Annotated in this window: 51 protein-coding genes (2 of these 51 cut by a window edge); 22 read left to right on the plus strand and 29 right to left on the minus strand. The window is 40.7% G+C overall.

The annotated features are described in order from the left end of the window. The 5 genes in view from PTET_RS12520 to PTET_RS12540 are tightly spaced (at most 26 nt apart) and all read right to left on the minus strand, a layout consistent with a single transcriptional unit that may run on beyond the window. A protein-coding gene (locus PTET_RS12520; RefSeq protein WP_013465723.1) for a murein transglycosylase domain-containing protein crosses the window boundary here: on the minus strand, positions 1–764 show its 5' portion. Its footprint begins 388 nt before the window's first position; 764 of the gene's 1,152 nt are visible here — the first part of the coding sequence; it begins with the start codon at positions 762–764; its stop codon lies off the left edge, out of view. 26 nt (positions 765–790) lie between these two features. Further along, complete coding sequence (locus tag PTET_RS12525) at positions 791–1,291, minus strand: DUF1543 domain-containing protein (RefSeq protein ID WP_013465724.1); 501 nt, start codon at positions 1,289–1,291, stop codon at positions 791–793. Between the two features lie 24 nt (positions 1,292–1,315). Then, the gene (locus tag PTET_RS12530; protein ID WP_013465725.1) at positions 1,316–2,665 is read right to left on the minus strand and encodes a sigma 54-interacting transcriptional regulator; all 1,350 of its coding nucleotides are present in this window, start codon (positions 2,663–2,665) and stop codon (positions 1,316–1,318) included. 2 nt (positions 2,666–2,667) lie between these two features. After that, entirely contained in the window at positions 2,668–3,201 is a 534-nt protein-coding gene (locus PTET_RS12535) for a hypothetical protein (RefSeq protein WP_013465726.1), read from the minus strand. A 1-nt stretch (position 3,202) separates the two neighbouring features. Continuing rightward, a complete protein-coding gene (locus PTET_RS12540; protein ID WP_013465727.1) occupies positions 3,203–4,657 on the minus strand; it encodes a HAMP domain-containing sensor histidine kinase in 1,455 nt (484 codons plus the stop codon). Between the two features lie 296 nt (positions 4,658–4,953). On the opposite strand from PTET_RS12540, the gene PTET_RS12545 reads away from it, so the two are divergent. From PTET_RS12545 to PTET_RS12565, 5 genes are all read left to right on the plus strand, one after another. Next, positions 4,954–5,187, plus strand: a complete 234-nt coding sequence (locus tag PTET_RS12545) for an EF-hand domain-containing protein (RefSeq protein WP_013465728.1) — start codon at positions 4,954–4,956, stop codon at positions 5,185–5,187. 12 nt (positions 5,188–5,199) lie between these two features. Further along, positions 5,200–5,427, plus strand: coding sequence for a hypothetical protein (locus PTET_RS12550; RefSeq protein WP_013465729.1), 228 nt, complete (start codon positions 5,200–5,202; stop codon positions 5,425–5,427). 156 nt (positions 5,428–5,583) lie between these two features. After that, positions 5,584–5,820: an EF-hand domain-containing protein gene (locus tag PTET_RS12555; protein WP_013465730.1), complete on the plus strand. Its 237-nt coding sequence runs from the start codon at positions 5,584–5,586 to the stop codon at positions 5,818–5,820. 8 nt (positions 5,821–5,828) lie between these two features. Continuing rightward, positions 5,829–6,065: an EF-hand domain-containing protein gene (locus tag PTET_RS12560; protein WP_013465731.1), complete on the plus strand. Its 237-nt coding sequence runs from the start codon at positions 5,829–5,831 to the stop codon at positions 6,063–6,065. Between the two features lie 208 nt (positions 6,066–6,273). After that, entirely contained in the window at positions 6,274–7,962 is a 1,689-nt protein-coding gene (locus PTET_RS12565) for an amidohydrolase (protein WP_096038715.1), read from the plus strand. Between the two features lie 27 nt (positions 7,963–7,989). Here the strand turns inward: PTET_RS12565 and PTET_RS12570 are convergent, their stop codons facing one another. Next, positions 7,990–8,226: a YgjV family protein gene (locus PTET_RS12570; RefSeq protein ID WP_024602364.1), complete on the minus strand. Its 237-nt coding sequence runs from the start codon at positions 8,224–8,226 to the stop codon at positions 7,990–7,992. A 278-nt stretch (positions 8,227–8,504) separates the two neighbouring features. On the opposite strand from PTET_RS12570, the gene PTET_RS12575 reads away from it, so the two are divergent. Then, positions 8,505–9,161, plus strand: a complete 657-nt coding sequence (locus tag PTET_RS12575; protein ID WP_013465733.1) for a Crp/Fnr family transcriptional regulator — start codon at positions 8,505–8,507, stop codon at positions 9,159–9,161. Positions 9,162–9,210: 49 nt separating this feature from the next. Here the strand turns inward: PTET_RS12575 and PTET_RS12580 are convergent, their stop codons facing one another. Further along, entirely contained in the window at positions 9,211–9,777 is a 567-nt protein-coding gene (locus PTET_RS12580; protein WP_008111161.1) for a phosphoribosyltransferase, read from the minus strand. A gap of 175 nt (positions 9,778–9,952) precedes the next feature. Beyond that, positions 9,953–11,251 carry an aminopeptidase PepB gene (gene pepB / locus PTET_RS12585; protein ID WP_013465734.1) on the minus strand — a complete coding sequence of 433 codons (1,299 nt, stop codon included), beginning with the start codon at positions 11,249–11,251 and terminating at the stop codon, positions 9,953–9,955. A gap of 269 nt (positions 11,252–11,520) precedes the next feature. Between pepB and sfsA the strand changes: the two genes are divergently transcribed. Then, complete coding sequence (sfsA, locus tag PTET_RS12590) at positions 11,521–12,240, plus strand: DNA/RNA nuclease SfsA (protein ID WP_013465735.1); 720 nt, start codon at positions 11,521–11,523, stop codon at positions 12,238–12,240. A gap of 42 nt (positions 12,241–12,282) precedes the next feature. Here sfsA and PTET_RS12595 read toward each other — a convergent pair whose 3' ends face one another. Further along, a complete protein-coding gene (locus tag PTET_RS12595) occupies positions 12,283–14,832 on the minus strand; it encodes a penicillin acylase family protein (RefSeq protein ID WP_013465736.1) in 2,550 nt (849 codons plus the stop codon). A gap of 144 nt (positions 14,833–14,976) precedes the next feature. Between PTET_RS12595 and PTET_RS12600 the strand changes: the two genes are divergently transcribed. The 8 genes from PTET_RS12600 to PTET_RS12635 all read left to right on the plus strand — a co-directional run bounded on the left by PTET_RS12600 (position 14,977) and on the right by PTET_RS12635 (position 21,572). Continuing rightward, positions 14,977–15,960, plus strand: a complete 984-nt coding sequence (locus PTET_RS12600) for an AraC family transcriptional regulator (protein ID WP_013465737.1) — start codon at positions 14,977–14,979, stop codon at positions 15,958–15,960. Between the two features lie 222 nt (positions 15,961–16,182). After that, positions 16,183–16,626 carry an RNA polymerase-binding protein DksA gene (dksA, locus tag PTET_RS12605; RefSeq protein ID WP_013465738.1) on the plus strand — a complete coding sequence of 148 codons (444 nt, stop codon included), beginning with the start codon at positions 16,183–16,185 and terminating at the stop codon, positions 16,624–16,626. A 13-nt stretch (positions 16,627–16,639) separates the two neighbouring features. Further along, positions 16,640–17,536, plus strand: coding sequence for a tRNA glutamyl-Q(34) synthetase GluQRS (gluQRS, locus tag PTET_RS12610; protein WP_096038716.1), 897 nt, complete (start codon positions 16,640–16,642; stop codon positions 17,534–17,536). Positions 17,537–17,841: 305 nt separating this feature from the next. Beyond that, positions 17,842–19,140, plus strand: a complete 1,299-nt coding sequence (pcnB, locus tag PTET_RS12615) for a polynucleotide adenylyltransferase PcnB (RefSeq protein ID WP_024602358.1) — start codon at positions 17,842–17,844, stop codon at positions 19,138–19,140. A gap of 3 nt (positions 19,141–19,143) precedes the next feature. After that, positions 19,144–19,629 carry a 2-amino-4-hydroxy-6-hydroxymethyldihydropteridine diphosphokinase gene (gene folK, locus PTET_RS12620; RefSeq protein WP_016900471.1) on the plus strand — a complete coding sequence of 162 codons (486 nt, stop codon included), beginning with the start codon at positions 19,144–19,146 and terminating at the stop codon, positions 19,627–19,629. Positions 19,630–19,659: 30 nt separating this feature from the next. Next, positions 19,660–20,454, plus strand: coding sequence for a 3-methyl-2-oxobutanoate hydroxymethyltransferase (gene panB, locus PTET_RS12625; RefSeq protein ID WP_016900473.1), 795 nt, complete (start codon positions 19,660–19,662; stop codon positions 20,452–20,454). After that, entirely contained in the window at positions 20,454–21,302 is an 849-nt protein-coding gene (gene panC, locus PTET_RS12630) for a pantoate--beta-alanine ligase (RefSeq protein WP_016900475.1), read from the plus strand. The genes panB and panC overlap by 1 nt, the downstream gene beginning before the upstream one ends. A 30-nt stretch (positions 21,303–21,332) precedes the next feature. Then, the gene (locus PTET_RS12635) at positions 21,333–21,572 is read left to right on the plus strand and encodes a hypothetical protein (protein ID WP_013465744.1); all 240 of its coding nucleotides are present in this window, start codon (positions 21,333–21,335) and stop codon (positions 21,570–21,572) included. A gap of 68 nt (positions 21,573–21,640) precedes the next feature. On the opposite strand, the gene PTET_RS12640 is transcribed toward PTET_RS12635, so the two are convergent. From PTET_RS12640 to PTET_RS12690, 11 genes are all read right to left on the minus strand, one after another. Next, entirely contained in the window at positions 21,641–22,609 is a 969-nt protein-coding gene (locus tag PTET_RS12640; RefSeq protein WP_013465745.1) for a PstS family phosphate ABC transporter substrate-binding protein, read from the minus strand. 79 nt (positions 22,610–22,688) lie between these two features. Continuing rightward, on the minus strand, positions 22,689–24,035 hold the full coding sequence (gene phoR, locus PTET_RS12645) for a phosphate regulon sensor histidine kinase PhoR (RefSeq protein ID WP_096038717.1): 1,347 nt from the start codon (positions 24,033–24,035) through the stop codon (positions 22,689–22,691). A gap of 93 nt (positions 24,036–24,128) precedes the next feature. Next, positions 24,129–24,818 carry a phosphate regulon transcriptional regulator PhoB gene (gene phoB, locus PTET_RS12650; protein ID WP_013465747.1) on the minus strand — a complete coding sequence of 230 codons (690 nt, stop codon included), beginning with the start codon at positions 24,816–24,818 and terminating at the stop codon, positions 24,129–24,131. A 619-nt stretch (positions 24,819–25,437) separates the two neighbouring features. Beyond that, positions 25,438–26,502, minus strand: coding sequence for a class II fructose-bisphosphate aldolase (fba, locus tag PTET_RS12655; protein WP_008111197.1), 1,065 nt, complete (start codon positions 26,500–26,502; stop codon positions 25,438–25,440). 211 nt (positions 26,503–26,713) lie between these two features. Continuing rightward, positions 26,714–27,889, minus strand: coding sequence for a phosphoglycerate kinase (locus PTET_RS12660; RefSeq protein WP_096038718.1), 1,176 nt, complete (start codon positions 27,887–27,889; stop codon positions 26,714–26,716). Positions 27,890–27,939: 50 nt separating this feature from the next. Next, complete coding sequence (gene epd, locus PTET_RS12665) at positions 27,940–28,953, minus strand: erythrose-4-phosphate dehydrogenase (RefSeq protein WP_016900482.1); 1,014 nt, start codon at positions 28,951–28,953, stop codon at positions 27,940–27,942. A gap of 183 nt (positions 28,954–29,136) precedes the next feature. Next, positions 29,137–29,883, minus strand: a complete 747-nt coding sequence (locus PTET_RS12670) for an SIMPL domain-containing protein (RefSeq protein ID WP_096038719.1) — start codon at positions 29,881–29,883, stop codon at positions 29,137–29,139. Between the two features lie 134 nt (positions 29,884–30,017). Continuing rightward, on the minus strand, positions 30,018–30,641 hold the full coding sequence (locus tag PTET_RS12675; RefSeq protein WP_096038720.1) for a 3'-5' exonuclease: 624 nt from the start codon (positions 30,639–30,641) through the stop codon (positions 30,018–30,020). Positions 30,642–30,646: 5 nt separating this feature from the next. Further along, positions 30,647–32,485 carry a DUF294 nucleotidyltransferase-like domain-containing protein gene (locus tag PTET_RS12680; RefSeq protein ID WP_013465753.1) on the minus strand — a complete coding sequence of 613 codons (1,839 nt, stop codon included), beginning with the start codon at positions 32,483–32,485 and terminating at the stop codon, positions 30,647–30,649. A gap of 140 nt (positions 32,486–32,625) precedes the next feature. After that, a complete protein-coding gene (locus tag PTET_RS12685) occupies positions 32,626–34,350 on the minus strand; it encodes a sodium:solute symporter family protein (RefSeq protein ID WP_096038721.1) in 1,725 nt (574 codons plus the stop codon). 10 nt (positions 34,351–34,360) lie between these two features. Further along, positions 34,361–34,624: a DUF4212 domain-containing protein gene (locus PTET_RS12690; protein WP_008464847.1), complete on the minus strand. Its 264-nt coding sequence runs from the start codon at positions 34,622–34,624 to the stop codon at positions 34,361–34,363. A 462-nt stretch (positions 34,625–35,086) separates the two neighbouring features. Between PTET_RS12690 and PTET_RS12695 the strand changes: the two genes are divergently transcribed. Further along, complete coding sequence (locus PTET_RS12695; RefSeq protein ID WP_013465755.1) at positions 35,087–38,527, plus strand: hybrid sensor histidine kinase/response regulator; 3,441 nt, start codon at positions 35,087–35,089, stop codon at positions 38,525–38,527. A gap of 48 nt (positions 38,528–38,575) precedes the next feature. On the opposite strand, the gene PTET_RS12700 is transcribed toward PTET_RS12695, so the two are convergent. The 3 genes from PTET_RS12700 to PTET_RS12710 form a co-directional block, all read right to left on the minus strand. Beyond that, positions 38,576–41,179: a DUF2339 domain-containing protein gene (locus PTET_RS12700; protein ID WP_096038722.1), complete on the minus strand. Its 2,604-nt coding sequence runs from the start codon at positions 41,177–41,179 to the stop codon at positions 38,576–38,578. Between the two features lie 76 nt (positions 41,180–41,255). Then, a complete protein-coding gene (locus PTET_RS12705) occupies positions 41,256–42,155 on the minus strand; it encodes a GGDEF domain-containing protein (RefSeq protein WP_096038723.1) in 900 nt (299 codons plus the stop codon). Between the two features lie 71 nt (positions 42,156–42,226). Then, on the minus strand, positions 42,227–42,811 hold the full coding sequence (locus PTET_RS12710; RefSeq protein WP_096038724.1) for a YqaA family protein: 585 nt from the start codon (positions 42,809–42,811) through the stop codon (positions 42,227–42,229). 188 nt (positions 42,812–42,999) lie between these two features. Between PTET_RS12710 and PTET_RS12715 the strand changes: the two genes are divergently transcribed. Then, positions 43,000–44,235, plus strand: coding sequence for a TMEM143 family protein (locus PTET_RS12715; protein WP_013465759.1), 1,236 nt, complete (start codon positions 43,000–43,002; stop codon positions 44,233–44,235). 81 nt (positions 44,236–44,316) lie between these two features. Here the strand turns inward: PTET_RS12715 and PTET_RS12720 are convergent, their stop codons facing one another. The 5 genes from PTET_RS12720 to PTET_RS12740 all read right to left on the minus strand — a co-directional run bounded on the left by PTET_RS12720 (position 44,317) and on the right by PTET_RS12740 (position 51,777). Then, on the minus strand, positions 44,317–47,454 hold the full coding sequence (locus tag PTET_RS12720) for an efflux RND transporter permease subunit (protein WP_096038725.1): 3,138 nt from the start codon (positions 47,452–47,454) through the stop codon (positions 44,317–44,319). Between the two features lie 8 nt (positions 47,455–47,462). After that, a complete protein-coding gene (locus PTET_RS12725) occupies positions 47,463–48,692 on the minus strand; it encodes an efflux RND transporter periplasmic adaptor subunit (RefSeq protein ID WP_096038726.1) in 1,230 nt (409 codons plus the stop codon). Then, on the minus strand, positions 48,689–49,942 hold the full coding sequence (locus tag PTET_RS12730) for a TolC family protein (RefSeq protein WP_096038727.1): 1,254 nt from the start codon (positions 49,940–49,942) through the stop codon (positions 48,689–48,691). Before PTET_RS12730 ends, PTET_RS12725 begins: the two co-directional genes overlap by 4 nt. A 173-nt stretch (positions 49,943–50,115) precedes the next feature. Continuing rightward, complete coding sequence (locus tag PTET_RS12735; protein WP_096038728.1) at positions 50,116–50,442, minus strand: hypothetical protein; 327 nt, start codon at positions 50,440–50,442, stop codon at positions 50,116–50,118. 189 nt (positions 50,443–50,631) lie between these two features. Beyond that, complete coding sequence (locus PTET_RS12740; RefSeq protein WP_096038729.1) at positions 50,632–51,777, minus strand: iron-containing alcohol dehydrogenase; 1,146 nt, start codon at positions 51,775–51,777, stop codon at positions 50,632–50,634. A gap of 183 nt (positions 51,778–51,960) precedes the next feature. Here PTET_RS12740 and PTET_RS12745 point away from each other — a divergent pair, with 183 nt between their 5' ends. Together PTET_RS12745 and PTET_RS12750 are read left to right on the plus strand one after the other, a co-directional pair. Then, positions 51,961–52,839, plus strand: coding sequence for an AraC family transcriptional regulator (locus PTET_RS12745; RefSeq protein WP_096038730.1), 879 nt, complete (start codon positions 51,961–51,963; stop codon positions 52,837–52,839). A 110-nt stretch (positions 52,840–52,949) separates the two neighbouring features. Beyond that, positions 52,950–54,572, plus strand: a complete 1,623-nt coding sequence (locus PTET_RS12750) for a sensor domain-containing diguanylate cyclase (RefSeq protein WP_096038731.1) — start codon at positions 52,950–52,952, stop codon at positions 54,570–54,572. Between the two features lie 24 nt (positions 54,573–54,596). On the opposite strand, the gene PTET_RS12755 is transcribed toward PTET_RS12750, so the two are convergent. Beyond that, complete coding sequence (locus PTET_RS12755) at positions 54,597–55,019, minus strand: VOC family protein (RefSeq protein ID WP_024601311.1); 423 nt, start codon at positions 55,017–55,019, stop codon at positions 54,597–54,599. A gap of 283 nt (positions 55,020–55,302) precedes the next feature. Here PTET_RS12755 and PTET_RS12760 point away from each other — a divergent pair, with 283 nt between their 5' ends. The 3 genes from PTET_RS12760 to PTET_RS12770 form a co-directional block, all read left to right on the plus strand. Next, positions 55,303–55,608, plus strand: a complete 306-nt coding sequence (locus tag PTET_RS12760; protein WP_008111425.1) for a hypothetical protein — start codon at positions 55,303–55,305, stop codon at positions 55,606–55,608. After that, on the plus strand, positions 55,605–55,988 hold the full coding sequence (locus PTET_RS12765; RefSeq protein WP_008111424.1) for a hypothetical protein: 384 nt from the start codon (positions 55,605–55,607) through the stop codon (positions 55,986–55,988). The genes PTET_RS12760 and PTET_RS12765 overlap by 4 nt, the downstream gene beginning before the upstream one ends. Before the next feature lie 143 nt (positions 55,989–56,131). Further along, on the plus strand, positions 56,132–57,671 hold the 5' portion of the coding sequence (locus PTET_RS12770; RefSeq protein ID WP_096038732.1) for a fasciclin domain-containing protein. Its footprint extends 650 nt past the window's final position; only the first 1,540 of its 2,190 coding nucleotides appear in the window; the start codon lies at positions 56,132–56,134; the stop codon falls past the right edge of the window.

The following is a 57,671-nucleotide window of genomic DNA, read 5'->3' on the forward strand; positions in this document are numbered from 1 at the left end:
GCGTTTGATGAGCTCACCGCATGTGGATTAAAGCTACTTTCGGTTTCAATAATGGCATAAATAAGTGCTGCCGATATTTGATATTTTTTTGCAGCCGTCAGCACATAATCACTGTACTTTTGCTTTCTTAAATGAGCATTTTGCTCCACTAAATTAAAACTAACTGACGAAATAACATGTCCATATTGTCGTTGCTTTTTTAAGTTATTATTTACTAAATAACGCGCAAATCGATTAGCACGCCAAGAGTATTTTATTGGTAACTTATCTTGGTCGAGTACTTGTTGATATAAAAACGGTTCGCCTTCTAATATGGGGGCTTCGCTGGTAAAAATATCGGTTTTATCGGGGTCGCTGGAGGTCAGTAGGGTCATAACAATGGCCTGCTGTAACAAGCTTATTGTATTTTTTAACGCGATGGTTTCTACTTTTACAGTGCCTTGCTCAAAATCAATAATGGCACGAGCTTGGTAATCATTACTGTATTTGACGTATTTTTTTGCACTAGGCTGTTGCGTATTTTGCTTACCCCACTTGCGCCCAACAACGCTTTCTAATGCAGCTAAAAGCTGTTTTACGCTACCAACCTGTGCTTTAATAGAGCGGTGTGTTTTTTGTGCTTGCTTGTGAATTGCAACCACATTGGTAGGGTCGTTTTTTACTTGCTTTACCAGTTTATTTAAATCAACAACGGGCGGTAAACCCGACAGTGATTTACAGCCACTTAAGCCAACTAGCAAAAGTATAAACGCATACTTTTTCACACAATATCCAAACAAATGCTTAGCAACTATAATACATGATAACCAAACCAGTCCGGTTTAATTGGTTGTGCTTGGCCGCTTGGGGTTAGCTTAATATTAAGCTGACTATCGAGTAAATCAATCGCAAAGCAGTCATCAACATCATATAAATCATCTTTATGAAGATGACTCAGCCCTGCTAATAAGTCATTTTTAGCGCGTTGTTTCGCTTCTTCACTACTACTGGCAACATACAAAGCAAAGTCGTGTTGCTCTGCCATTGAGTCGCTTCTGTAAGCGCCTAAATTAACAAAATAAAGCTGTTTGTTTTGCTCAACAGAACCATCAACAATGTCAACTTGGTAGCCATCAATGTGATTGACTGCCATGTAGCTATCCATGTGTACACTGTTTTTATCACCCACCCATTGGCTTTTTAGTTTGGTATAGGTTTGCTCAATGTTTTGGCCTACCACAAAACGTACGTCGTGCATTTCTATGTGGCAACCTTGAATGCGTCCACCTAAATACACCATGAATAACTGCATGCTCACTTCCTTTTAAAAACCAAATTAAATTAAACTATCTACGTCAATCTCATGCTTTTTAATCAACTTATAAAAATCAGAACGGTTGCGCTTGGCAAGTTTAGCGCCTTCTGCCACATTGCCCCCTGCCATTTTCAGGGTATTAATTACATAGTCTCGTTCAAACTCTTTTTTAGCTTCATTAAGTGATAATGGCTCAACGTTGCTTTCATTACTGTTGAGCGCACTAAGCACTAAATGTTCAGATATAACCTCACTGGGAGTCAACGCAACCACCTGCTCCACCACATTTTGTAATTGACGTATATTACCTGGCCAATCATACCTTACTAGGGCATGCATGGCATCGTTTGCAAAGCGCTTTTCTTTTTGCTCCATACGCTTTGCGATGTTGGCACTAAAAAAGTTGGCTAATAAGCTAATATCTTCACGGCGTTCACACAGCGGGGGCAACTTTAAGTTTACGACGTTTAACCGGTAGTATAAATCTTCTCTAAACTGTTGATTACTAATCGCTTCAGGCAGGTTTTTATGGGTTGCAGAAACAATTCGTACATTAATGGGAATTTCTTCTTGAAAGCCCACAGGGCGAATGGTTTTTTCTTGCAGCACACGTAACAACTTAACTTGTAAATTAAGCGGCATATCACCAATCTCATCTAAAAATAAGGTGCCGCCTTGTGCTTGCTGAAATAGGCCTTGGTGATCTTTTACAGCTCCTGTAAATGCCCCTTTTTTGTGACCAAATAGCTCTGATTCTAATAGCTCACCAGGCACGGCCCCACAGTTTATTGCCACAAATGGACCGTCACTAACATGGCTATGCTGATGAATCGCCTGCGCAAGCAACTCTTTACCGGTACCGCTGGCACCAGAAATAAGCACGTTAACTTGTGTAGGCCCTAATAGTTTCACTTGCTCCAACAAATGCAGCATAGCGCCACTGCGGGTGACAATATTACTTTGCGGGGCGACTTCATCATTATTAACCCCATGTATCTCAATGGCTTTGGCTAGGCTGTCAAACAGCTCATCTTTATCAACGGGTTTTGTGATAAAGGCAAAAATACCTTGCTTGGTGGCCTCTACCGCATCAGGGATAGATCCATGAGCCGTCATCATAATAACAGGCAACGCAGGGTAGCGGTTTTGCAATTGTCGGTGCAGCGCCATGCCATCCATTTCATCCATTCTTAAATCGGTGATCACCGCATCAAACACTTGGTTTTTAAGTAGTTGTAATGCGTTCATACCACTATCACAGGTCGTTACTTCATAACCCTTTGATTGAATTCGAATCGCCAGTAATTGCAGCAAGCTGGCATCATCATCAACGAGTAAAACTTTAGCACTTGATGGAAGTGTGACTGACATAGTTACTGCTCCTTGGTTTCTTCACGTAGTAAAAGTTGCTGTTCAATTGCGGCTAATGACGACAAGGTTTTTTGCATTTTGGCGTTCAATGCTTGCTGTTGTTTTTTTGCATCTATTTGCATTAATACGTGCTGTTTTTGCAGCCATAAATAGTGCTTTATATCATCGGGCCAATAGTACGCCTGATCCAGCTTAAGTAATTGACTCATCACAGTATTGGGGTCACTACTAAGCTTTAAACATGCTTTACTAAAAAACGCTTTCAGTGCTTGCTCCCCTAAGTAGGTTTCATTGCTAGGCGCTAATTTAAAACCACCGCACTGATTGGCATGCCAAGCAATAACTTGCGCTGCAGAGGGATATATTGGCTCTGATTTTGGCCGAGGTTTGGGATTTGGCTGATTCGTTTTGCTATCTGGCTGAGAGGGTACATTTAATGCTGATTCACCCTGTGTTTGAGTGTTTGTTATTTCACACCCAGATAAAAAAACAAGACTGCTGGTTAGCCATACAATAGCCATTAAACGCGCAGACATATTATTTAACTCCTTTATTTTTATAGGGGATGACAATGTTAAATCGACAGCCTTGCGGCTCATTATGCTCAATTTTTAGTTGCCCATGTAACTGTTCAACTGACTCTTTGACTATAGTAAGGCCTAAACCACTGCCTTGTAAGCTAATCTCTTTGGTATGTTTACCTTGATAAAACGCCCCAAAAACATGATCTCTTTCATGCTCTTTAATGCCACAACCCTCATCTGCTACTTGCATATTTAGGCCGTTATTTTCTAGACTCAAGCTAATAGTAACGACTTGGTTTGGCTGAGAAAACTTTAAGCCATTGGAAATTAACTGAATTAAAATCATTTCAATTAACTCCCGTGGCAAACTAAGAGAAATATTAGGTAAACTATTGTGCCAAATAAGCGATTGTTCTCGCGCATTTAAGCGGTGCTCAAAGTGGTTATTTACCTTTTTTATTAGCTGATTAAATTCCACTTCACTGACGTTGTCTTTACTGGTGCGAATGGCGTTATAACTCAATAAACTGTCTATCATAGTACGTAGCCTCACCATCGATTGACTGATCAGCCCAAGTACCGCTTTTTGCTCGTTATTGATGGGGCCAACGATTTCATCGGCTAGTAATTCAGTGCCCTCAACCATAGAAGCCAAAGGGGTTTTTAATTCGTGAGTAACGTGGCGTAAAAATGTATCTTTTTGTTGTTCTAACATATGCAGCTGCGCTTGCACCCACTGCAACTTGTTACCTAACTCTATGAGTTCAGCCGACCCTTGCACCGATATTTTTTGCTGCCAATCTCCTTGGCCTAACTTATCAATCACTGAGGTTAAGCTTTTTAAGCGCCCGCTTATGCGCCACAAAAAACCGCCGCCAACAAGCAGCGTTAAAGGCGTAAGTGCAATCAACCAGTTTATAAAGGAAGCTTGTAAATTTGTGAGCTTAATTTGGTTTTGAGTGATTTTGGCTTCATTTTCCTCACGTAACCACAATGTTAGCTCCGCTAGTGTTTCGCTGATTGGCACAAATAATTCAGCTTGTTGACGCGCTTCAACCACAAGTTGAGTATGCGCCGTTTGCAAAGTATCCGTTAGCCGTTGCCATTGGTGTGTATTTGCTTGGTTATTTGAAAGCTGTTTTAGCTCATTGATGTTTTGCAATGATGATTGCCATTTATCTACGATTAGCTTATCGAGTGAGTCGCTCTTTAATACCCAGTTTTGCCTAGTTGCTCTTTCTAAACTATTAAGCTCTTGCTTAAGCAGATTAAACGACTTAGTTACTTGGTAATTATTACTCACAATTTGCTGAGTGACCGCTAATTGCTTATTTAATACATTTAAAAACACAATAACCACTATAGATAAGGGCAACAGCGACAACAGCATGCTCATTACAAATTGGCCAATTAAATTGGGGCGCCAATTTATCAATGCTTTATATTTTTCAGCCATGACTGCGGGCATACAAAAGTCCTTTACTATTTTTAAACGTTCTATTATTAAGCGCTCAACTTATACACTCGCTGAACCATCAAGGATAAAAACCCCTGCTGTCTCTAAATAGCGACAAGTTAAGCAATTGATTTAAAAAATTTTAAACGCTTATAACTGCAAAATTGTTGCATAAAACACACAGTTACTTGTAAAAATTACGCACCAATCATCACAAAAAAACATAACTCACTGATTATTAATAAAAATAAATATTGGCACCATTTTTGTTACGAGAACATTAATATTAATCTAAAAAGAGCCAAGGAATGTTCAAAAACAATTTACAGAACGCTGCACTTATCGGTTTGTGCCTAACCAGTACTCATTTATTCGCCCTTGATGTAGATGCTGAATTTAATCGTTTAGACAAAGACAGTAATGGCACATTAAGTGAAGCTGAAGCAGGTGAAGATGCTTTATTACATGAGAACTTTGCACAGATAGACACCGATGAAAACGGGCTCATATCTCTAAACGAATTTAAGCTGTTTATAAAATAAAGGAGTACATTCATGAAACAACTAATTGGTGCTTTTTCGCTCCTATTTTTAGCTATTAGTGCCACCGCACTGGCATCGCCATTAAATGTACGTTTTATGCATTTAGATAAAAATATGGATGACCAAATATCGCTTATTGAGGCAAAGCAAGATAAACAATTACTTAAGCAGTTTGCCGATTTAGACAAAGATAATAACGAGATGATTTCTAAAAAAGAATTCCAAAACTTTAAACCTTAAGTTTAGATTCAAGTTTAATCTATTAGTATAGAGTTAAAAGCACTTGCCATAATCCCTGAGGGAGTGTGTAAACGGATTTAATGTTGGGATTTAAATTATGGCAAGTGCTTTATTTCATTATTGCCAGCAATTAAAATATGCCTTGGAACGCCAACCATGAAAATACAGCTTCTCCTTATTGGTGCTTTACTATTTGTTAGCCATAGTGCATGTGCACTTGATGTAAAGCAACGCTTTGAACATCTAGACACCAACAACGACGAGTATTTAACCCATAGCGAGCTTGCTGCTCAGCCTCAGCTATTAAACTCATTTTCAAATTGGGATGAAAATCAAGACAACAGAATTTCTTTAACTGAGTTTAAAAACTATCTAACCACCAATTTGTACTGAGTATTTAGATGAAACCTATCCGCCATATTATTTTACTAACGCTTACTGTTGTTAGCTGCATGAGCTTTGCGACAAATAGCTATATTACCTCAGAATTTGAAAAACTTGACCGTAATCAAGATGGCTTTTTAACTCGTTCGGAAACTGCCAGTGATCCTGCTTTATGGTCACGTTTTGGCAGTTACGACCGTGATAAAGACGCACAATTGTCATTAAGCGAATATAGTTTGTACGCCAGTAAATAAATAGCTCCCTCAAATAAAGCCTAGTTAATTAGGCTTTATTTGAGAAGATTAAACAAATTCTTTCCTGTTAACACGCAATCTATCCTACCCTGAATTTGCTTGCTCTAGCTAAAAGCTGGGCTTATTCGACTATTAATAAATTATGCTATTGGTATTCTAAATTTGAGTTTGCTACTGTGATAGTACAAATAATAACAACATACCTCTTATGCGACTCAATAAATTAATTAAACCGGTATTACTAGCAAGCCTCTGCGCCTTATCTAGTGTGGCAATTGCACAAACGAAAGTAATATATAATGCCAATGGCTACACCCCTTTATACAAAGGAAAAATGCGCCACGGCGAAGTAAATACATTTACAACCTTAGTCATAAAAGATGGCAAAGTTGTAAAAACAGGTCCTGACAGCTTAAAAAATAGCTTCCCGGGCGCAACCCTAATTGACGCCAATGGAAAAACCTTATTACCAGGGCTCATTGATGCCCACGGACACGTAATTGGCCTGGGTGAAAACTTGTCACAGCTGGATGTGCGCGGCGCAAAATCGGTAGATGAAATAACCGCTAAGCTCAACGAATTTGCCAAAGGCAAAGAAGGTTGGATTATTGGTCGGGGCTGGAACCAAGAGCTATGGTCCGACACGCGTTTCCCTACCGCTGCTGATTTAGACAAAGTCGTCAGCGACCGCCCTGTTATTTTATCGCGAGTAGATAGCCATGCTATTTGGGTTAATTCAAAAGCACTAGAACTTGCCAATATTAATGCTGACACACCAGCCCCAGCAGGTGGAGAAATTATAAAAGATGAGTTTGGCAAACCAACCGGTATTTTTATAGATAAAGCAGAAACCTTGGTTACTCAACATATGCCTGCAACATCTGCGCAATCGGTTAGCAATGCATTAGATGCCGCAGGTAAACATTTATTAAGCTTAGGCATTACCTCAACCCACGATGCAGGTATTGATAAAACCACGTGGCAAGTTTATAAACAGCGCGCTGAGTTAGGTACATTACCGCTTAGAATTGTAGCGATGTTAAGTGCAGCAAGCCCAGATTTAAACATGATGCTTAAAGCGGGTCGGTTTCAAGATGCTCAAGATTTTTTATCTATTCGCAGTGTAAAAATTTATGCTGATGGAGCCTTAGGGTCACGCGGTGCCGCGCTTATTGAAGAATACGCAGACAGAGCAAACCACTTTGGCCTAATGCTTGAAACCCAACAAAAGCTAGAACAATTATTTACACTCACTTTTAAAAGCGGGTTTAGTGCAAATACCCACGCCATTGGCGATAGAGCAAATAAAATTGTGCTCGATGCCTATCAAAATGTATTTAAGCAAACCGGTGGTATACTACTGCGTAATCGCATGGAGCATGCACAAATCGTCTCGCCAGAGGATATTCCGCGCTTTAAAACCCTGAAAATAATTCCATCAATGCAACCTGTGCATGCTACATCTGACATGCATATGGCAGAGCAGCGTTTAACCGATAAACAACTCCAAGGCGCATACGCTTGGCAAACATTTTTAGAGCAGGGGTCGACTATTGCAGCGGGTTCTGATTACCCTGTCGAGCTCGCGAACCCGTTTGATGGCTTATATTCTGCCATTACACGTATGGATCATAATCAATTGCCTGAAAACGGTTGGCGCGCCAGTGAAGTGTTAAGCAGAGAAGATGCATTACGTGCGTTTACCCTTGGCGGCGCGTATGCAGCGCATCAAGAGTTTAAGCTAGGGAGTTTAGAGCAAGGTAAATGGGCTGACTTTATAATGGTTGATCAAGACTACTTTAAAGTCCCCATTGAGCAGCTATACAAAACTCAGGTGCTGCAAACGTGGATTGCGGGTACGTTACGCTACGAAAAAGACGTCGCAAAAGCTGAGTAATTAAAAACAAAAAAGGGTTAACTTGCGTTAACCCTTTTTTGTATCAACTTTTGACTGACGATATAGCTTAATAATGTGATAAATATTAACCAAAGCCAACAAGCCGTTGGTAAAAGCCACCGGCACTGAGCCTATAGCCGCACCGTAAAAAGTAAACGCAATACAGCCCAATAAATTAAACCAACGTAGTTTGGTTACATCAGTCATGGTTAATGATATGACTAATAAGACGGATGCTAAATAACCTAAATATTCCCAACTCAATTGTTCTCTCCTAGGCTTTAGGTTAGTATTACGCGTTAAATTTTAGTACATTATTAAGCTACGCTACGCAGTAGTTAAAATAAAAAAGCTAACTTACCAATAAAACCTTAAAATATACTGGTTAATACCACAATTTTTAATCATTACACGGAAGAATGAAGGTCATTTAACGCTATTAATTATATTAACGGCGTGGGCAAGTTAGCATAAATTCTTAATCTTAATGCTATCGTCATTAAGGTGTAATAAATAGGACAATTGTCCGAAGAGCATGATTGATGTTTCAATACCATTTTTCCAGTTACCTTGTTGATCAACTGCTGACGTTTGCCGGCAGTAGTTTTCAGCAATCAAAAAAAGAAATATTAATACAGCAAGACCAACCGTTAACTAAGTTGGTATTAGTGCGAAGTGGAACTGTATCGTTTAGTTACGATGTAGGTAATGGCAGGCGCCTGCTTCTTGGCCAACTCGACTGTAACAATACCCTAATTGGCGAAATTGAAGCACTTAATAATAACCCCTGCATTTACACGGTAACCTGCTTTAGTGATGTCACGTATAACTTGATTGAATTAAAACATTGGCGCGCATTATTGCTCGATAAACCCGAGCTAAGCTTATATACGGCGCAAACGATTGCGGCTAAGTTTCAAGAAAATCAAAAAATTAATTTAGATAAGCTGTTACTGCCGTTGAGCTACAATATTGCCAAAGACTGCTTATTACGTGCAGAGAATAACAATCCCACTTTATTACGTGCTTACCCTACGGTAAATGCAGAAGCTGAGCGCTTTGCAACCACTGAGCGTGCATACAGGCGTGTAGTGAGTGAGTTAGTAGAGAAAAACTTAGTGCAAAGAAGCACACAAGGACTACAAGCTGTCGATATTCCTAAATTAAGTGACTATGTAGATAGCTTTGCACAGCTTTAAAGACAATAAAAAAGGCCATTAAGGCCTTTTTTATTGATCAAAATCACATTTACTTTTCAAGTAAAATATCGTGGATTTTAGCTAAATCAGATTTACCTTCAATAATTTCATCCGGCGTTAAACCTGATAATTCATGCGGGAATACTAACCATTCTTCAGATTCATGAATGTAGTAATCAGGCACTGTATCAACTTTTGAATTTTTTGGCTTGTAGTATGGACAAGCAATACGAATATCACGTGGTAAGTTTAAACGCATTAGCTCAGAGAGCTTCTCTTTTAACGCTACAATACTACGACCTGAGTCAAAAACATCGTCAACAATCAGTAAAGAGTCACCTGCATTTGCGTTTTCAACTATGTAGTGTAAACCATGTACTTTGATTTCTTTTGATTGCTTACCAATACCGTAATAAGACGAGGTACGAACCGCAATGTGATCCGTTTCTATGCCTTTGTAATCATAATATTCCTGAACCGCAATCCCAATTGGAGCACCACCGCGCCATATACCAATAATAAAATCTGGACGAAAGCCATCTTTATACACTTGTGCCGCTACGCGGAATGAATCTTCAAGTAATTGTTGAGCCGTGATATAGCACTTTTCTGACATAGTAAGGATCCCAGTGGTATGTATAATATTTGAGCGAGGTTTAAATAAAAATAGATGCCCAAACACGTAATGGCGAAGGATTTTACCGTAAATAAAACAAAATTGCTTGTTTGGCGGATAAAAAAATAGGCACCCTAAGGTACCTATTTTTTAACTAATGCGTAATCTCAGTAGATTATGCCTTTTCAAGTAGGGTACGTGCTACGGTGCGCATACCTTGTGTAGTTGCACCTGAAGCCCATTGACTTGTGCTACCACCCATATTAAATGCAGCAGCTAAATCGATGTGTACCCAGCCTTTGCCATCGTTTGGCACAAAGCGAGATAAGAAACCAGCGGCGTTAGATGCACCACCGAAACCACCGCCTTTTTGGGCGCGGCTATTTGCTGTATCCGCATACGGCGATGGGCAGTTTTGTTGATGCCACTTTTCAAGTGGTAATGGCCATGCGGCTTCCATTTCTTGTGACGCAAAGTCTTCCACTTCACGCACTAGCTCTTTATCAAGGGCAAACAATGCGTTGTACTCTTGACCAACAGCAACAAGGGCGGCACCAGTAAGGGTTGCCGCATCAATAATAAGTGGAGCGCCTGTCTCGCCTGCGGCCATTAAGCCATCAGCCAATACTAAACGCCCTTCAGCATCGGTATTTACAATTTCAACGGTTATGCCATTTTTGTAAGTAAGAATGTCACCTAGTTTGTATGCATTACCCGAAATTAAGTTCTCTGCACAACATAAAAACAACTTAATACGCTTTTCTACGCCACGGCTAATTGCCAGTGCCAAACCTGCGGTTACCGTTGCTGCACCACCCATGTCGCACTTCATACCCAACATACCTTCGCTTGGTTTAATTGAGTAACCACCTGAGTCAAACGTAATACCTTTACCAACAAGTGCTGCGCTTACCGGTGCGTTCTCATCGCCAGTTGGGTTGTAATCAAGCTCAAGTAATACTGGCGGACGCTCACTACCACGACCAACGGCATGAATACCAATCCACTGCTGTTCTAATAGCGCATCGCCTTTTATGATTTGATAGCTAACATGCTCTGGTGCAAGTGATTGAATAAATTCAGCGGCTTTTTCAGCTAAGCTTTCTGGGTAAATGTCATCGGCGGTACCATTGATCATTTCGCGCGCCCACGTTGCCGATGCTTTTAAATCAGCGAGTTCTTTAAGATCAGATTGTGCGTTATCAACAAACTCAACACCGTTTAGTACTTTTGGTGATACAAAGCCTTGGTAAAAAGCCCATTGGCTCTCTGTGCACCATACATCACCTTCAAGAACAACATTTTTAATGCCTTGATTTGCAATTGTACGACCCGCTTTTTGCACATTTTTTAATGTTTCTTGCTCAGATAAATGAACCGTTGCGCCGTGTTCGTTAAAAGATAATGACGCACTTTCGCCCCAATGCCCTGGTGCCAACTGCTCGCTTAATTGAACAACAAATTTTTCACTCATGTTAGAATATCCTTGCACTTAAATGTGCGGTTGAGTTTACTATAGAGCGCTTAAGTTCCCAACTGCTTGAGGTGAATAACCTCAACCGGCCTGTAAACCTCAATTTTACTTACCCTAAACTCGGGTTAATAAGTTTGCTAACATATTGAGCTATAAAAATATTTAAGTTTATTATCTCTAGAAAAAATGAACTCAACGCAGTTAGCGCTAAAACAACTACTTGAAATAAACTTATTATCCAGTGCTCAGGTTACATAAGGAAGTCATAAATGAAGTACACCCCGCCATTACAATCTGCCACTTTATTAAAGCGTTACAAACGCTTTTTAGCTGATTTAGAGCTCAGTGATGGCACTACTTTTACCGCTCACTGTGCTAATACGGGTAAGATGACGGGCTGTGCCGATGTCGGTTTTACTGCCTTTTATTCCACCAGCAGTAATACCAAGCGAAAGTACCCGCAGTCATTAGAGCTGACGCAAAATAATGTATCACAGCTTATTTGTGTAAATACCGCTATCGCCAATAAAGTGGTCGAAGAAGCACTTAATAATGAGGTTATTGATGAGCTTACAGGCTATCAACACATACAAAGTGAAGTGAAGTATGGCAGTGAAAACAGCCGCATCGACTTTTTACTTACCCACAGCAGCAAAGCCAATTGCTATGTTGAAGTTAAATCAGTCACGCTGCTGAGCGAAGATCGTCCACAAAGTGGTCAAGGCTACTTCCCTGACGCCCAAACTGTTCGTGGGCAAAAGCATATTCGTGAATTAATCGACATGGTAAAACAAGGGCATCGAGCGGTATTACTATTTGCAGTGCTGCACCAAGGCATCACACAAGTCAGTGCTGCGGTGCATATTGACCCAACCTATGCAGAATTGCTTAGCGAGGCCATTGAGCAAGGCGTAGAAGTATTAGCTTATAAAGCACACATTTCAGCGAGTGAAGTTACTTTAATTGAAAAAGTGCCGTTTATTGACTAGGTAAATAGAGCGCCAGCATTCGTACTGGCGCTCAAAGTGTGCTTACTCTTTACTCATTGATAAATCCATTTCATTAATTAAATTTAGATTAATATCTGCATCTTTAAATAAGATGGGTCTTAATACTGGCGTATTTGAGTAAAAACGCGATTGCTCATCAAAATGTTCTGAGCTTGAATCTGAACTCTGCGACATAGTCAGTAATCCTTTTGCCACAGGACCATCATCGGTAAAGTTCATCACAAACATCCAGCTCGATCCGTAATTAACAGGGTAACCACTGGCTGTTAAATTTGACGCTAACGGTTTACCTGTTATCGCATCATCCAATGTTTGATGATCGATATATGGGATCACCGTAGAAAATGAACGACTGCTACTGCGATCAAAACGATACACATTAAAGCCTCCTTCCACACTCATTGGCCCACTCCAAGGAAGTTTCTCGCCTGAAGCAATGCCGCCTGCTAGCGTTTTTTCAACAAATTGCAGCTCACCTAAAGTACTGTTTAATGCCACGCCATTGCTTTGTAAATTAAGCACTGCATGCGCTAAAGCCGTTAACGCAGAGCCATCGGCAAGTAAGGTATTTGGCGTATTTGCAGGGTTGGTCACATCAAAATTATCATATAAGTATTCATCACCATTAAATAAGTGAGCAAACTCTCTGATTAACGCAGCGCCTTGTGTATCAAGGTTCATAGCGCCATTCCAGCCCTCTAACACGGCGCAGGCAGCTGTTAGGTCAATACTTGTTCCATTAGTTAGGGTAACCGGTGTTGCGCCACGCGCTTTACACTGGGCAACTAAATCATCAAATACTAATTCACCTAAATAGATACGATTGCCTACTAGCGCATTTTCAAGTTCAGCCAAATCAAACTTACTGTCTTCACCGCCTCCCTCTTTTATGAGCTTCAAACCCATACGGGTACGCAATGATAATGGCTGATGAACATCGCCATATTGCGCAGCAAAGCCCACAAGAGGTTGTTCAAGATTAGTAACCCAATAGCTGTCATTTGAGTTTTGTACGTAGTCAGTGCGACTTAGTTGGGGAGCTTGTTCAAAAGGCACAACGCCTTGCGGCTCAAATAACTTTAAGTTACCAGGTACTAAATCAAAGCCCGTCGACTCTCTAAGTGCAACCAATTCAGGTTGCAAACGAATTGCCATATTTGCGGTATCACCCAGTTTCAAAACGGTGCTGTCATCAACAAAAAAGACATTACCTTCTTTATCGCTGGCCATGGTGTTATTAAATGAAACGCCATCGTATTTAGCAAACGAGGCCTTCATCTCTTCTAAGCTGGTTGCTTGATTAATAGCTGACCACTGAGCAACCACATCCATATTAAACTCATTGGCATCTTTGATGGTAAATGCTTGGCTGTCGTTCCACCCTAAACCATTTGCGGCAGGTGTTTCAATCATTAAACCATGGTGGCTATAGTAAAACGGTTTGCTAAGTGTAATTGTGGTCCCTGGTGCCACAGTTACCTCAACGTTAATTGTTTTTGAAGTAATTTCATAATTATCACCTTCAACGCTGTAACCCATGCGATCATTTTCATTTAGTGCTAGCTGATAAATTAAAAAATGACGTGCTGTAGAAAAAGTATGGGTCCAAGCTATGTGCTCATTAAAACCAATATTGATCACTCCTGGCATCCCTTGCAAACTGCCCCCCATTACATTCATAGCGTTGGGAATGGTTAGGTGTGATTGCCAAAAGCGTAAATTGCCCTCGTGAGGAAAATGAGGATTTGCTAATAGACCACCTTTACCATTGGCCATCATATCTTTACCAAGCCCCCAACCATTTGACCCTAAGTGATCAAATTTTTTCTCTAGCTTAAATTGCTTTGCTCGCTGATTAATATTGCCTACCATTGAAGACACAGCACTTGGCTGCTCTGACGTAGGCATTGGCAGATACTCATTCGCATCACCCGGGTTTGCTAAAAAAGCGAGCTCTAAAAAGTTAGCCGAGCTGGCTAGCTGCACTGTAGCCATAGAGTACGCCAACATATCTTGTGCTGTTAAACTGGTAACCCAAGGTGCAGAGGCACACTCCGGCGCTAAATTATCAACCCCCGTATCAGTAACGTATTTATTAAAGCCTTGCACAAACCCTTCAAAGTGCGCTCGGCTGTTCTCTTCTAATTGATCATAATTGGCTTGAGCATATTCATTCACACCCAAGGCTTTATAACCAAAGTCAGAAATTAAATGCGTTGAGTCGCCACTGCCTGGTACTTTATCTGGACCATAGTATTTCGAGCGTTCACCGCGCACTTTAATAATTTGATCCATCAATAGACACGCATGATCTTTAGCATAAGCATAACCACTACCAAACGCTAAGCTCTCTAAGTTATCAGCAGTGATATGCGGCACACCGAAGGTAGTCCAACGGATATTCGCATCAAGTTTATTATCGTCATCAAATGCAATTATTGGCGCGCTCGTCTCTGGAACGGGATCAGGCACCACGACAATTGGTGGTGCAACGTTATTGTCATTGTCTTCGCTACAACCAATTAAAAGTAGGCTACTGGCGATACAAAGTGAGAGTAAATGGGGCTTCATTGTGGTGTTCCTTGTCATTATTATTGTTTAACTTTACAACCATGCCGTAAATACTTATTAAAATCTTGACCTCAAACGCACAAAATTGACTTTGCGCGCCAGTTAGGGCAGCTTAAACTTTAACCGTCTAGAAAAGGATATTTTATGTATTTTGTAAGTAGCCAAATTATTCGTTCTTTAACTAGTTACTTAGCTTCTCAAGGTCTGAATAAAGAACACTTACTTAATAATATTACTCAAGGAGGGCAGCAACTTAATAACAGTCGCTATAAATACCCGCTTGCTGATTACGAACAGCTCATGGCCATTGGCGCAAAACACTTAAATAGGAACACAGTAGGATTAGAGTTTGGTCAAGCGCTTAATGCGCAAAACTGGGGATTACTTGGGCATATTGCTTTAGTGAGTGACTCTTTATTAAGCGCATTACAACATGCTTTAAAGCTGCATACCTTAGTTAGAAACATTGGCACTATTAGCCTACATCATCACCCACAACACAGCAGCCTAGAATGGCACCCCAAAACACCAGTCACACACTTCATGGCAGATGAGCTTTTTAGTAGCTGGCTTGCTTTTGCTCAACAATGTTGTGAATGGCAAGCCCCGTTGATGCTCAGCCAAATAAAATTAATGCGCCCACAACCGCCCATCAATGAAGTTAAACAGTATCAAAGTGTATTTAACTGTCCTATTGAGTTTAATAGCACAACAAATAGCATGATCTTTGATAGCCAATTACTACACTGCCCACTAAAAGGCGCTAATAACGAGCTAGAAACTTTATTAGCCGCACAGGCTATTAACTACAACCACGAAGCTCAGTATATTAGTCAGCTCAAAGCGCTAATAACACAACACCTGCCAGAGCGTTTAAGTGTTCAGCAAGCTGCTCAGGCATTAGCGCTATCAACTCGCAGCCTACAGCGTTACTTAAAACAACAACACACCAGCTACAGCAAAATTATTGACGAAATATGCAAACAACAAGCCCTTATATTACTAAAACAAGGACTCAGTTCGTTAAACATTGCCACTGCGCTGGGCTTTTCTGAACAAAGCGCTTTTCAGCGTGCTTTTAAACGCTGGTATTGTATTACGCCTAAAAAATACTTAACCGAAAAGTAAAAGATGAGTTGTTTTTATTATTTTTGCCCACATAACAACGCCAGTTTATAAACCGATACTGTAATAAAAAAGTATAAACACTGCTTTTGCTACTTTTATATGGGTAAACAGGGTTGAAGCTAATTCGATTATTTAAAAATAAATTTGCCTAGGGTATGAGTTTCTGTTATTTATACCGCCGGCTAATGCTGAGGCATTAAATTAAGGATTTAGGAGAGAGTTATGCCAGACCAAAAAAGACATGGTTTATTGGCTCAAGCCGGTTTAGAACCATACCAAGAAAAACCGGGTGAAGAGTACATGAATGAAGCACAACGTGCTCATTTTAAAACAATTTTAGAAACTTGGCGTAATGATTTACGGAACGAAGTTGATCGTACTAAGTCACACATGCAAGACGAAGCAGCTAACTTTCCTGATCCCGTTGACCGCGCAGCACAAGAAGAAGAGTTCTCATTAGAGCTTCGTACTCGTGACCGCGAACGCAAATTAATTAAGAAAATTGAAAAAACAATCAACTTAATTAAAGAAGACGAGTTTGGTTTTTGTGAGTCTTGTGGCATTGAAATTGGCATTCGTCGTTTAGAAGCACGTCCTACTGCTGATTTATGCGTAGACTGTAAAACACTTGCCGAAATTAAAGAAAAACAAGCTGGACGCGGCTAATTAAGTTATAGCCATGTCTTCTACAGCCGTTACCGCGCAAGTATCTGACTATCGCGGCCGATTTGCACCGTCTCCTTCGGGGCCGTTACATTTTGGCTCACTTGTGGCGGCTGTAGGTAGCTACCTAGATGCAAAAGTTAACCAAGGGAAATGGTTAGTACGCATTGAAGATATAGACACCACTCGCGTTGTTAAAGGCGCAGCCACCGATATCCTAAATACCTTAGACGCCTACAGCCTTAATTGGGATGAAAACGTTGTGTATCAAACACAGCGTCTTACTATTTATCAAGATGCAGTAAACTCACTGTCAAAACAACAGCTTATTTATGCCTGCCAATGCTCTCGTAAGCAAATAAAAGCGCTAGGTGGAATTTATCAAGGGCAATGTAAACATAGCCAACTCAGTGAACAGGGTCATGCCCTTCGCTTAACTCAATGCCATGCAACTGTGACTTATAACGACCTTATTCAGGGGCGTATTGACGTTGACCCTGCTCTGGCCCATGAAGATTACATTATAAAACGTAGCGACGGTTTATTTGCCTATCAACTGGTGGTGGTTATTGATGACATTGAGCAAGGGATCAATCGAATTGTACGAGGCGCTGATCTACTTGAACCTACCGCCCGTCAAATAAGTCTGTTTAAGCAACTTAATAACCCTATTCCAGAATTTGCTCATTTACCTTTAGCGGTAGCAAAACCTGGATTTAAACTCTCTAAACAAAATTACGCCCCCGCTATTTGCAAACAAAATCCCAAACCGACTTTGATAGCGGTATTTAACTTTTTAGGTTTGCCAACCCACGACCAACTTATGGATTTAACCACAGAGCAATTACTTGCTTGGGGCGTGGCACATTTTAACTTAAGCCGCGTTCCCACTACGCGTGAAATACAGATTTAACGCTCTTTCGCGGATTGGGTATAACAAATTCAAATAAAATCGTTAAAAATGGCTTAATTTCAGCACTGAAACTTAATTTTTCCACCTTGCTGGTATATGATAGCCGCCTAAATATATGCTAATTACATAAAACAGTAAGTACAGCTCTATGAGAAGGTACTTGTTGTCATTTTGATTGCAATGGCGAGTCAATCAACCGCTTCTCTAGGAGACAGACTATTATTTCCAAGCTTTTTCAATTTTGTCGACAAATTATCGGCCCGAATGCCAGTGCCGAAGATGTCGCAATCAGCAGTGAACCGTTGGTGATCCCTCGAGGTGAGCATGGTATTTCTCGCAAACAATTTAGCCCAAATGCAATCAAAGTACTCTATCGCCTAAAAGATGGTGGCTATGATGCCTACTTAGTTGGTGGTTGCATTCGCGATGTATTGTTAGGTCAACAACCCAAAGATTTTGATGTTGTAACCAATGCAACCCCTGAGCAAGTTAAAAAACTGTTTCGTAACTGCCGTTTAATTGGCCGCCGCTTTCGTTTAGCGCACATTGTTTTTGGTCGTGAGATTATTGAAGTGGCCACCATGCGCGGCCATCACGAAGCACAAGAAGACAAAAATCAAATTAGCCAATCAAGCGAACATGGGCAACTACTTCGCGACAACGTATTTGGCAGCATTGAAGAAGATGCCGAGCGTCGTGATTTTTCAATCAATGCCTTATATTACTCAATCAATGATTTTTGTATTTATGATTACGCCAATGGTTTAGCGGCCATAAAGGCAAAACAAATTGAGTTAATTGGCGATCCTGAAACACGCTATCGTGAAGACCCCGTGCGTATGCTTCGTGCAGTGCGCTTTGCTACTAAACTCGATATGCAAATAGCACCTGCAAGCGAAAAGCCAATAACCGCTTTAGCTAGCTTGCTTGATAACATTCCACCGGCACGTTTGTTTGAAGAAATACTCAAGCTGTTTTTAAACGGCAAAGCACAACAAAACTTTTTAATGCTGCGCAAATACGGGTTATTTAAATCGTTGTTCCCAGAACTTGACCGAATTTTAGATAAAAACCCTGGCGGGCTTGAAGAAACCTTCATCAAGCAAATGTTTGCAAACACTGACATTCGCATTAATGCAGAGAAAAAAGTCACCCCTGCGTTTGTATTTGCAGCGTTACTGTGGTTTCCATTGGTTGAACGTACTGAAAAAATTCGACGTCAAGAACAACTCTCTGAATACGATGCCTTTGCCCAAGCAATTAATAAAGTACTTAGTGAGAACGCTCAGCATATTGCAGTACCAAAACGCTTTACGTTAGGCGCCCGTGATATTTGGCATATTCAACAACGTTTAGACAAACGTGCAGGCCAACGTGCCTATCGCTTAACACAACAGCCTCGTTTTAAAGCCGCTTATGACTTTTTACTACTGCGTGTTGATGCCGGTGAAACTGAGCATACAGAGCTTGCACAGTGGTGGACACAGTACTTGAGTCAAGATATTAATGGCCAAAAAGAAATGGTGCGAGAGCTAGGTCATCAAGGTGGACCAAAACCACGTAAGCGTCCTCGTCGCCGCACCACTAAAAAACCAGCTGAGTAAAGAATGCAACGTGTCTATTTAGGCTTAGGTGCCAACCTTAATACACCTAAAAAACAACTTGATGATGCTGTTGTTGCACTTAAAAACTTGCCTAACAGCGAGTTTATCGCTTGCTCACATTATTATGCGAGCAAGCCTATGGGGCCACAAGATCAACCCGATTACGTGAACGCGGTTGCCTGTATCAATACCTCGCTACAGCCAGAGCAGTTACTTGATTTAACGCAAGCCATTGAGCTGGAGCATGGTCGAGTCAGAAAAGCTGAGCGTTGGGGCGCACGCACACTGGATATTGATATTTTATTATTTGGTGAGCAGGTTATAAATACTAAACGTTTAACGGTGCCTCATTACGGGTTAAACGAGAGAGAATTTGTTGTTTACCCGCTGCAAGAAATTGCACCCGAACTTATTTTACCAAGCGGCGCATCTATCAAACAGATAGCAAATAACCTACCGCTTAACGACTTACAACAATTACCGCTGTAATTAACTAATGCTTATGTCTGCGAGAATATTATGTCTAAAATAACCGTTTCAACTTTGAATAAAATGAAGGCTGAAAGTAATAAAATCACTGCGTTAACAGCTTATGATGCCAGTTTTGCTAAGTTATTTCATGAGAATGGCGTTGAAGTTGTTTTAGTCGGTGATTCTTTGGGAATGGTATTACAAGGTGGCGATGACACACTCGCTGTGACAAACCAAGAAATTGCGTACCATACTCGCTGTGTTCGCGCTGGAAGCCGTGACCTATTTGTTATTGCCGACCTACCGTTTATGACCTATGCAAATCCAAATGATGCGTGTAAAAATGCCGCAGAGTTGATGCGCGCAGGTGCTAATATGATCAAGCTTGAAGGTGGCGAATGGCTGCATGACAGCATTAAATCACTTACTCAGCAAGGTATTCCGGTGTGTGGGCATTTAGGGCTTACGCCGCAATCTGTGCACGTATTTGGTGGTTTTAAAATTCAAGGCCGTGAAGAAGCACAAGCACAAAAAATTATTGCCGATGCAAAAGCATTAGAGGCAGCCGGTGCTCAACTACTCGTGCTTGAGTGTATTCCAAGTGCCTTAGCAAAACGTATTACTGACTCATTAAGCATTCCGACTATAGGGATTGGTGCGGGCAATGTAACCGATGGCCAAATTTTGGTTATGCACGATTTAGTCGGTATTTCTGCAGGCTACATTCCTAAATTTTCAAAAAACTTTTTACTCGAAACAGGCAACATGCCTGCCGCTGTTAAAAAGTATTGTAACGATGTTAAAAGCGGCGTTTTTCCAAGCGCTGAACACGAGTTTAAATAATGCAGTCAATCACTGAAATTAAATCATTACGCAGTCAAATAAGAGCTTGGCGCCAAGCGGGTTTAAGTGTTGCACTAGTACCTACTATGGGTAACCTGCACCGCGGTCACTTTTCGTTGGTAGAAAAAGCAAAAACACTGGCCGACAAAGTCGTTGTTAGTATTTTTGTTAACCCGATGCAATTTGGTGCTAACGAAGATCTAGACAATTATCCGCGTACCTTAGATGCCGATAAACAAGGTTTAGCCGATCTTGAAACGGATATTTTGTTTATCCCCAGTGTAGAGGCTATTTACCCAAATGGCTTAGGGGTGCAAAGTTTTGTTGATGTACCAGGTATTTCGATGGGCTATTGCGGCGGCTCACGTCCTGGTCATTTTAAAGGTGTAGCAACAGTTGTCACTAAACTATTTAACTTAGTCCAACCTGATTACGCCTGCTTTGGTGAAAAAGACTTTCAGCAGCTGCAAGTTGTTAAAACAATGGCCCGTGATTTGTCGATACCAGTAGAAATTATTGGTGTGCCAACGATGCGTGAAGTTAGCGGCCTTGCCATGAGCTCACGCAATGGGTATTTATCAAGTGATGAAAAGCAAACCGCTACGATTTTATTCAACACTTTAAATCACTGTGCGCAGCAACTAAAAAGCGGAAATAAAGCGTTTGCTACTCTTGAAGCTGATGCTAAAGCGACTTTAGAAAGCGCAGGGCTAAAACCAGATTATTTTTCGATAGCTCAACGAGATACATTAAAAGCTGCTACACTCGAAGATACACGATTTGTTATTTTAGCTGCCGCCTTTTTAGGGAGTGTTAGATTAATCGACAATATACAGGTTGAAGTTTAATACTGGTGTAGCCTCACTTTAAGGATAAGTATGAAAACTTTTATTAAAACCACTCTAGTGGCTTTTTCTTTTGCAGCATTGGCAGGGTGCCAAAGCCAAGCAGGTAATCCAGCACTTAACCAATGCGCTCAGCAAAGTTATCAATGCGAAACCAGCTGTGAACAACAAACAACCACCGACAGCCTTAAGTCACAGGTTTGCTCATCTAAATGCATCGAAGCGTATAATCAATGCAAAGTACAAGCTGAAAACTTAAGTAAAGCTGACTAATATCAATCGGCATAAATTGTAAACCAAAAAAAACCGCTCATTTGAGCGGTTTTTTAATTATTAGCGGTTTATTTTAAGCCTAACTTTTTCAACTCAACTTCAACTAGCTTTGCAGAAAGTGGCACATAACCATCTTTTTCTACAATTTTTTGACCTTCTTGCGAAAGTACCATCTTTAAAAACTCAGCTTCAACTGGGCCAAGTGGCTTATTTGGGTGTTTATTTACATAAACATATAAGAAACGTGAAAGTGGGTATTTACCTTGAGCTACGTTTTCAAGCGTGGCATCAACAAAGTTAGTACCTTTTTTAGATAACGGAACAGTACGCACACCCGATGTTTTATAACCAATACCAGAATAACCAATGGCATTTAGTGATGCTGAAATTGACTGTACAACAGAAGCTGAACCCGGTTGCTCGTTCACGTTATTACGAAAATCGCCTTTACATAAGGCTTTCTTTTTAAAGTAACCGTAAGTCCCTGATACTGAGTTACGTCCATATAATTGCACGTCTTTTGCAGCCCAATCACCTTCTAGACCAACATCACTCCAGCGGTTTACTTGCTCTGGTGCGCCACATTTACGTGTTGATGAGAAAATAGCATCGATTTGGTCAATACGCAGCCCTTCAATTGGGTTATCTTTATGAACAAATACCGCCAATGCATCAATTGCTACACGTACTTGTGTTGGCTTATAGCCATAGCGCTTTTCAAATGCTTCAATTTCTTTCGACTTCATAGCACGGCTCATTGGACCTAAATTTGCCGTTCCTTCTGTTAATGCTGGTGGCGCAGTAGACGAACCTGCCGCTTGAATTTGAATATTTACATTTGGGTAAATACGCTTATATTCTTCAGCCCAAAAGGTCATCATGTTGGCTAACGTATCAGACCCTACCGATGAAAAATTACCTGATACACCGCTAATTTTTTGATACTCAGGCATACCGTCTTCTAATGCTACTGCTTGCGCAGATACAAATGTTGTAACAGCCACACCCATTGCGGCAACTAAGTTTTTAAATTTCATTTTGGGGTTCTCCAGTTTGTTCGTCCCATTTCCTAACTGCGGTTCACTCTAAAGTGAGTACATGACAATGGTGTGACTCTTAAATGACACTTTTATGACTAGCAGTATTACTCGTCACTAATGGCGAAATAGAGATCAGCCTATCGCTTGAAAACGCAAAAGAAAAACAGGAGCCTTTACCCAGTTCACTGTTAATTTTTAATTGGCTACCATGGCGAGTAAGTACATGTTTAGTAATTGCTAAGCCTAATCCTGAGCCACCTGTGGTGCGGCTTCTGGCTTTATCGACCCGATAAAAACGCTCAGTTAAGCGATTTATATGCTCTGGTGCAATACCATCACCATTATCGGTAACACTAAAACATGCCTGTTCATTGTTGCGCTGCCAACACACCTCAATTTTACCACCTGGCTTAGTATAATGAATGGCATTAAATACTAAGTTTGAAAACGCACTTCTGAGCTCATCCTCAGCACCGGTAATATCAAGTGACGCATCAATATTAAAAAAAAGTTGATGGCCTTTATCTTGATTTATAGACTGTGCTTCAGTTTCAATCAGTTTTAGCAATTGCGGTACATTTACTGCCTTATCATTACTGTGGCGTTTTGCGCCTTCAATACGTGATAACGAAAGTAACTGATTCACTAAACTATCCATGCGTTTACATTGCTCTAGCATGGTAGTTTGTGCTTTATTCCACATTGCAGGCGGAGGGAGCGAATCACTGTCGAGCATTTCAAGGTAGCCGGTAACAACCGTTAAAGGAGTTCTGAGCTCATGAGACACATTAGCAACAAAGTCTTTACGCATCTGCTCAAGCTGCTTTAAACGGGTGACATCGCGTACTACCACCAATAACTGAGTGTTAGCATAAGGCATCACCCTAAATTCAAGAACTTGCTCAACACTGTGACCACTTTCAAGCTCCAGTGCATCACTAAACTCTTTACGGCGCATATATTTAGCAAATTTAGGATCGCGAATGAGGTTATCTAAACGCTGACCATGATCAACCGGCCATTGTAACCCTAACACTTTGAGTGCAAGTTGATTACACCACACAATTGATAAATCGTTTTGCAATACAACAACAGCATCAGGCACCGCCTCAGCACCGTCACGAAAACGGCGTATCAGCTCTGCCAGCTCGTTACGCTTTTTACGATTACGATGTTGCAGCTGATAGATGCCTTCAAATACTTGCTCCCACGACCCCTCACCTTCAGGTGGGTTAAAGCTGCGCTGATTATGCAGCCAATCACTTAAACGATAAAGTTGATGGTAATGCCACATAAGTAGCGAAAAAGCGCCCAAAAACAACATCAAAAATGGGGCACCAATAAGCATCCCAATTAAAAGTAAAGGTATAAAATAGACAAACAGCCGCTTTGTTAGCGCCTGCTTGTTAATAACTCGATACATACACGCTCTTTACCTTATAAACGCTAGCAGACAAGTTGACTGAGCTAGGTTAATAGATTGCTACTTAACTAAGTAAGCTTAATTGTAAGCACACTATAATTTACTCGAAAAGCGATAACCAGCTCCGCGTACCGTTTGTACTAAGCGGTCGTGTCCAAGCGTAGCAATCGCTTTACGCAAGCGACGAATATGAACATCTACTGTTCTGTCTTCAACATACACATTCGTGCCCCATACATGATCAAGCAGTTGCTCACGGCTGTAAACCCGCTCTGGATGGGTCATAAAAAAGTGTAATAGTCTAAATTCGGTTGGCCCCATATCAAGCTCACTGCCCCCTGAGGTAACACGATGCGAAATAGGGTCCAAGCGCAGGCCGTGCACTTCAATTGCTTCTTCTAAAGAGGTAGGTGCTACTCGGCGAATAACCGCTTTGATACGCGCCATTAACTCTTTAGGTGAAAACGGCTTAGTAACGTAATCATCAGCACCGACTTCTAAACCGCGTATTTTGTCTTCTTCTTCGCCGCGAGCAGTCAGCATAATGATAGGGATTTGGCGTGTGTGTTCATTTTGTTTGAATTTTTTAGCGATTTGAATTCCACTACCACCAGGTAGCATCCAATCGAGTAACACCATATCTGGATAAGGTTCGACCATTGCGGCTATTGCAGAATCATAATCTTCTGCCTCAATGGCTTGAAAGCCATTTTGTTCTAAAACAAAAACCAACATTTCCCTGATAGGTGCTTCGTCATCAACGACTAATACTTTACGTGACATTCCAATTTATCTCTTAGGCTATTGAGTAGGTTTCATTATTATGACTAAGTATGACATTTTTATTAAAGTGTAACGTCTAAATTAAAATGAGACTAAAAAAAACACAAAATAGTAACAAAAAATTGAATATGTCATATTTTTACCATCTTGAGCAGTAAATAAAAAAGTGGTTTGCAGTAAAGTGAGTCGTTATTAAAGGCACTATTTATGATATTAACTTGGGATCATCAAATTACTAACTAGCAGCTATTTTTAGGCTTAATAATAAAAGTCGGCACCTATTTAGATCAGGTTTATTATGATCTTAAATACAAGGATCAGAGTTTTATCAAGCAGATCCCTTTTCGGATCACTATTTTACCCACTAACAAAGCTAAACCAATGATTTACTGTGTGATTTTTATCCATTAATTATGATGTTCGACACTTAAAAGTACAAAATGCGTCACTTTAAGCCCTTCACTTAGTAAAGTAATGATCCCAGATAAGGTTAGTTAGTAATCGAGTGATCCCAGATTTATCGGTAAGTAAAATACTGATCTCTTACAGATCAAAAAAGCCAGTGCGTAAGCAACTGGCTTTTTATAATGAGTGCGAGAGTATCGCCGTTATTGGCTCATTATTTTATTTTTGGGTTTAACTCACCGCTTAAGTATTTAAGGTGCATTTCATCTAATGAAATTGGCTTAATTTTACTTGCTTGACCCGCCGTACCAAACGCTTCGTAACGAGCGATACAAATATCAGTCATTGCTTGGGTTGCAGCAGCTAAAAACTTACGTGGGTCGAAGTTAGACGGGTTCATCGCTAAATGACGACGAATCGCACCGGTAGACGCTAAACGTAAGTCAGTATCAATGTTTACCTTACGCACACCATATTTAATACCTTCAACGATTTGCTCAACTGGCACGCCGTAAGTTTCTGGAATTTCGCCACCGTATTGGTTGATCACTTCTAACCACTCTTGTGGAACAGAAGACGAACCATGCATTACTAAGTGGGTATTTGGTATACGCGCGTGAATTTCTTTAATACGATCAATTGCTAAAATGTCATCGGTTGGTGGACGAGTAAATTTGTAGGCACCGTGTGATGTACCACAGGCAATAGCCAGCGCATCAACATGGGTTTTATTTACAAAGTCTGCCGCTTCTTCTGGATTTGTTAGCATTTGCTCAGTGGTAAGTTTACCCTCAGCGCCAACACCATCTTCTTCACCCGCTTCACCAGTTTCAAGTGAACCTAATACACCTAGCTCACCCTCTACAGATACGCCACACGCATGTGCCATTTCAACTGTTTTACGTGTTACATCAACGTTGTAATCGTAGCTTGACGGAGTTTTACCATCACTCATTAACGAGCCATCCATCATTACTGATGAAAAACCTAACTGAATTGAACGTTGACATACACCTGGTGATGTACCGTGATCCTGATGCATAACCACGGGGATATGTGGCCATTCTTCAACTGCCGCTAAAATCATATGACGAATAAAAGGTGCACCGGCATACGCACGTGCGCCCGCAGAACCTTGTACAATAACTGGGCTGTTTGTTTTATCAGCCGCTTCCATAATTGCACGCATTTGCTCTTGGTTATTTACATTAAACGCGGGTACACCGTAACCATGCTCTGCGGCATGATCAAGAAGTTGTCGCATACTGATTAAAGCCATTGGGTATTCTCCAATTTATCGGTAGTTATTTTACTACCTAGTTTGAACGGATTTGTTAGTTTGGCGCAATCACTGCGCCATGAATTAAAAGGCAAATGGCCTAAAATTCATATTATTAACGACTAAATAAAAGTGAGAGGTATTTACTCGTTAATTGTAGCAGATGTGAAATAAGCACATCTGCTTTACGGCTAGCTAATACCCAAAGGTATTATTTAGCGCGTGATTCTAGCATTGCAACTGCAGGTAGTTTTTTGCCTTCTAAAAACTCTAAGAACGCACCACCACCTGTAGAGATATACGATACTTTATCACTAATGCCATACTTATCAATTGCCGCTAGGGTGTCACCACCACCAGCAATAGAAAATGCGCTTGAATCAGCAATCGCTTTTGCAATAGCGCGAGTGCCATTACCAAATTGATCAAACTCAAACACACCCACTGGGCCATTCCATACAACAGTGCCCGCATTAGCAATAATTTTTGCAAGTTTGTTTGCTGTATCAGGGCCAATATCAAAAATCATATCGTCGCTGGTAACTTCGCTTACATCTTTAAGTGTTGCTACAGCTGATTCTGAGAATTCATTACCCACAACAACATCAGTCGGTACTGGAATTTCACCATTGTTAGCTTTTGCTGCTGCACATAAGCGATTAGCTTCGTCCATTAAGTCAGCTTCAAAAAGGGACTTACCTACAGGATAACCTGCAGCGGCAATAAAGGTATTAGCAATACCGCCACCGGTAACAAGCTGGTCAACAATTTTAGATAACGAATCAAGTACGGTTAACTTAGTTGACACTTTAGAGCCACCCACAATCGCCACTAATGGGCGTGCTGGGTTATCAAGTGCTTTGCCTAGCGCTTCAAGTTCAGCCGATAATAATGGACCGGCACACGCTACATCAGCAAATAAACCTACACCATGCGTTGATGCTTGTGCGCGATGCGCAGTACCAAAAGCATCCATTACGTACACGTCACATAATGCAGCTAATTGCTTTGATAAGGTTTCGTCGTCTTTTTTCTCGCCTTTATTAAAACGCACGTTTTCAAAAACAACGACTTCGTTATCTGCAACATCAACGCCGTTTAAGTAATCTTTTTCTAGGCGAACTGTTTGCTCAAGTGCATCATTTAAGTAATCGACAACCGGAGCCAATGAAAACTCTTCTTCGTATTGCCCTTCCGTAGGACGGCCAAGGTGTGACATAACCATCACTTTCGCGCCTTTCTCTAACGCTAGTTTGATAGTAGGTAACGCAGCACGAATACGTGCATCTGACGTCACTTTTCCTGCTTTAACGGGTACATTTAAATCTTCACGAATTAATACGCGTTTGCCGTTTAAATCTAAATCTGCCATTTTAATGACCGACATGAACATCTCCTTAGTTAACGATACTGAACCTGAAAAATACGTTTTAAATATTACTTAAATGCCATCATAGCACGCGCGGTATCGAGCATGCGATTCGCAAACCCCCACTCGTTATCACACCAAACTAATAACTTTATCAGTCGTTTATGACTAACACGTGTCTGTGTGCCATCTATGATACAAGAATGTGGGTCATGGTTAAAATCAACCGATACCAACGGCTCTTCGGTGTAACTTAAAATACCTTCAAGGCGGTCTTTAGCTTGTGCTTTAAGCGCATTATTAACCGCACTTAAATCTACATCTGCATTAACCGTGACACTTAAATCCATCGCCGTCACATTAATGGTCGGTACACGGACCGCAATGGCCTCAAAGCGACCTTTAAATTTAGGTAAAATACGGTCTATACCACGGGCTAATTTTGTATCTACAGGAATAATAGACTGGCTGGCGGCACGCGTACGGCGTAAATCATGATGATACGCATCAATTACTTGCTGATCGTTCATTGACGCATGAATGGTCGTAATAGCACCTGATTCAATGCCAAAGGCATCATCGAGTACTTTAATAACAGGAACGACGCAGTTAGTTGTACACGAGCCATTAGAGACAATAGTATGCTCGCTTTTAAGCTCATCGTCATTAATACCGTAAACAATAGTGGCATCAACATCATTATCCGCAGGATGTGAAAACAGCACCTTTTTTGCGCCCGCAGTCAAATGTAACTGTGCATGCTCACGTGAGTGGTAAACCCCCGTACATTCAAGCACCACGTCAACATCTAACGTTTGCCACGGTAATTCAACTGGATTTTGTTCACAAAATAACGCAATGGTGTCATCAGCAACGCTGATAGTGTCTTCACCTAGTTTAACTGGAAAAGCAAAACGACCATGAGAGGTGTCGTATTTTAATAAATGGGCAATAGCTTCAGGGTCGGCTAGTTCGTTAATTGCAACAATTTTGATCTCGTCGCTTAAGCCTGATTCGTATAGTGCACGGACAATATTTCGACCAATACGACCAAAACCATTAATTGCAAGTTTGATTGCCATGAAATATAAAATCCACTCTAGTTACGTACAGAGAAAGGCAGCGTCGCCTTTTAGATGGCGGTATTGTAATCGACCTTGCCTGTGATTATAAGAGCCAAGCATTAGAAACTTTAAATTAACGTCATAATCAACACACACTGCACTTTTACTTTTAGCCCTGCTAGTGGGTATTTGCACTGTTTGCTATTTTAGTTTTAAATCAAACACCACCTTTATTGATGCTTTAACGCTTATTGTTGCGCCTAAATATTGCTGCTGCATAAATGGATTCTCGTTATTACTAGCAACCATACTATTTCTGTGGCTAGATAAAATAATGTGCTTAACACCGCCCGCGTCATAATCGTAATCTGAGCTGCTGGAATTTGCACTGATACTGTAAACGTTGCCAAGTTCAGCGCCAAAAGCTTGAGCGAGCTTATTTCCCTTCGCTTTTGCGTTATCGATTGCTAATTGTGTTGCCTCTGCCTCTAACTGATTAACTTTAGAGGATAAACCATTAATTTTTTCGATATTGTCTATTTTTAAGCTTTGAGAAAAATTAATAAATTCATCGACTTTTTTAATATCTTTTAATGTGACTTTAACTGTTTTCAGGGCTAAATACTTATCGCCTGAAACAGTCCCAGATTCTGTACCAATCATAGTGTATACCTTGCTTTTTAAACCAGATATATAAACATCGTCTTGGCCAAAACCGTATTTGTCTGATTGTTCAAGTAACAAGCTAATCCGGCCATCAAGCTCACGTTTAGCCTCAAGGAATGTATCTTCAGTGCTTTTTACTTCAAATATAATTTGAGCCATATCAGGCTCAACAAATACCTCAGCTGACCCCTGCACTGCAATGTGACGATTAGCTGGCACGCTTGAATTAGCAAAAGTAATAAGAGGGAATAAGGTAATAAAAATAGCGATGATAAGTTTCATATTCGTTCCTTGAATTCATAATAAATCACACGTTCCCATAGTTATACAAATAAAAACAAAAGTAAACTGCCTCAGTAATCTAGTATTTATGTATTCTTTATAGTTAGGTTGGGTTTCGCTTCGCTCTGCCCAACCTATGTCAACTCGCCTACTTTGAGCTCCTTACCGGCGCTTATCTGATGGCATTGGGCTAATAACAACTCAGCAGTGGCTTGTGCATCGGTAAGGGCGTGATGACAATGATAGCTTGGTAAGTCGTAGCGTTTACGGCATTCATTAAGAGTTAAATCGTCTAATTTTATATCTGAGCTATGTTTTAGCAGACGCTTTTTTTCTATTTGTAAGGTGTCGATAATCAACTTGGGGCGCTGGGTGATCCCTGCATTTTTTAGTGCTAACTTTAAAAAACCCCAATCGAGCATGGCATTATGAAATACTAAAATACAGTCACTAAAGTGAGCGCTTAAAGACGTTAAAATGCTTTGTAAACTTTGCCCTTGTGCCACCGAGTCAGTACTAATGCCATGAAAAACGGGGCTCTGCTCTAGACTTTTCACCTCTTTATTAACCAAATGCTGCGACTGACTGTTTTTGATACATTCGTTATCAATCAGTACCCAAGCAACCGAGACAATTTCATGTTGTTTAGGATCAAGCCCTGTTAATTCCAAATCAATCACTAAGTAACGTTGCTTTAAAGCACTTTGCATGAGCAAGTGGCGGCGCTTTAAATAACGAGTAATAAGCTGCTTAACCATTGTTGTTACAAACTCCCACGCGCAAATTTAAACGCCGCGCCTTGCTGCGCTTGTTTTACTAGGTAAAACGCTTCTTTAAGCTGATGACGCTCTAACGAATTGAGCTTATCTGGGTTTATACAATTGCTGGGTAACCCCTCTTCGTTTATTTGTGTGCGCAGCCGAAGCTGAGTTAAAAATCGCCAACAATCTTTTAAATTATAAATATCTTCTTTGCTTAACAATGAATACTTTAATAAAGCGTCTAACCGCTCTTGGGTGTTAGCACGGCGGATGCCTACTTTTAATGCATACAGCCTTGCCAGATCGTTAATGATCACAACCCCGCGTTTTTTAAGATCGATGTATTTGTGATGCTGCTCGGTTTTTTCAGTTTTAAAGTTATTAAATAACCCAATCGGCGCGCTGTTGGTATTCACATCGCTGGCCATTGCCGCATAAAAAAGATCGTTGCGAGAAATATGGGTTAACTCTTCACAAAACTGGCTATAAAGCGTGGTTGATCCTTCAATAAAACGCAGATCAAAAAATATTTTACAGTTGAGCATTGCCTGGGGTGTGGGGCTGGTGATCCACTTTAAAAACTTCGCCCGCCAATCACTAACACTCATTCGACACGCATCACTGCTGGCCATAATGTTACCAGGGCAACGACGAATACCGCATTCAACTAAGTTTTCACAAACAAATTCACCCATTTGTTTAAAGTACGCGTGCTGCTCATCGTTTAGACCATCGGGTAATAACAAGCCGTTATCTTGATCAGAATGCAGTGTTTGCTCTTCGCGCGCTTGAGAGCCAAAACAAATAAAGCTAAAGCTCGTAGGTGCAACACCATGTTGTTGTTGAAATAAAAATATTAGCCTCGAGGTTAGCGCATCGGTTAAACCGCTGAGTAGTTTTCCAATCAGTGAAATATCATCAATATTATTAGAAAACCCCTTTAATAACTCAGGAATTTCTTTAGCGTAACGCTTTAAATCAGCGACATTATGCGCTTTATAAATACGACCAATGAGCTGGACAGGGTCGCTTTTTTGTTGGCGTAGTAAGTCTGTACTAGTGATCATACCTAGCGGTTTATGATTTTCATCAAGCACAGGTAAATGATGAATATTATGCTTAAGCATTAAGTGTAGCGCTGAAAACACACGATTATTTTCAAATATAAACTTAGGCTTATTGGTCATAATACTATTGATAGCTTGCGCGGGGTCCACCTCATCAGCAAGCACTCGATTACGTAAATCACGGTCAGTAACCACCCCAACAAGGTGCGAGTTTTCGGTGATCATTATTGAAGAAACCCCATGCTCTTGCATTTTTTTAGCACTATGACGGATGCTGGCATCGGGGGGCAGCGTTATCGCTTTGCGAGTCATGATCTCTGAAATTTTACGCTCAGACCAGCTGTCGTTGTTGCTCTTATAATGCGATGACAGTAATCGATTTGCATGTGCACGGACAAAGTATTGCTCAAAGGCTTTATATTCTCGGCGTAAATAATCAAAATGCGTTTGGTCGAGCATATACACTATGCCCTCTTTTTGTACTTCTAAACTGTTTTGAATTGCATCTCCCGTTAGTAAAGAGGGGTAACCAAAGTAATCACCTTGAGTTAAACGCGTTACCGTATCGCCTTTGGCATCGACTAAATCGTATAACCCGGAGCGGATTAAAAATAATTTAGGCTGTTCACTGTTAAGCCATTGCGTTTGGTTTTCTCGGGTCAAATAAATACTATCGAGATGGTTAACAAAATAACTGCAGGCGCTGTCCTGTAACATTGAAAATGGTGCTTGCTTGTTAATAAACTGCGCGACTTCCTGTTGCTCACTACTCATAAATCATCCTCAATAAAAAAGCGACTTAACCTGAAATATGGTTATTTAATATAGCGATTATTTAATGTAGTCATTATTTAAACAAATAAAAAGCCCGACTTAAGTCGGGCTTTGATGGGTTATATCATTAGATATATGGATTAGTGAGCATGCGCTTCACTAGACCCTTTAGGATTACGAATGCCTTCCACCATTTCTTGAATTTCAACTGGTGTTGGTTTAGTCATTTTCATTACAACTGCCGCTACTGCAAAGTTAATGATCATACCTACTAAACCAATCCCTTCAGGTGAAATACCTAAGAACCAATTTTCTGGGCTATTAAGCTCTGGGCTCACAAACTTGAAGTAGATGATGTATGCAGCAGTAAAGGTGATACCCGTTACCATGCCTGCAATTGCACCATGTTTATTCATTGATTTAGAGAAAATACCCATAATAATTGCAGGGAAGAAGCTCGCCGCCGCTAAGCCGAAGGCAAAGGCAACAACCGAGGCCACAAATCCTGGCGGGTTAATCCCAAAGTAGGCGGATATTACAATAGCAATCATCGCTGCTAACCTCGCTGCAAGTAATTCTTGCTTGTCGGTTATATCCGGTTTGAGTGTCCGTTTTAGCAAATCGTGCGATACTGAGGTTGAAATAACCAATAGTAAGCCCGCTGTAGTCGATAGTGCCGCGGCAATACCACCAGCAGCAACGAGTGCAATAACCCATGCTGGTAAGTCGGCAATTTCAGGGTTCGCTAGTACCATAATATCGCGGTCAACGTTTACTTCGTTCGCGCTATTAGGGTCAGTGATTTTACCTGATGTGTAAAACATTTTGCCGTCACCATTTTTATCATTAAAGGTAATTAGGCCTGTGCGTTCCCAGTTTTTGATCCATGCAGGTGCATCTGCATACGCTGTGCCGCTACCGTCTTTACCATTAATGGTGTCAATCATGTTTACACGGGCAAACGAAGCTACTGCAGGTGCTGTTGTGTAAACAATAGCAATGAACACCAGTGTCCACGCCGCTGAAATACGTGTGTCCTTTACGCGAGGTACAGTGAAAAAGCGAACAATTACATGTGGTAAACCAGCAGTACCCACCATAAGAGCACCTGTAATTGCAAATACATCAATCATGCTCTTCGAGCCTTCAGTGTATTGACCAAAGCCCAACTCAGTACTTAAACCATCTAATTTATCCAATACATACATGCCTGAACCATCACTTAGCGTGGCACCAAAGCCTGTTTGTGGGAAAAAGTGACCGGTTGCCATCATAGAGATGAAAATAGCCGGTACTAAATAAGCAAATACCAGTACACAGTACTGCGCAACTTGCGTGTAAGTAATGCCTTTCATGCCACCAAGTACAGCATAAAAGAAAACAATAATCATGCCGATGTAAACGCCGGTTTCAATTTCAACTTCTAAGAAACGCGAGAACACCACACCCACACCACGCATTTGACCCGCAATGTAAGTAAAACAAATAAAGATGGCACATAAAATAGCCACTAAGCGCGCAGTACGTGAGTAGTAACGGTCCCCGATAAAGTCTGGCACAGTAAACTTGCCGAATTTACGTAAGTAAGGCGCTAAACACATGGCCAGTAGTACATAACCACCCGTCCACCCCATTAAGTAAACACTACCGTCATAGCCAGCAAACGAAATAATACCTGCCATTGAAATAAATGACGCAGCACTCATCCAATCCGCAGCAGTTGCCATACCATTGGCTAGTGGAGGTACACCGCCACCAGCAACGTAGAATTCATTTGTTGACCCAGCACGAGCCCAAATTGCAATACCGATATAAAGCGCAAAGCTTAAACCGACAATTATAAATGTGAGTATTTGAACATCCATTGACTAGCTCCTATTCGTCTACGCCATATTTTTTATCTAACGTATTCATTTTGAAAACGTACACAAAAATCAAAGCCACAAAGGTATAAATCGCGCCTTGCTGGGCGAACCAGAAGCCAAGTTTAAACCCAAAAAAACGTACTTCATTTAGTACATCTACAAGTAATATGCCAAAGCCAAAAGAGACCACAAACCATACCGCTAATAACTTAAACAGTAATGAAATGTTTTCTGCCCAATAAGCTTTTGCTTGTTCTTCATTTTTAAAAGCCATTTTTATTTTCCCCTTTAAACATCGCAAGATTACGATGGGTGGTTTTTTATATTCGTTAATCAATTTAGCAACGCTACTCAAATATTGAATTGCGACAATAGTCGTAACAACATGTTAACGTTTTCGTAAACTGTAGGCGCTTAATTAGTAAACAACAAGTGAACTACTTTAATTTCAGTAAGTTAATTAATTTATTTGCGAGGTGTTTACGCCAATTTTTGAGTAAAGCGTGGGAATAAGACATTAGTCTAACTAAATAACCAATTTAAAATAAATCATTAAAAATCAATACTTTATTTTATTTATAGATAATATAAATAAAATGTATACCCCCCTATTTAACCCGCAACCAAATATCGTAAAAACCCAAACTACCTCAAACGCCAACTGACACTCGCATCTTGAAATAGTTTGGGTATAGTTATGGCAAATTATAAAAATATTCTACAAGGTTAAATAAACATGACGGCTGTACTACTCATTGTTGCCTTTGGCTACATAGGCGTGCTGTTTTGGCTGGCTAATTGGGGGGATAAAACCACGCCACTTGCCAAGCGTATTAGTCATCACCCGTTTGTGTATTCATTTGCACTAGGTATTTATTGCACTTCATGGACTTACTACGGCTCAGTAGGCACAGCAGCGACCAGCAGCTGGAGTTTTTTACCTATATTGTTAGGCCCCGCTTTATTGTTTTTTTTCGGTCAAGGCTTTTTACGTAAACTGGTACTGGTGAGTAAAAAACAAAATATCACCACTATTGCCGACTTTATTTCAGCCCGCTATGGTAAGCGTCAAACCACCGCCATTATGGTGACAATAATCGCCTTATTGGCCACCATTCCGTACATTGCATTGCAATTAAAAGCACTCAGCTCTAGCTTTTTACTCCTACAAAACAGCAATCAGATATCAGGGGATATTTTAGCGCTATCGGCCACGTTAATGATGGCGCTATTTGCTATATTTTTTGGTACGCGCAAAGTTGATGTAACCGAATACCGTTCAGGTTTAATGCTCGCTGTGGCGTTTGAATCTCTAGTTAAACTGTTTGCCTTAGCCGCCGTTGCAGGGCTTGCGATATACAGCTTATTTAATTTACCTACCCAAAGTAGCAGTCAAGTTGCCGAGTCTATTTGGATGCACTGGACACACTTTGACTTTTTTAGTTTTAATTTTATCGGCCAGTCACTTATGGCAGCAGCGGCTATTATTTGTTTGCCACGCCAATTTCATGTAACCGTGGTCGATAACCAAGATAAGCGCCATTTATTCACTGCGCGTTGGGCCTTCCCGCTGTATTTATTGCTAACAGCAGCAATGATTTTACCTATTGCCACCGCTGCGATTCACCCAGAAATAGGCCGCAGCTTATCACCAGACAGCTTTGTACTTGCCTTACCTATGCTGCACAATAATGCTTTTTTGACTACGTTTGTGTTTATTGGGGGGCTTTCAGCAGCTACAGCCATGATTGTTGTAGCCACATTAACGTTAAGTACCATGATCTCAAATGATGTGGTATTGCCGTTAATGTTACGTCGTAAATTTAAACGTAACTTAATTACCAGCAGCTATAAATCACGTATTTTACTAGTGCGTCGATTTACCATTGCCGGAGTACTTATTTTAGCTTACTTCTATCAGCAATGGTTTGGAAATGGCAGTGCACTGGCTAGTATGGGATTGGTTGCTTTTTCATTGGTATCGCAACTATTGCCTGCCATTGTGGGTGGTTTATATTGGCGAAAAGGCCATGCCTATGGGGTTTATGCTGGACTACTCGCCGGCGTGATATGTTGGGTGCTGTTTTTAATGTTGCCTATTTTAGATGCCCCCAACCCACTAGACAGTGAGTTACAACAAACCCTAATAACGCGCGGTACACTTATCGCTTTGTTTGCTAATATTGGCTGTTACATTAGTTTTTCGCTAGGGGCTGAAGAGCGCTTAATCGACAAAATTCAAGCGGCTGCTTTTGTTAATCCTAAAGATCAGGCTATTTTATCGCGTCGATTAAATAAAAATGTAAAAGCCACGGTATACGACTTCAAAATACTGCTACAGACCTTTTTAGGGATTCAACGTAGCCAGCAAGTATTATCACACTATGCGCTTCATCACGACTTAAACGACAACAATGCTCACCCTCGCGCTGACTTTATTGCTTACTGCGAACGTGCGCTTACTGGGGTATTAGGTGCATCATCAGCGCAAGCACTTATTCATACCGTATCATCGGGCAAACGCATGGCGTTTGAAGAGGTGGTAAACTTTTTTGATGAAACCACACAAGCACTGCAGTTTAATCAAAACTTATTGTTTACCTCGTTAGAGAACTTAAGCCATGGCCTATCCGTTGTTGATAAAGACCTAAACCTCGTTGCTTGGAATAAGCGCTACAGTGAAATGTTTAACTACCCCGAGGGCTTTTTACAAGTTGGCCAACCTATTGAGGAAATAATCCGGTATAACGCAGAGCGCGGTGAATGTGGCCCAGGTGAAATTGACCGTCATGTTGATAAGCGAGTTCAGCATTTAAAAAATGGTAGTTCACATCACTTTATTCGCCATCGTCGAAACGGCCAAGTGTATGAAATGATCGGTAACCCACTTCCTGATGGCGGATTTGTAACCAGTTTTTCTGATATTACTACTCACATTAGTACTCAAAATGCGCTAGAAGAAATTAATATGGACTTAGAAAACCGTATTGAAGCGCGCACCCAAGAAGTACAAACGATTAATAGTAATCTACAAGCACAAATAGATAGCCGCGTACAAACAGAGCAAGCACTTACTTTGGCCAAGCGTGAGGCAGAACAAGCTAATGATAGTAAAACTCGCTTTTTAGCATTGGCAAGTCACGATATTTTACAGCCATTGAATGCTGCACGTTTATACCTTGCCGCGATTGATGAAACACAACTAGACACCACGAATAAAAATAATTTTAATAAGCTTGGCGACAGTTTAGATTCAACGGTGCATTTAATGTCGGCCTTACTCGAAATTGCAAAATTAGAACAAGGCGCAATGACCCCAAGCCCACGTCACTTTTGTATTGACGATATTTTAGACCCTCTCAAAAGTGAATATGCCATTTTATCAAGCGATAAAGGACTGTCATTTACAGTGCGCTCAAATAAGCAAATAGTGCATAGTGACATTACCTACTTGCGCCGAATACTACAAAACTTGCTGTCTAATGCGATTAAATACACCGAAAATGGCCGAGTGCTAATTGCCTGCAGAAATCGTAAACACAGTTTACGCATAGAGGTATGGGATACAGGCCCAGGCATTAGCGATATTGAACAGGCAAAAATATTTAACGACTTTTACCGAATTGAAGCGGGCGACAATAAAGGCGTAGGCCTTGGTCTAGGGGTAGTTAAACGTATGGCTGATTTACTGAGCCTGCCGATTGATGTGGTTTCTTTACCTAATAAAGGCAGTCGATTTAGTATAGAAGTGCCTTATGGTGATGCGCAATTAGTGCAACAAAAACAAACAAATCAAAATATCGTAGACAACCGCGCTGCGATTAATATTATTGCCGTTGACGACGATCCTGAAAACTTAGCCGCGATGGCCAGCTTATTGAAAAAATGGCGGGCAAATTACACCTTATTCGACAAAGTTGATGCTGTGTTAGCGTATGCTAAAGCGCATGCAGCGCCCGATGTTATTTTAATGGATTATCAATTAGGTAATGATTGGGATGGCATTACTTTAATTAAAACACTGCGAGAGACTTGGCAAAGCGACATTCCGGCAATTTTAATTACCGCGGTGCGTGACACCGAGCTAAAACAAACAACCAAAGCTGAAAATATTCATTACCTAAGTAAACCAGTAAAACCAGGTAAACTTAAGGCCCTGCTTAATCATAGTACTTAACCACCAATAAACGCTTAAGCCCAGTAAAAACTGGGCTTAAAGCTATGCTTAATTGCTATAATTACGCTTTCTTAGTTTTTGGAACAACCAACTAAGCCCGACTAACGAAAGCCCTAAGCCAATAAACGATAATGCCTTTAAAAGCCCAGTTAAATTAGCCATATCAATTAAAAATACTTTAACGATTACCGCACCAAGAATCCCCAAACCGACATTTTGTAATAACCGCAGCTGTTTTAAATGTCCGGCGATCACCACCAATGCGCCAAGTAATAACCAAATAACCGAATAGCTATATAGCTCGGCGTCACTGGTTGCCTTATCAAGGTAAATAAAGCCGCCTTGCCAATATTGGCGGATCAAGGTGTTGATAGCTAATACCGCTAATAAACCAGACACACCGAGTGTAATTTGACTCAATTTAGCATTTAACGATTTAACTAAACTCGCTAACCATAACGCCAGCAGGCTCGGGACGAACCAGATTAAAAGCACCCAGTTAAATATTGGCGTTTCACCAACATAAAGACGCATTAATAACGGATTATCATCCAACGTTGTATTGATTAATAATAAGCCAGCTAACGCTGATAAAATCAAACCTGCAGTGCGGTATAACTTACCCAGCTGCCCTGCACTTTGCGCGCGATATAAATAAACGCAGCCTAAAGCAAGCAAGTTACAGCTGAGCAAAACTTGCTCATAAAAACTTAAAGAAAACAACTGAGGGTAGTGCCCTACCAGTTGATAACTGGTTTCGGTTGTCACAAATAACGCTAAACAATGCAGTGCCGCCCCCTCTAACCATATTTTTAGTTTTGAAGTATTAAAACATTTAGCCGCTGCAAAAAATAACCCAATACACAGCGGGTAAACAACTAAGCTCCAATGCAAACCAAAGATAGTTAGATCATCATAACTAGGCGTCCACGGCGATAAGGTAAGGCGTAAAAGTAATGCCGCCACAAGGGCTTTTATTGGCCAGTGTGGCATAGCCACACTGTATTTTTTTATTAATAAGCTCAGCAGTAATACTTGAACAGCCAGTGCAATGGTAAGGCCGCTATCGCTCAGTAGCATAGTAATTGCTAAAGTGATATTGGCGTTTGCTCCCACCCAATAACTAAAACGTTGCCATAAGGTTGTATTATTTTGCGTAAATTTAATTAACACCGCACTCATTAAACATAACAATACCGCCCAAAGTGGATAAGCGGTTGCTAAAGCCGTATTTGGGATCATCGCATACAAAGTGCCAACTAATGCAAACACGCTTAATGAAGCAAGCAAATGAAAAGCTAATCGTTTTGGGTATTTATTACCAAAATAGAGTCCATAGCCACTTAACCCCAGGGCAAGTAATAAGCCTAGCCCATATTCGTTTTTAAAAATAAATAACGCATCATCAAAGGCATAAGTTTGTTTAGCACTGACCACTAGTAACAGCGCAATCACTAAAGAAACCCCTTGCCATGCATCCCAACGGCTATTTTTTAACACTAAAAATAGTAACAAAGCGATGCTTAACAACGCCACGATTTGCCATTGTAAATTAAACAAACTCAATAGCATGGCAATCATTAAAGGCGCCATAAAGGCCAGTAATAATCCGTGATCTGGAAATAAGTTAACTAATCGTTTGAAGCTGTGCGGGCGCACTTCAAGGGTATTAAAGGTTAACCCTAAGCGTGCAATAGCGATTAATCCTAAAATACTTAACAACGCAAAAGCGCCTATTAACCACACTGTGTCGTAGGTAAATAAAGTGAGTCCAACCAAATACCAGCCAATATGCCCTGCCCATAATAAATACCACAGCCAAACACGCTTTACTTTTTGTGCCACTAATGTCGCAGCAACACTCACAAGGGCAACATAAATAAGCAAAGAAAATAACTGCCCACTGCCCGTATTTACCCAAATAGGAACACTGTATGCGCCTATAATGCCTATTACTGCAAGTAAAGGGCCTAGCTTTATTGCCATTGCACTAGCACACAGAGCAATAACTGCTAAGCCAATAAACGCCCACTCAGCACTGAGCATGCTAAAGCTGTTATAAGCTAAAAACATTAAGGCAAAACAGGTTATAAAGCCGCCACTAGCCAAGGCTGCAGGAATATAATTATTAAAGCCTTCAAAAACGATACGTTTATAATGTAAATAGGTCGCCGCTGCGATTAAGCCAACACCAAATAACCCACCAGCACTGAGCCTCATTGCTGGTGAAAGTAGCCCCGCCTCTAAACTGTATTTTGCTAAAAATACGCCACCTAAAGCCAAAGCAATAGCACCAATCCAAGTCATCCAGTTTTGTTCAAAGCCTGCACGTAATTGTTTAAAAAGCAGTTCAATACTCGATGGCTTTTTAATTGCTACTTTAGGTAGTGGCGTATGTTTAATGCTCGCAGGTTTATAATCAGAGGCAGGAATGTCTGCGCGGTTTAAAGGTTTTGCGTTATCTGGTTGTGTGTTTACAGGGGATTTGCTAGGGACTGTATTTGGGTTTAACTCATACTGTGATAGCTTGAATTTTAATACTGCAATCTCTTGTTTTAAGCCGTTTAATTGCACTAAGGCAACTAAACCACATACGCCTCCTGCAACAATCGCAATAGATATAATGATTGCTAATCCGATTAACTCATCCATACAGTCCCTTTTTTATTTTACAAAACAAGTACCCAAAAAAGTTACAAACAAAGCTTATACCATAAAATTACGATGGTTAAGCAACCTCAAGGCGATCACGGCCTGCTTTTTTAGCGCGGTATAATGCTTGATCAGCACGTTTCATCACATTATCAAAGCTCTGCTCACTGCTACGATGTGCAATACCAATGCTAACCGTTAAAGAGCGCTGATTTTGCACTGTAATAGTGCGAGCAGTCTCTAGGATAGTCTGCGCAAAGTTAAGTACTTCATCAAGCTCATAACTAGGCAGATAAGCGGCGAATTCCTCCCCCCCTATGCGAGCAAATATATTTTCATTGTTAAATAGCGCATTTACTTTGCTAGCAAACTGTTTAAGCACCTGATCGCCCACATCATGGCCAAAGTCATCATTAATACGTTTGAAGTGATCAATATCTATGATTAAAACAGTATAGGGATTATTAGCAATCCCCTTCACATGCTGATAAAAGCAGCGTCGGTTATACACTTTAGTTAAATCATCTATAATAAACTCTTGCGCCAAGCGGGTGTGCATTCGCTGCATAAAGTGCATGGTTTTAAATAAACCATAAGCGGTAATTAGCATACCTAATGTGCGACATAAGTCTTCTACGTAATTGCTTATCCAAAAAGGCTGACGTATCACTTCATCGAGCACATCGGCAGTAGAGCCTACAATCCATAGCATTAAACCGATACTGACATATAAATACGCTTTTTTAGCTAACCGTGAACATTGCACTACAAAAAAAATAGCAAAAATCACCACTAAATTAATAAAGTCAGTGGTAAAGCCATAGAGGTTTTGGGTTATGTCTAATGGGGGAAAGTACATCAACGAAAAAATTGAGAAAGCGATAATAAACGCCAGCGTCATCAAAATTAACAGCTTATTTAATCTGGTAATTTTAACAAAATGGCTTAACTTTAAACTCACTTTTTCCGGGTTCATCATAGGCGATATTTACATTATTTTTATAATTACTATTAAAAACTATACCACAAATTATAAAACGGATTGATTTATATTAGTGTGCTAACAACCCAGCCAATAGCAACTAAAATAGTTAACCCAATCATGGTTTTAGTTTTATGTTTACTGATAAGTCGCTCAGCTTGATTGCCTGCATAATATACCACTAACGCTAAACCAAAATAACGTATAGAGCGAGCAATAGCGCTTGCTAATAAAAACAGCGCCAGCGAATACTTAGTCGCGCCAGCGGCCAACATCGCAATTTGAAACGGAATAGGCACAATACCTAAGCTTAATACAAACCAAAAACCTTGTGCCTGCATTTTTTGCTTAACGTTTTCAAACTGTTCAGCACTAGAAAAGGTATTAATGATCCAATCGCCCACTACATCAAATAAATAATAACCCAACGCATAACCAAACAACGCCCCAATAACACAGCCGATTGTGGCCATAAGGGCAATTTGCCACAGTTTTTCACGCCTTGCCTGCATTAAGGGCACCAGTACTGCTTCAAGTGGAATGGGCACTATGGTGGATTCTAAAAATGAGGCAAACGTAATACCGCTGAGCATATTTTTAGACTCAATAAACTGACGTGTTTTTTGCTTGAGCTTTTTTTGTATAGCCATTAAACATCCTTTTAACTACTGAGATTAATATTTTTAGCGGGTACTGGCATCATCGCACAGTTAGGTTAATCTAACCTGAAAATATAACGCCTTATTATTTATAGATTTAACATTGGCAAAATAGTAATACTTCCCAGAGTACTTTATTATTGCTCAATGCCATTATACTTTTCTGACAATTATTAATTATGCAAACTGCGCGTTTTATTCCTTTTAGAAAGCAAGATATCATAGGCATGTGCAGCCAAGAGCTTGCCGATAGTGCACAACAAACCTCTTTTAAACAGTTTTGCGACGTGCTCGCCAGCCTGATTCATTATAATTACCACTCAACCCTTGAGTCACTGAAAAACAATTACGCACCGTTTGATCCTAATAGCGACACCCGCTCGTTAGCCCCTGTCTCGAAGGAGCAAAAAGCCCAGTGCCAACGCGATTTTGCAAAAGATTTTGCCAACGTATTAAATGCGGCTAATTTTGAAGTGATCACCAATGAAGACCTACAAGATGCACTCAACGAAGAATCGCTTTTTAAGGTACGCCTAGAGGTAGAGTTTGACGACTTTGAAGAAGTGGTCTTTTATCGCAGAGGCGAATCGCAACTTACCGAAACCATAACCAGCTTTTGGGGCTTACGTAAAAAGCCACTGCATTTTACCAACTACGACCGCGTAGCGGTATTTATTCGCTTTAAAGATAAAGCCTATTTTGAATCAAAAAATAAACTACCTATGGGGTTTGAGCCAAGTTCTACCATAGTAAAACTATTTCAAAATGTGCCAAAAGCTGACTTAGAAATGCTGTTTCCGAATAGCGAAGTGCGGATGCGCCCGATTGATAAAATTATTATTGGCTCATCTGCACTTATTGGCGGTGCGGTGGTGTTAGTTACCAAACTGGGCGCCTCATTACTTTTATTGTTTGCTTTGTTTGCATTTTGGGGAGGGTTTAGAGATGAAGCCGTTACCATGACTCAGCAGCACTTTATTACATTAGCGATTGGTATTGGGGTATTTGGTAGTTTTGTTTTTAAAGAGTGGAGTAAATTTAAAAACCGCAAAATTAAATTTATGAAAGCGTTGAGCGATAATCTGTACTTTAAAAACCTAGATAACAACGCCGGTGTATTCCACACTCTGATAGACGCTGCCGAAGAAGAAGACATTAAAGAAGCCCTGCTTGCGTATACGTTTTTACTAAAATCTAAAAATGGCTTAAGCGCACACGCGCTTGATGAGCAAATAGAGACGTGGTTTAAAACTAAGTATCAATGCGAGCTAGATTTTGAAATTAGTGATGCGCTTGAAAAACTTGAACGTATGCATTTAGTAACCTGCACAAACACCCTATATAACGCGATAAATCTAGAGCACGCAAAGGCCATATTAGATGAACGCTGGGATAACCTGTTTCAATATAATTAAACTGCACGCTTTACTTAATAACAACGAAAAAGCAGCTGACACTTCAGCTGCTTTTTACGTTATTACCTAATTAGTAATTAGTTAAGCTGTTTGCGGCTTTTTAAATTTTGTATGCACTAACTTATAAAGTGCTGGCAAAATTAATAGTGTTAGTAAGGTAGATGACATAATACCGCCTACAACCACGGTTGCTAATGGCCTTTGCACCTCAGAGCCGGTACCGGTATTGAGCGCCATCGGTATAAAGCCTAAACTTGCCACAAGCGCGGTCATCAGCACGGGGCGTAATCGCTGTAATGCGCCGCTGTGTATTGCATGGTATAAACTTAACCCTTCGTTTCGTAACTGCTTAATAAACGACAACATCACTACACCGTTTAATACCGCAACACCACTTAGGGCAATAAACCCCACACCCGCTGAAATAGAAAGCGGCATATCTCGTAGCAATAACGCCAATACCCCACCGGTCAGTGCCAGAGGTACACCGCTGAATATAATGAGTGAATCACGCAGCGATCCAAAAGCACTATAAAGTAAGCCAAAAATAAGCAATAAAGTCACAGGCACAACCAACGACAAACGTTTACTCGCCGATTGTAATTGCTCAAACGTACCGCCGTATTCAAGCCAGTAACCGCTAGGTAGGTTAAGTTGTGCGTTCATTTTCGCTTGGACATCACTTACAAAGCTTGCTAAATCGCGCCCCGCTACATTGGCCGTTACTACCACATTACGCTTACCACTTTCGCGGTTTATTTGGTTAGGGCCTTTTTCAATGCTGATTGTAGCCACTTCTCCCAGCGGTACAAATGCAAGCTCAGGGTTACTACTTTGAGGTAATGCGACAGGTAAACGCGCAAGCGCAGAGACATCATCAGACCAACGCTTATCTAAGCGTACTAATAACGAAAAGCGCTTATCCCCCTCATAAATTAGCCCTGTTTGCACCCCACCAACAGCAGCGGCAAGGGTTTGTTGAATGTCGTTTACGGTTAATCCTAATAGCGCCATATGGTCTCGCATTGGGGTAACAGAAAGTGTAGGCAAGCCCTCCATTTGCTCTAAACGAACATCAGTAGCACCGTTTATATTTCGCATTAAACCAGTGGCTTTTTCGCCAAACTGTTTGAGTATGGCTAAATCGTCACCGTAAATACGCAGCGCTACATCGGCACGCACACCGGCAATTAACTCGTTAAAGCGCATTTCTATAGGCTGGGTAAATTCATAGTTATTACCAGGTACCTCATTCACACGATGACGAATTTGCTGCACTAACGCGTCTTTACTTAGTGACGGATCTGGCCATTGCTCACGCGGCTTTAACATTAAAAAAGTGTCGGCAACATTAGGCGGCATAGGGTCGCTGGCTACATCTGCAGTGCCAATCTTTGAAAATACGTTCGCAATTTCAGGTTGCTCTAATAAAGCCTGCTCCAACTGCTTTTGCATTTGCACCGATTGTTCAATACCGGTGCCAGTAATACGCAGCGCATGCATTGCAATGTCACCTTCATCTAGCTGCGGTAAGAATTCGGCGCCCATATTTTTAACTTTAAAGCCAAGCACTAATACCAAAACAGTGGCAATACTCACCATCAGCCACGGTAATTTAAGCGATAAGTTAAGCAGTGGTTTGTAGATTTTTTTAACACCACGCATTACTGCGTTTTCGCTTTCATCTACTTTACCACGCACAAATACGGCAATAGCCGCCGGCACAAAGGTGACAGCAAAAATAAGTGCACCTATTAACGCGGCAACCACGGTAAACGCCATAGGCTGAAACATTTTGCCCTCAACACCACTGAGCGCAAATAGCGGTAAATACACCAACATAATAATTAAAATACCAAATACTGCGGGGCTAAACACTTCTTTGGTGGCTGAAGTTACAACCTCTAAACGCTCACTGAGCGTAAGTAAGCGGCCATGTTTATGTTGAGCTATCCCTAATTGACGAAGGCAGTTTTCAACCACAATCACCGCGCCATCAACAATTAATCCAAAATCGATTGCACCTAAGCTCATTAAGTTACCCGAGACTCGATTGCCCACCATGCCTGTAATAGCAAATAGCATACTCAGCGGAATAACCATGGCGGTAATAAGCGCACCAGTGATATTCCCAAGCAATAACAACAGAATGACGATGACCAATACCGCACCTTCAAACAGGTTTTTTTGTACTGTGGCGATAGTTTTATCAACCAGATTGGTGCGGTCATAAACAGGCTCAACAATAACCCCTGCAGGTAAACTTTTTTGTACTTGTATAAGCTTATCAGCCATGGCTTTGGCAACCACACGGCTATTTTCACCAATTAGCATCATCGCCGTGCCTAATACGGTTTCCTCGCCATTATAAGTAGCCGCGCCAGTTCTGAGTTCTTTTCCTAAGTATACTTTTGCCACGTCTTTAATTCGCACAGGAGCATCATCACGCTTAGCAATAACGGTGTTTGCTATATCCGCTAATGTTTTTAATTGCCCAGGTGAGCGCACTAAATATTGGCCGTCAAAGCGCTCTATATAACCGGCTCCGCGATTGCTGTTATTAAGCTCAAGTGCACTAATAACATCGTTGATTGTTAGCTTATAAGCGATGAGCTTTTCTGGTATGGGCGCAACTTGGTACTGGCGCTCAAAGCCACCTTGGCTATTTATTTCGGTTACGCCTTTTACTTTTAAAAGCTGCGGACGAATAACCCAGTCTTGTAAAGTACGTAAATCTTCAGCGCTGTAAGGCATACCATCACTTTTTAACGCATCGGGTTTTGCATGCACGCTATAGGTAAATATTTCACCTAAACCACTGGCAATAGGTCCAAGGTTTGGCTCAACATTATTAGGTAAATCGGCGCGAATACTTTGAATACGCTCTCCAATTTGTTGACGCGCCCAATAAATATCGGTGCCTTCATCAAAAATAATGGTTACTTGAGAAAGCCCATAGCGAGAAAGCGAACGGGTATAATCAAGTTTAGGAATACCCGCCATCGCCGTTTCGACTAAGTAAGTAATACGCTGCTCAACTTCAAGCGGGGTAAAACCAGGCGCTTTAGAGTTAATTTGCACTTGTACATTGGTAATATCGGGTACCGCATCTACCGCTAAGTTTTGGATGTTATACACACCAAACCCAGCAAATAAAAATGTCAGTGCCAATACCATCATGCGGCGTTTAACCGCAAAAGAAACAATCCAGTTAATCATGGTACCTCCTAGTGAGCGTGACTTGCGCCGCTTTTTAAAATATCGGCTTTGATCACATAGCTATTGGTTGTGACGTACTCGCTACCTGGGCTTAAACCCGCAATGACTTCGACCCACTCGCTACTTTTTGCGCCCAAAGTAACAGGGCGTACTTCAAACACACTATTTTTACGCACAAACACACTCGCCATACCATTAAAATCTTGAATAGCCTCAGGCTTTACACGCACGTTAGCATTAACCTTATCGATACTGACATCACTATTAACATGCATACCTGGACGCCAATGACCATCAGGGTTATTAAGCTCAATACGGGCACGTGCAATGTGCCCGCCAGTCATCATAGGTGCTATAAAAAACACCTTACCTTGGGCATTTAAATGATGATGTAAATCGTATACCGTGGCGCTTTGACCAATGGCTAGATTTTCGATGTTTTCAGGAAAGGCTGAGAGTTCAACCCATACTTTATCAAGATTCACGACCTGCATTAACGCACGAGTACTTGCCAGTTCGCCACGCTTTAAATATTGCTCGGTTACCACACCGCTAATAGGGCTTTTAATACTGTAGTTTTGCAAAGTTTCACGATTGGTGACACTGGCCAGTACATCGCCTTTTTTAACGTTTTGACCAATACTGACAAAAATATCGCTGATCAATCCGGTATATGGCGCCATAATTTCTACTGTGCCATGCTGTGTCGGTGCAATAACACCAAACAGCGTGTCGGAAATATCAACCTCGCCACTTTGTGCTATCTGCGTTTCAATACCCGCACCTTTAATCGCTCGCTCACTAAGCATAGTGCGGCCTTCGTGTTGGGTGTACTCAAAACTAACGTGTTCACCTTTATAATTGGCAGTAATGAAAAGCGCAAACGAATGTGGCTCATTTATGGGTTGCGTGCTAACAAGGTACTCATTCTCACGGGTAAATTGTATTTTTTGCGGCGCTTCTACTAATCGTTTTAAGTTCATTTCGATGCTTAAATCGTTTATATCTATCGGCTGATTTTGCTCATAACCATATACGCGCAGCTCAACTTTACCTGCCAATTCTCGCAGCTTTAACTCAAGAGTGAGCTTTGCGTTGGTTAATAAAAAGCCGCCATGGGCACCTTGTTTTTGGGATTGCTGCATTTGCCCATGCTCTGCTGAGGCAAATACATGTGTACTTATAACGCTCGTTGTAAACGAAAGAAATATTAATAGTGCGATAAACGTGTTGTTCATGATTGAAAAGTCTCAGTTAAAGATTGGCCAGTTAAACGCTCAAGAGTAAGGTGCGTTTGATATAGCGCTGCATAGGTATTGATAAGTGCGCGTTTAGAGTCAAATAGAGCTTGTTGAGCATCGAGCAATTGCAACACCGAAATTTGTCCGCGTTGATAGCTTTTTAAACTTTGCTCAATGAGTGTTTGGGCTTGTGGAATAACCTGCCCTGATAACAACTGCGCCTGTAACGTTTTGCCTTGGTAATAGGCATACAAAGTACGAACTTGTTGGCGTAGTTGAACCCGTAACAGTCCTTGCTGCTCACGTAACAATGCTAACTGACTGTTAGCTGCTTCAATATTACCGCTATTTGAGTTACTCAATTGCAACGGCATTGAAAACGAAAACAGCAACGAACTGGTATTGTTTTGCTGGTTGTAGCTCACGCCTGCACCTATATTAATATCGCTTTGCCCATTAGCTTTTTGCAGCGTTAAGTTGGCCGCTTGCTGTAAGTATTGCTGCTGTAACATAGCAAAATCAGGCGCTTGGTTAACCGCATCAAGTAACCCTTGCTCAGACCTAAGCGGTATTAAGGTAGCCATATTCCCTGCGAAATTCGTGTAGTCATGTTGCTCATTCCACAACTCATTGAGCGATAAACGCGCTCGCTCAAATTCGCTATTTAGCTTAGCTGTCTCAAGCTCAACTTGGCTTAGTGCATAACGCATACGGGTTACATCGGCTTGCGATACAGCGCCAGCGTTAGCCCGTTGCTTTATTGCTTTGAGAGCTTGGCTCACCACGTGTTGTCGTTCGCTGTTAAGCGTAAGTAAGGTTTGAAATTTAAGCGCCTCGTAATATCGCTTACCAGTGGTTGCTAATAAAGCTAACCGAGCATTTTGATATTGTATTGCTTGGGCTTTAATATTAGCCGTTGCGTAATTTATGCGGCTTTGGCGTTTATCTCCAAGCTCTATAAGCTGGCTAAATGCCAAGGTTATTTCAGCCCCTTGCACACCACGCGCATCGTTTGTTCCTAAGAGGTTTTCGGCTTCTACATTTATTACAGGGTTAGGCGAAAGCGCCGCTTGAGATTTAAGCGCGCTGAGTATTTTTTGATGATAAGGATAGCGTTTTAATAGCGGATTTTGTTGCTCGGTATTTATCAACGCTTGTTTTAAGGTTAGTGTTTTAACATTTGCAAACGCACTAAAAGCAGGTAGCGCGCACAGCATCACCACCAGCATAATTGGTTTTTTATTCATATAGCTTGTCCGTTTTTTAATAAACAGAGTTCACTTGCAAACCATTCACAACCTACGCTAAAAACAGCGACAGTGTAAAATAGTTAGCAATTTAAACATGCCTATAACAGCCCATAAAACGCTTACGCGCAGGCAGCTAAAAGCACAATAATTAATTGAAATTAAATTAAAAACTAGCTAAATGAATTCGGTGGGGGTACATCAGGTGGATAATTTAAACCATGGTAATACACAAGTATTGAGGGTTTACTTTGTTGAGGAATAATAGCGTGACTAAGTGTGCTGTAATAGCCACAGTGACTATGTTGGTGTGCATGAATCTCAACCGGTGGCTGATTATCGCTTTGTCCTTGGTCATTATCAGCGGTTATAGTGTTTTGTGATAATGCGTTACTTACATGCTCAACGTCTTCTTGTAAATGGTATGCAGCGCCATCACAACTTATAAAGCTGTGCACAAGCACGAGTAACATGACCATTAACAAACGATTTGAGCGCATAATTTAGCTATCTTCTCAGCCTAAAATTGACTTAAATAAACCTAACCAATTGAAGCTACATAGTATATTAGCGGCAAACGACAATAAAGGGCTTTTTATCAATTAATGGCGCCAATTGCGTTTACTGAGGTTAACTATAAAACAAAAAACCACTGGCTTTAATAGCCAGTAGTTTTTTAAAATTAACGCTTAAGCAACCGCGTGTTCTAAAATTTCACGGCTTTCTTTTAGCGTAATCGCTTGGTTTTCACCAAGGGCAACCATGCCATGTGCTTCTAGTTTGCCAATAATATTATCAATGGCAGCCGCTTTATCATCACCATGTTCAGTTAGCTGTGTTGCAACCTCAAGGCTGTGGTAAAATGCTTCAATCGCTTGAATTGTTTGCTCTGCTAAATCGTCTGTTTGCTCAAGGCCAAATACGTTTTTACCCATTTGCTCTAGTTTCGCTTTTTTAACTGCAAATTGATTGCGCAATAAAGAAGGCTGAACAATAGCAAGCGAACGCGCATGGTCAACACCATAGGCAGCAGTAAGCTCATGACCAATCATGTGGGTTGCCCAATCTTGCGATACGCCTGAACCAATTAAGCCATTAAGTGCTTGGTTAGCTGCCCACATAAGGTTTGCACGCCATGCATCGTCTTGGTTTTCAAAGTTATCGCCCAGTGTTTTGAGCGTTTTTAACAGTGCCTCTGCGTATCCTTCTTGTACCAATGCGCCTTCAGGGAACGTAAGGTATTGCTCACAAGTATGCACCCACGCATCAACTAAGCCATTTACAAGCTGGCGCTGTGGTAATGTTTTCATTACATCAGGATCCATAATCGCAAATTTAGGCAGTACCTCTGGTGAAGCAAACGGCAATTTTTGCTTAGTCGCTTCTTTGCTTACCACTGAGTTTTGGTTAGATTCAGAACCTGTAGCTGGTAGCGTTAATACGGCACCAATTGGTAATGCGCTGGTAATTGTATGCTTACCAGTAGGAATGTCCCAACCTTCGCCGTCGTATACTGCAGAAGCCGCAATGTATTTAACGCCGTCTATTACAGAGCCGCCGCCGACACCTAATACAAAGTCGATATCTTGTTCTTTACAAATTTTAACCGCTTGGTCAAGTACTTCAATTGTTGGGTTAGCACCCACACCCGAGAATTCGACCCAATCAAAACCTTCAAGTGCAGCAGCAACTTGGTTATACACGCCGTTCTTTTTAATTGAGCCGCCGCCATAAACAACCAATACTTTTTGATCTTTTGCGATCAAGTCGCTAAGTGCGGCAATTTGCTGTTGGCCAAATTGGATGAGAGTGGGATTTACGTAGCTAAATTTCATTATTTTGCTCCTAGGTGACGGTTAATTTCATAATGCTTTACTTAGTCACATATCAAGTAAAGCTTTGATGAATGCATATTAGTAGCAAAGTTAATATATAAAAAGCCCAATAACTACCTAAAGCTTGCCTAAAACTACCAGCACTGTTATTTTACGCAAAATATTTTAATTACAGATACTTTTATGCCCATCATAGCCAAAATGTTGCAACAATACGCCGAGCACAATAATTTACTAAGCTTTGAGGGCACCATGGAAACAATTATTCCTGGAGTGTATTTTCATCGCGCTACCAAAAGTTCACCGCGCCAGCCGCTTATTTATAATTCAGGCATAATCGTGGTTGGCCAAGGCCATAAAATAATTCATTTCCCAGAACATCAAATAAAATACGGCGAAGGTGATTACTTGGTACTAGGTGTACCGGTCCCATTAGAGTGTGAAGCGTTTACCGATAATGACTTACCGGTTATGGGCATAGCTATAGATATAAATCCTGTCATGTTGCACAAACTGGTTAATCAGATGATGCAGCACCAGCCTTTATCTGTCTCCAGCGCGAACATTGGCGCAGTACAATCAGCAAAGCTAGACTGCGCAATGGAGCAGGTGACATGTAGGTTACTAACGGTTATGAATAATCCACTTGAGGCTGAGGTATTCGGCGAAGATATAGTAAAAGAGCTAGTGTATCGTGTCCTTTGCGGCCCCCAAGGGAATACTTTAATAGGCCTAGCTATGCATGATGGCCATTATGCGCGTATAGCTCGTACACTAGCAACGATGCATCAGGACTATGCAAACCCTATTACTGTTGAAGGTTTAGCAGAAGAGGTAAATATGAGTGTATCCTCTTTTCATCGCGCATTTAGACAGGTAACGTTTGAATCTCCCTTACAATACTTAAAAAAAGTACGTTTAGCTAAAGCAAAAGAGTTAATTACTACAGCGGGCAGCAAAGCAAATGAAGCTGCTTTTAAGGTAGGTTACACCAGTGCATCACAGTTTAGCCGTGAGTTTAAACGCCACTTTAATAAAACTCCGAGTGAAATACAGTTATAAAAATAAGATTTACCCATTCATGCGCTATATCAAACTTTATTATTAACTTTTACTAGCAAAGATAACACGCTTTGTTAATATAGGGTAACTGCCATTTTTATAACCCTACTATGCTCAATAACACCGTAACAATAAGGAAGCACTTACATACAACCACCTCCTTATGTATTAAATTTTGCGGTGCTTTATTTGTCATTTTTATTTTTCTTATCTGCAATACAGCTATTGCAAAAGATAGCTGCAATTTAAAATCTATCGCAAACAGTGTATCCATTCCCTTATCGCAAGGTATTGCTGCAGACATAAAATTAGAAAAAGGCATTAACCAATTTGAGTTGGTATGTACGCTAAACCAAAGCGGTGTTTTTACGTTTACTCGCCCTGCACTTGAACGTTTTTCGTGGCAACAAAATAACCAATTAAAAGCCCCTTTAAAAACAAATCAAATGGCTATTTTAATGGAACAAGGCAGCTTTAATGCAAAGCTAACTTTAACCACTACTGCCAGCTATAACCCCCGGTTTACTTGGCTAGACTCACAGCAATTTATTGAAAAGGTGCAGTTGTACAATTTAATATTTGGGGTGTTTTATGGATTATGCGCAACGCTTATTTTTTATGCTTTAATAATAGGTTATGGCATTAAAAACGCTATTTTTAAACTGTATGGCATCTATCTTTTTTGTATCGCTAGCTTTATTTTTTTACAAGAAGGCCAGCCCTATTTATTTACCAATGGCTACTTTTCTGCATATATCAGCCACCTTTATACATTAAGTATTGGTTTAACTATAGTCAGTGCTACTTGGTTTATGAGCGCACTATTAGAGCTACCTGAGTATTGGCGCAAATTAAGTTATGCATTAAAAATTATCGCGTTATGTGTACTGACTTTGTGCTTACAAAAAATAGCTTTAGATTTACCCGCTATTACTAATATCACCACAATCGTGACTGGCTATTTGTCACTACTGATTGTGATGACCATTTTTATACTCTCAGCTGTGCAAGCTAAACAAGGCGTTAACGAAGCCAGCTTGGTATTTATTGCCTTAAGCTGTGTATTTATCAGCATGATATTTAGAGTGTTACTAACCGAATACAGTCCTTTTATACAGCGTTATGGGTTTGTGATTGCTTTTACGATTGAATCTCTGCTTCTTGCTATTGCAGTTGGTAGGCGAATTCAACGACTCAGTTATGCTAAAAAACAGGCTGAACAGCACGCTAATTACGATCATCTTTGTCATATTTATAACCGCCGAGGCTGGAGTTTAAAAGCCAATGAGTTATTAAAAAAACACGCTCAACGTGGTGGCGTGTTGTGTTTTTTATATATCGATTTAGACCGATTTAAAGCAATAAATGATACCTACGGCCATGATGTTGGCGATAAAGTACTCTGTACGGTGGCAGAGTCAATTAGTCAGCATATGCGCAGTGAAGACGCAGTTGGCCGCTTAGGCGGAGATGAGTTTGTGGCTATGGCATTATTTACCAGCAAAGATAAAATTAACCAGCGAGTTGCGACCCTTGAACAAAAATTAAATGCACTTAGCTTAGAACACCAAGGCAACACCATCGCTATTTACGCAAGCGTAGGGCAAATAAACTATAGCGAAGCGCCTAAAAATTTAGATGAGGTTTTAAAAGCCGGTGATGAAGCAATGTATCAAAAAAAGTCATTACGAAAAGCGCAGGCTAAGCAAACCTACACTAGAGAAAACGCCTAAAGTAATCGTTTAGGCGCATAATCATTACTCGCCTTTTTTGAATAATACTTCTGGGTTTACCATAGTTTTCATTTCTAAAACGTTACCATTTGGATCTTCAATAAAAAACGTTTCTTGCTCAAATTCATCACCTACAAAACGGCGGTAAGGCTTATCTAAATATTCAAGGCCAGCAGCCGCAATCCGAGTTTTTAACGCCTGAAATTCATCTTCAGATAAGTGAATACCAAAATGCGGTACAGCTACTGCGCCCATATCAACATCATGACGCACTGTTGGTAAGCGCTCTGTGCTTTGATGAAGCGTTAACTCGTTACCCCAAAAATCAATGTCTACCCATCGCCCAGCTTCACTATTACCCGTTTTACAACCAAGCACGTCACAATAAAACGCTTTCGCTTTTTCAAGATCACCAGCTGGAATAGCCAAATGCAAACAGTTAGACATAAATTACCTTAGGTTATAACTTTTAATATATGAAATATGCTGCATTATACATAATTTGTAATTTATAGAACATTAACGGCATTATTTTTAGTCATTCATTGCGTACATTTAATTTAAAGCCACGGTTATTTGCTCTTTTGGGAGACATATATCGCTTTTAGTCTTAAATTGTCGATTTTAACTATTAAAGCTAAAACTGAACCTTTATGATGTGCGCCTTATGACTAAATTCATACTTTTAAAATTCATCACCTTTTTTATAGGCTGCTTGTCGTGCTTTATAATGCATACCACATTGGCATTACCTATTGTTGTGTCTGCTGCTTTAACAGGCCTTATCGGTTCATTTATTCCGTTTCCTGCACGTTATCAAAACCACCCTTATGCCTCCATTTATGCAGGTAGTTTTGCCGGTATGTGTTCCACCAGCTTAATTAGCAACTATTGGGAAATCGCTATTATTTCTGCCATTGGCGCTGTTTTATATACACTAACACTTAATGTATTTGCAGGATTTGGCGGACGATTAGGCAGTATTGCATTTGCCAGTGTAGCCCTGTTTGTTTTAGCTAAAGGATTGCTGATATGACTATTACATACCCAGTATTAGCCTTGGCTGGTGCTTTTTTTACCTTTTATTTAGCAAAGCATAACCGCTTTGATGCTATAAGAGCCTCAGCTGCACTCTCAATTATTGCCTATTTGATTTTTGCACAGCTGAGCCTCAACGCAGAACTCTATAGTATCGTCTTTTTTGGCGGCACCTTTATTGGCATGAGCGCCCCTCACCGCTTTGGTGTTTATACGCTTGCCAGTTCAGCAATTATATTTTCATTGTTTTTTGCCTATTTGGTTCCCATTCTTGATGGCTTTGGTGGCGCTTTGGGAATTAGTGCATTTTTATCGGTGTGTATTTGCCACCTTTTTATTTTACTGGGTGCGCCTCGCAGTAAAAAAACTAAAATTTAAGAATTGCTTGAATAAAAGTTCAATTAAATCTTACACCTATTAAATCGTACAAAAATAACGCTCTTTTTTTTGATCAATACAGAATCTAGCTACGTAGAGTTCACAAAGTTGTAACACTGTAACATTCAATTAAAGGAAAAATTATGAATAAAGTATTTAAGCTCGGTGCTATCATACTTCCCTTGTTACTCATTCAAGGTTGTAGTAGCGACGATGATAACAACGCCCCTGTCACTGTAGATCCACAACCAGCCGTTTCTGTTTTTGATGCCGCACAGGACTCTGGAGAATTCACTACCCTTGTTGCAGCTTTAGAAGCAACAGGTCTAGATGAAACACTAGACGATTTAACTAACAGCTATACCGTTTTTGCTCCTACTGATGATGCATTTGCGTTATTAGGTGAAGAAACTATCAATAATTTATTAGCTGATCCTGATACTTTAAGCTCAATTTTAACTTACCATGTGATCTCTGGCAGAGTAGATGCGCAAGCAGCAATTGGTTTGGCTGGGTCAACCGTTGAAACGGTAAACGGACAAAGTATTGCACTGTCTTTAAATGGTGAAAGCTTATTAGTTAATACCAGCACGGTAACAATGACCGACATTAAAACCGACAACGGTATTATTCATGTTATTGACGCAGTACTTACACCAAAAACGGTTTCAGAAACACCGCCAACCAACAATATTGTTGAAACAGCTCAACAAGCAGGCGACTTTAGTACTTTGCTTGCCGCACTTGACGCTGCAGGCTTAACATCGGCACTGGCGGATACGTCGAAAGAGTTCACCGTTTTTGCGCCTACCGACGCTGCATTTGAAGCAATTGGTAGTGGTTTTTTAAATACACTGCTGGCAAACCCAACCGTTTTAGCGGATGTTTTAAAGCAGCATGTACTTGTTGGGTCAGTTGATTCAGTCACTGCAATGTCTTTAAACGGCCAATCTGCTGAAACGCTATTAGGCAATACACTTCCAATCGCGATAAACGCAGATACAAATATGTTGTCGTTTGGCGGTGCAAACATCATTGTTAAAGATATTATGACTTCTAACGGTGTTATCCATGTAATCGATTCGGTTATTATTTCTGATGTAACCTTACCGCAAAGCGCAGGAACAATTGCTGATATAGCCAGTGCAAATGGTAACTTTACTACACTTCTTGCTGCGCTAACGGCAACAGGCTTAGATACGTTAGTTGCTGATCCAGATAACACTTTTAGTGTATTTGCTCCTACGGATGATGCATTTGCAGCGCTCGGTCAGGATACAATTAATGCGCTGTTAGCTGATACAGATACACTGCGTGATATTTTGCTTTACCATGTATTCCCTGACGCCACTGTTTTATCTGATGACGCTGTAGCCATTGCTAATAGCAATAGTAACAAAGTAGAAATGGCCAATGGCGACATGGCTGCTATTTCTTATGTAAATAGCTCGCTATTTATCAATGATTCGGCAATCACAGAGGCAAATGTAACCGCTAGCAACGGCGTTATTCATGTATTAAATAAAGTGATTATGCCACCGGCTGAAGTCGGCACTCCGACTAAAACTATTGCAACAGTTGCCACAGAAACGCCTGCACTATCTACATTAGTAACTGCACTGCAAGCAGCATCACTAGTAGATACGTTTAACGATACCACTCAATCATTTACTGTATTTGCAC

The sequence above is a fragment of the Pseudoalteromonas tetraodonis genome (assembly GCF_002310835.1).
GTDB classification, from domain to species: Bacteria; Pseudomonadota; Gammaproteobacteria; order Enterobacterales; family Alteromonadaceae; genus Pseudoalteromonas; species Pseudoalteromonas tetraodonis.

Bases quoted from the DNA above. Each gene is read 5' to 3' on its own strand.
- phoB (WP_013465747.1), bottom strand. From the start codon at position 24,818: ATGTCACGTAAAGTATTAGTCGTTGATGACGAAGCACCTATCAGGGAA.
- dksA (WP_013465738.1), top strand. From the start codon at position 16,183: ATGCCAGACCAAAAAAGACATGGTTTATTGGCTCAAGCCGGTTTAGAA.
- PTET_RS12745 (WP_096038730.1), top strand. From the start codon at position 51,961: ATGCCCATCATAGCCAAAATGTTGCAACAATACGCCGAGCACAATAAT.
- PTET_RS12720 (WP_096038725.1), bottom strand. From the start codon at position 47,454: ATGATTAACTGGATTGTTTCTTTTGCGGTTAAACGCCGCATGATGGTA.
- PTET_RS12560 (WP_013465731.1), top strand. From the start codon at position 5,829: ATGAAACCTATCCGCCATATTATTTTACTAACGCTTACTGTTGTTAGC.
- PTET_RS12735 (WP_096038728.1), bottom strand. From the start codon at position 50,442: ATGCGCTCAAATCGTTTGTTAATGGTCATGTTACTCGTGCTTGTGCAC.
- folK (WP_016900471.1), top strand. From the start codon at position 19,144: ATGCAACGTGTCTATTTAGGCTTAGGTGCCAACCTTAATACACCTAAA.
- epd (WP_016900482.1), bottom strand. From the start codon at position 28,953: ATGGCAATCAAACTTGCAATTAATGGTTTTGGTCGTATTGGTCGAAAT.
- PTET_RS12525 (WP_013465724.1), bottom strand. From the start codon at position 1,291: ATGCAGTTATTCATGGTGTATTTAGGTGGACGCATTCAAGGTTGCCAC.
- PTET_RS12540 (WP_013465727.1), bottom strand. From the start codon at position 4,657: ATGCCCGCAGTCATGGCTGAAAAATATAAAGCATTGATAAATTGGCGC.
- PTET_RS12535 (WP_013465726.1), bottom strand. From the start codon at position 3,201: ATGTCTGCGCGTTTAATGGCTATTGTATGGCTAACCAGCAGTCTTGTT.
- PTET_RS12740 (WP_096038729.1), bottom strand. From the start codon at position 51,777: ATGAAATTTAGCTACGTAAATCCCACTCTCATCCAATTTGGCCAACAG.
- PTET_RS12675 (WP_096038720.1), bottom strand. From the start codon at position 30,641: ATGGTTAAGCAGCTTATTACTCGTTATTTAAAGCGCCGCCACTTGCTC.
- PTET_RS12730 (WP_096038727.1), bottom strand. From the start codon at position 49,942: ATGAATAAAAAACCAATTATGCTGGTGGTGATGCTGTGCGCGCTACCT.
- PTET_RS12545 (WP_013465728.1), top strand. From the start codon at position 4,954: ATGTTCAAAAACAATTTACAGAACGCTGCACTTATCGGTTTGTGCCTA.
- PTET_RS12725 (WP_096038726.1), bottom strand. From the start codon at position 48,692: ATGAACAACACGTTTATCGCACTATTAATATTTCTTTCGTTTACAACG.
- PTET_RS12580 (WP_008111161.1), bottom strand. From the start codon at position 9,777: ATGTCAGAAAAGTGCTATATCACGGCTCAACAATTACTTGAAGATTCA.
- PTET_RS12765 (WP_008111424.1), top strand. From the start codon at position 55,605: ATGACTATTACATACCCAGTATTAGCCTTGGCTGGTGCTTTTTTTACC.
- PTET_RS12715 (WP_013465759.1), top strand. From the start codon at position 43,000: ATGCAAACTGCGCGTTTTATTCCTTTTAGAAAGCAAGATATCATAGGC.
- PTET_RS12670 (WP_096038719.1), bottom strand. From the start codon at position 29,883: ATGAAACTTATCATCGCTATTTTTATTACCTTATTCCCTCTTATTACT.
- PTET_RS12750 (WP_096038731.1), top strand. From the start codon at position 52,950: ATGCTCAATAACACCGTAACAATAAGGAAGCACTTACATACAACCACC.
- PTET_RS12640 (WP_013465745.1), bottom strand. From the start codon at position 22,609: ATGAAATTTAAAAACTTAGTTGCCGCAATGGGTGTGGCTGTTACAACA.
- panB (WP_016900473.1), top strand. From the start codon at position 19,660: ATGTCTAAAATAACCGTTTCAACTTTGAATAAAATGAAGGCTGAAAGT.
- PTET_RS12555 (WP_013465730.1), top strand. From the start codon at position 5,584: ATGAAAATACAGCTTCTCCTTATTGGTGCTTTACTATTTGTTAGCCAT.
- PTET_RS12705 (WP_096038723.1), bottom strand. From the start codon at position 42,155: ATGAACCCGGAAAAAGTGAGTTTAAAGTTAAGCCATTTTGTTAAAATT.
- PTET_RS12680 (WP_013465753.1), bottom strand. From the start codon at position 32,485: ATGAGTAGTGAGCAACAGGAAGTCGCGCAGTTTATTAACAAGCAAGCA.
- PTET_RS12530 (WP_013465725.1), bottom strand. From the start codon at position 2,665: ATGTCAGTCACACTTCCATCAAGTGCTAAAGTTTTACTCGTTGATGAT.
- PTET_RS12760 (WP_008111425.1), top strand. From the start codon at position 55,303: ATGCATACCACATTGGCATTACCTATTGTTGTGTCTGCTGCTTTAACA.
- pepB (WP_013465734.1), bottom strand. From the start codon at position 11,251: ATGAGTGAAAAATTTGTTGTTCAATTAAGCGAGCAGTTGGCACCAGGG.
- PTET_RS12685 (WP_096038721.1), bottom strand. From the start codon at position 34,350: ATGGATGTTCAAATACTCACATTTATAATTGTCGGTTTAAGCTTTGCG.
- panC (WP_016900475.1), top strand. From the start codon at position 20,454: ATGCAGTCAATCACTGAAATTAAATCATTACGCAGTCAAATAAGAGCT.
- PTET_RS12575 (WP_013465733.1), top strand. From the start codon at position 8,505: ATGTTTCAATACCATTTTTCCAGTTACCTTGTTGATCAACTGCTGACG.
- PTET_RS12550 (WP_013465729.1), top strand. From the start codon at position 5,200: ATGAAACAACTAATTGGTGCTTTTTCGCTCCTATTTTTAGCTATTAGT.
- PTET_RS12710 (WP_096038724.1), bottom strand. From the start codon at position 42,811: ATGGCTATACAAAAAAAGCTCAAGCAAAAAACACGTCAGTTTATTGAG.
- PTET_RS12700 (WP_096038722.1), bottom strand. From the start codon at position 41,179: ATGGATGAGTTAATCGGATTAGCAATCATTATATCTATTGCGATTGTT.
- PTET_RS12755 (WP_024601311.1), bottom strand. From the start codon at position 55,019: ATGTCTAACTGTTTGCATTTGGCTATTCCAGCTGGTGATCTTGAAAAA.
- PTET_RS12565 (WP_096038715.1), top strand. From the start codon at position 6,274: ATGCGACTCAATAAATTAATTAAACCGGTATTACTAGCAAGCCTCTGC.
- phoR (WP_096038717.1), bottom strand. From the start codon at position 24,035: ATGTATCGAGTTATTAACAAGCAGGCGCTAACAAAGCGGCTGTTTGTC.
- PTET_RS12695 (WP_013465755.1), top strand. From the start codon at position 35,087: ATGACGGCTGTACTACTCATTGTTGCCTTTGGCTACATAGGCGTGCTG.
- sfsA (WP_013465735.1), top strand. From the start codon at position 11,521: ATGAAGTACACCCCGCCATTACAATCTGCCACTTTATTAAAGCGTTAC.
- PTET_RS12690 (WP_008464847.1), bottom strand. From the start codon at position 34,624: ATGGCTTTTAAAAATGAAGAACAAGCAAAAGCTTATTGGGCAGAAAAC.
- PTET_RS12635 (WP_013465744.1), top strand. From the start codon at position 21,333: ATGAAAACTTTTATTAAAACCACTCTAGTGGCTTTTTCTTTTGCAGCA.
- fba (WP_008111197.1), bottom strand. From the start codon at position 26,502: ATGGCTTTAATCAGTATGCGACAACTTCTTGATCATGCCGCAGAGCAT.
- PTET_RS12660 (WP_096038718.1), bottom strand. From the start codon at position 27,889: ATGTCGGTCATTAAAATGGCAGATTTAGATTTAAACGGCAAACGCGTA.
- PTET_RS12595 (WP_013465736.1), bottom strand. From the start codon at position 14,832: ATGAAGCCCCATTTACTCTCACTTTGTATCGCCAGTAGCCTACTTTTA.
- gluQRS (WP_096038716.1), top strand. From the start codon at position 16,640: ATGTCTTCTACAGCCGTTACCGCGCAAGTATCTGACTATCGCGGCCGA.
- PTET_RS12600 (WP_013465737.1), top strand. From the start codon at position 14,977: ATGTATTTTGTAAGTAGCCAAATTATTCGTTCTTTAACTAGTTACTTA.